This is a genomic window from Levilactobacillus parabrevis ATCC 53295, assembly GCF_001434055.1.
Taxonomy (GTDB): domain Bacteria; phylum Bacillota; class Bacilli; order Lactobacillales; family Lactobacillaceae; genus Levilactobacillus; species Levilactobacillus parabrevis.
On record NZ_AZCZ01000003.1, the window covers coordinates 57,672 to 105,630 of the forward strand.

Below are 47,959 nucleotides of genomic sequence, written 5' to 3' on the forward strand. Positions count from 1 at the left end.
CTTTCAAACATTACAGATAGTTCTTATAAGCGTTGACTCAGAGCGTATTCAGAAATGTCTAACTACGATGGAAAGTGACTAATCGTGGGATTGTATGTTAGCTTAGCCGGAGGAGGCCAGAGATGTAGCCGGCCGTGACAATGGCGTTAGACCGGGCGATTGTTTCTTCCTGGTCTTACACCATGGGACGACCTGGGAAACTCGTGGGTCTTAACGAGGTTTCCAGGCGAGCCGGAAGCCCGTTCTTTGGCTGTAGGCGGTCCCCACAGCAGGCGGAATCTCTGACAACCGCAGGCGACAATATACAATCCAGACATTAATCCAATTGTAGGCGGAAACCAGGGTGGACGCAACGGGAAACGTTTTCAAAAACGCTTGAAAATCTAACTGGGTCCGGTATACTTGGCGCAGAGATACCGGTTGGGGTATCAATTGGAAACGGAAGGAAGTTTTGTGGATGAAAGTCGTCATTATTGGTGGAGTGGCCGGCGGGATGTCGGCCGCAACTCGACTGCGGCGGTTGGATGAAGACGCTGAGATTATCGTGTTTGATAAAGGGCCTTACGTGTCGTTTGCCAACTGCGGGTTGCCATTTTATCTGTCTGGTGAAATCAGCAATCACGCTGACTTGGTGGTTCAAACGCCAGAGAAGTTACAGCAGCGCTTTAAACTGGACGTGCGACCGAACCATGAGGTCACCCAGATCCTGCCTGACAGCCACGAGGTCATTGTTTGCTATGCGGGGCAGCTCACGCGTGAGTCCTATGACCGCTTGATTCTGGCGCCGGGTGCGCAGCCAATCATGCCGGATTTGCCGGGCATCGTGGGCGCTAAGAACATCTATGCTTTGCGGAGTATCCCCGACCTCGACCAGATTATGACCGGAATCCAGGCCGAATCCACTCAGCGCGTGCTAGTCGTGGGTGGTGGCTTTATTGGGTTAGAGGTCGCCGAGAATCTAGTATTGAGTGGCCTCAAGGTGACGGTTGTTGAGCAGGCGCCGCACGTATTGCCCCCGCTAGATACTGAAATGGCGGCGTTTGTGGAGGCTGAACTCGCACGTAATGGGGTGCGGGTCATCACCGGTCAGGCGGTTGCATCGTTCGAGGATGCTGGCACGGTGGCTGTCTTGGCGGATGGTACGCGTCTCACTACCGACCTCACGATTATGGCGGTTGGCGTGCGGCCGGCCAGTCAACTCGCTAAGGCTGCTGGTTTACGATTGGGCTTTCACGATGGTATCGTTGTCGATCAGCAGTACCAGACTAGCGAGTCGGATATATATGCGGTCGGGGATGCCATCGTGGTCCAGCAACAGGTGACCAACAAACCGACGCTGATTCCCCTGGCATCACCGGCCAATCGCCAGGGCCGTCAGGTGGCGGATAATATTGTCGGCTTGCCCCATCCCAACCGAGGAAGCTTGGGTACCGCCATCGTGCGGGCGTTTAAGCTTACGGCTGCGGCGACTGGTCTCAGCGAGTATCAGGCGCAGCAGGCCGGTCTCACCTATCGGGTGGTTCACGTGCGCGGCGGCAGTCACGCGGGATATTTTCCCGGGAGCACACCGCTTACGTTGAAATTGGTCTTCAATCCCGACTCCGGAGAAATCTATGGCGCACAGGGCGTTGGGGAACAGGGTGTGGACAAGCGGATCGACATACTGGCCACGGCCATCAAGGGTGATCTGACGATTGACGACCTGCCGGAGCTGGAATTGACCTATGCGCCACCGTTTGGCTCAGCCAAAGACCCCGTGAACATGCTGGGCTATGTTGCGATGAACGTGGCGGAGGGCCTGAGCAAGACGATTCAGTGGCATCAGTTGCCGGCAGCATTGGCGGCTGGTCGGCAGGTGCTGGACGTCCGGGATACTGATGAGCTGGCAGATGGTGAGTTCAAACGGGCGCGGAATATCCCATTGAACCAATTGCGCCAGCGGTTGACGGAGTTGGATTCGACGCAACCTTACGTGGTCAGCTGCTTCAGTGGGCAGCGGAGTTATATTGCCGAACGGCTTCTGCGTCAGCACGGCTTTGATGTGGTCAACCTGGACGGGGCGTTTGCCCTGTATCATGCAGTACGGCCGCAAGACCTGATCTATCAACGGTAAGCCGTAAAAGGTGATTGTATTTTTAATATGCCCCCTATATAATTAATTAAGAGAAACGCATTTTGCAATTATTTTGGAGGAGACTCATGAAGACACTACGGAAGGCGGCCCTATTGATTGCCGCTACCTTTACGCTGACCGGGGTTGCAGAACCTATGGTCATTCACACGACGACGGCCGAGGCCAAGGCCTCTAAGGTTTGGATTGCGCCGAACCATGGTAAGAAGTACCATTATGCCAAGCATTGTCGGGGGCTCAGTCACGCGGGCAAGCTCAAGCACGTGACGCTGAAATGGGCAAAGAGCCACCACTACAAGCTATGTGGCTGGGAAAAGTAAGCATCTTTAGAATGCGTAAGCTAAGGTTGGGATAAATCTCAGCCTTTTTTGGTGTTCCCGTTCAGTGAATGCTTAACGCAGTTGACTGTCAAAATCAAAACGCGCATGCTGTCACTAAGGGGGAGTACATATGCAGACATTTTCAAAGATTCGGCCGTGGATTGCCGGAATCGTTGCTTGTTTGACCATCGGGGGACCGTTGGTAGTGATGATTGACGGGTATGTTTTGATGGCCCAAAACGACCCGCTTCATCCGGATGTTTTGGTCTTGATAGGGTTATTGGTTTGGGGGCTCGTTGGGCTCATTGGCGTCTTGACGTATGGCATTCACACCTACCATGTTGGGTGGCGACAGCTCCCAACGCGTCAACGAATTTTGTTGGCGCTCTATGGCATTGTCTTTCTAATTGGCCTGTGCGTGTGGCTGGCGTTTCTGGGGTTAGTTCCCTATCAGTGGGTCGATTGGATCATCTATGGACGGGCTGATTAACTGATGTAACTGAGTATTAGATGGCTAAAGGGTTTCCAGAAGTTGTTGGCTGATTTCTGGGGACCTATTTTCGTTGGCCAAAACATCGTGAAAATCAGGAAACAAATGATTTGCCTTCGAGTGGGACTAAGGGACTAGAATGAACCCATCAGTTAAAAAATGGAGGATGAGCTATGCCAACAATTACGGATACTTTTACACTGAATAATGGTCTTAAGATGCCCAAGGTTGGATTTGGGACCTGGCAAACGCGGCCCGGTAAGGAGACCTACGATGCCGTCAGCAATGCCTTAAAGGCCGGCTACCGCTTTATCGATACCGCCAAGGCCTACAATAACGAGCAGAGTGTCGGCGAAGCCTTACGAGACAGCAATGTGGCCCGCGAAGATATCTTCGTACAGACCAAGTTGCCCGCTGAATCCAAGTCCTACGACGCGGCAATGGCCGACTTTAAGAGCAGTCTAGCCGCTTTGGACCTCGACTACGTGGATTCTTACATCATCCACGCGCCGTGGCCATGGGCACAAATGGGGTCCAACCACGATGCCGAGAACCGCGACGTTTGGCGCGCCATGCAGGATATCTATGCCAGTGGTCAGGCCAAGTCGGTGGGGGTCTCCAACTTCAATTCCCACGATCTGGAAAACCTGTTAACTTGGGATGGCTTAGCCGTTAAGCCGGCCGTTGACCAGATTCAATACTACGTGGGTCACACGCAGACGTCCATCGTGAAGACGGCGAAAGCCCATGACATCACGGTTCAGGCTTACTCCCCACTGGCAACGGGTGGGTTAGTCGACAGTCCCGAGCTGGAACGAGTCGCCGGTAGTTATGACGTGTCGATTCCACAGTTAGCCCTGCGCTATATCGTCCAAAAGGGCGTGGCACCGCTACCTAAGGGCCGTTCCATGGCCCACGTTCAGGCTAACACGGAGCTGGACTTTGAGATCAACGACAAGGACATGGCCTTTCTCGACCGGTTATCGGATCCTAATGGCTGGCATCCAGTGGGTGACTAGTATCGGGTTGAACAAGCCTAGTTGGTACCAAATTTGTGAGTAAACTAAAAAGCGTTGGTGCTTCCAAACTTGGAAGTACCAACGCTTTTTTTGAGCGGTCAGGTGGCGATGATTATCGCAAATAGTGGCTCTCCCCATCGTTGTGAAAGCTACTTAACGTGATAGGACAGATACTTCCCAGTATGGGAAACCTTGGTCGTCTCTACGTGATGGGTGCCCTTCTTAGTCGTCCACGCCTGTTGCAGTGTAATGTCACCCTGAGGACTTAGTGTCAGTGTATAGACGTCCTTTTCATGGTCACGATAAACGTAAGTCTTGCCAAAACGGTAAGTATGCGTAATCTGATGCTCGTCAGGCGAACTGTACGTCACATCGTAGACTGGCTTTTTATAAGTGTCACGTTCGATTGTGGTATCTGCCCAATTCTTGTGGTTTTGATCCAAGATGAGTAATCGATGATCAGCTGTGCGGTCAGTAAAGGTATCGGCACCGCCGGCGTGTTCATAATCTTTTTCGCTGTCAATCTGGTAATCATAGTAGACCTTGATCGTCTTCGCCTTGAACTTGCCAGAGGCGGTGGCGGAATGGTAACGCAACACCCAACCGCCGCCACCTTTCAACAGATCCTTAGCCTTAGTCGTGTAGTGTTGGCCAATGCGGCCATGCAGCGTCTTCACGATGTAATTGCTCATCCGCTTGGGATGTTTGTTCGATTCATTATACCGGTAGTAAACGATGACCTTACCCTGTTTACTGGCGGCCTGTCCCTGAATCAGCCCCCAACTTAGTCCCAATCCAAGTATTATGCCGATAATGAGTCCCCAATTCTTCCGCATGCTAATTCCCCCCGTTGTGTGAGTCGTTGTTTAAAGCTTACCACTTCTAGTTAAGAAAAAGTAAAGTTCGCCGAAAGGGTGAGACAGAAATCGGTATTTTTACATTAGTAGTAAGTATAAGGACGGTTGCTGGCTGAGTAGACAGACTATACCTAGTGACTATAGGACAGCATTCGAAATAGGTATTGGATATAGAACGAGCGGGTCACTATACTAGGCATCATCAAGAAATAAGTAAAGGAGCTATTTTAATGACAGAACCAACTATCTTTCAGCGGGCGCTACAGGGCTTGCCACTCGACTTTTCCGGTGAGGATTTCCGGGAGATCGACGAAACGGTCCAACGCACGCAGAAACTCTTGAAACAATTTAACCAAAGGGACCAGACGCCAGCCCAGCGGCGCGTCACGCTCAGTCAGGTCGTGGGGTATAGCGTGCCAGAATCTGCGGAGATCAACGCGCCAGTGCACAGCGACTTCGGACCGCATATCTTTATCGGTGAGGATGTCTACGTGAACCAGGATGTCATGTTCGTGGACCTAGGCGGCATCTACTTGGGCGCGGGCGCACTGATTGGTCCCCGCGCCACGCTGGTAACGGTCAACCATCTCGAGGATCCGGCCCATCGCCGGGACGTTCAGGCCAAAGCCATTCACATTGAACAGAATGCCTGGATTGGCGCCGGGGCAACGGTGCTGCCCGGGGTGACCGTTGGTGAGAATGCCATTGTGGGCGCCGGAGCAGTAGTGACCAAGGATGTCCCCGCGAATATGGTGGTCGTGGGTACGCCGGCGCGGGTGTTGCGTCGGGTGAAGGGCGCGCCGACTGACTAGGCTGACTTCGTGGCGAATTAAAAAGGAGCTGACAAGTGCCAGCTCCTAAAGTCATAATCCGTTTTAATTTTCAGTCGGCGTCAGCTCTGCACGGACCTGGGCCAACAGTGCTTGTGCTGCCGCAGACAGGCGCTGGCCCTTCAGCCAGACCAGACTCGATCCGGAAGATGTCCGGGGCGCCAGTGGGACGAAGGTCAGGTCGGACTGGTTGGTATTGACGATGCCATCCAATCCCAGCGCATTCCCCACGCCGGCGGATACCAGCAGTGATGCGTTATACAGCAGGTTGTAGGTGGCCGCGACATTCAGATCCTCTTGGGTGAGACCGAAGACGGCGTGAATCCGCGCGCTACCGCCCTGTTGGGGGAGAATCAGCCGCGTCTGCGCCACGTCATCCAGACTCACGGTAGCCTGTTGGGCTAGGGGCGAACTGTTTTGGACGAGCAACCCCCAGCGACTTTCACCCGGGAGCCGCAGGAAGTCATAGTCACTCTTGTCCGTGGGGTCCATGACCACGCCGAAGTCGAAGACGCCAGAGGTCAGTTGGCTATGAATGTCGCTGGCATCGGTACTGACGAGGTGAATCTGAACGTGGGGATGCTGCTGATTGAGGTGGCCGATGGCCTGCGCAACCGTCAGCACGCTGCGGGCCTCCGCACTTCCCACGTAGATGGCGCCGCTGATGTCCGTTTCCTGATGAATGTTCGTCAGGGTCTTATCGGTCAGGGAGAGAATCTGGCGCGCCTGGTTAGCGAAATATTCGCCATCCGGGGTCAGCTGAATGGTCCGATTGCCGCGCGTAAAGAGAGTCGTCCCCAGCTCTTCTTCTAGTTCCTTTAACTGGCGGGAGACAGTCGGCTGCGATACGTGCAAACGGGCCGAGGCCTTACTGATAGTCTTTTCCTGAACGATCATCAAGAAGTAACGGAGAACGCGTAATTCCATGGCACTCAGCTCCTATAACTAATTTGTATAGCACTCAATCTAATCTAAGCATTCGACATGCCGGAAGTCAAGCCATAGGATGGACCTATGAGGTGACAAGGAAGGGAGGTAGCGTGATGCTGGAAAAATGGACGCCGCAACGGTTACAGGGTTTTGCGGTTGCGGATGACCTACAGGTGTCCCCACTGTACGACGACGGTCGAACCTGTGGCACGCCGACCTGGGTCTGGTCGGTTGTCGTGGGCGAGCACCTGTACGCGCGGGCCTGGAATGGCCAGCGTTCCTCGTGGTATCAGGCGGCGATTCGGCAGCAACGCGGGCGTATTCACCTGGCCGGCTGTAATTTTCAGGTCAGGTTTGCCGCAACTTCAGCCGATAGCGCCGTAACCGAGCAAATCGACGCGGCATATCGGCAGAAATACGCGGGCAGTGGCTACCTGCTACCAATGTTACAGGCGGGCCCACAATCCGCGACGGTTGAAATTCAACCAATTTGATAGATTTTTGACGATTTCGGTATGATTTTTAGTGAAATTGCGGCATGATGAACACGTAAGCCAAATTGGAGGATAACGAAATGACAAAGATAATGATTGTCGGCGCACATGGCGCCATGGCACAACTGGTAACGGAACGGTTACTCAACGAAACGACGGCGACTTTGACGCTGTTCCTGCGCGATGCCTCGCGGTTGAATCAATACGCGACAAACGACCGGGTAACCCTCGTTGACGGCGACATTAAGGACACAGCGTTGGTGGCCAAGAGCATGGCCGATGCAGAAGTTATTTATTCTAACCTGGGTGGTACGGACTTGGCCGACCAAATGCAGAGTGTCCTCGCTGCCATGGCGCAGACCGGGAAACGTCGGCTGGTCTACATCAGCTCGTTGGGAGCGCAGCATGAAGTTCCGGGCAAATTTGGCGCGTGGAACGAACAGGCAATCAGTGCCTTTCTGCCCGGGTTCCGCAAGACGGTCGAATTGGTGGTCGCTTCCGGTGTGACCTACACCGAGATCCGTCCGGCTTGGCTGACGAACAAGAACGAAGTCGACTACGAAGAAACGCAGTTGGGTGAAGATTTCAAAGGGACCGAAGTCTCCCGAAAGAGTGTCGTGGACTTTGCCTTCAAGGTCATCACTCAACCGGCTACCTACCAAAATGCCAGTGTGGGCTTGGACAAACCCGGGACTGACGGCGACCAATCCAGCTGGGTTTAAGGGGGACACCTATGACAGTCATTGACGTTTTCGCACACATTTTACCGCCTAAGTTTCTCGCGCAAATGAACGCGGTTCAGCCCAACATTCTGGATAACTTTCCCTATATGAAGAACGACCTGTTGGCGGATGTGGCCAAGCACCGCGCCTCTTTACCCGCCGACCATCAACAGATTCTCTCGGCGGTCAACCTGAACCCTGAGGACTTTGTCGATCCCAAGCAGGCCGCGGCACTCTGCCAGTCGGCCAACGACGAGTTAGCGGCGACGGTCCGGGCTAACCGGGATATCTTCCCGGCCGGGGTGGCCATGCTGCCGATGAATAACGTTCCGGCAGCACTCAAGCTGATCGATGAGCAGGTCGCTGGTAGTGATGCCTTGGTCGGCGTGCAACTCTTTACGCAGGCGCTGGGACAACCGATTACGGCGCCCGTTTACGAACCGATTTTTGCCAAATTAGCGGAAATTGGTGCCCCAATTTGGCTCCACCCCGTCTTCGATACGCGCAAGCCGGATAACAACCTGACGTTCAGCTGGGAGTACGAGCTGACGCAGGCGATGTACGGGATCGTGGCGGCGAAGTACTTCCGGAAGTATCCGGGACTCAAGGTCATCGTGCATCACGCCGGGGCCATGGTGCCGTACTTTAGCCAGCGCATCAAGTACATTCAGGGGCCGGCAGACTATGCCGATTTTCAGAAATTCTACGTGGATACGGCGATTCTAGGCAATCCTAAGGCGTTGGAACTGGCCGTCGACTTCTTTGGCAGTGACCACGTGCTCTTCGGGACCGACTCGCCATTCGGGATTCCACCGGTTGGGCCGACTGCGGTCATTGAAGCGGCCGTCTCCGTGATGGCCATCACGGACCAGCAACGCCAGGGTATCCTCCACGACAATTGGCGGACACTGATGGCGTAGATTTGAAACGACAGGTCAACAGGGGGCAACTTTAAAATGAAGACGGAACATGAAAAATTATTGGCGGGTCAGGATTACGATTACCGGGATCCGGAACTCCAGCAGCTCATCACCCGCGGCAAGCAATTGCTCACGGTCATCAATGGGGGCCAGGGTGCCGCTCGACAAGCGGCCATTCAGGATTTCTTTGGTCGCACGGGCCAGCGCTTGACCATCAACGGGCACTTTAGCGCGGTCTATGGCGTGCACATCCAGGTTGGCGATGATGTCTTTATCAACGGCAACTGTACGTTTCAGGATTCCAACCAGATCATCCTAGGTGACCGGGTCATTATTGCGCCGGACGTGAAGCTGTACTGTGGCAGTCATGCGCTGGACGCCATGCACCGGTTCGGCGTGCGGCCGGATGGCAGTCGCTACCTGATTACCACCACCGCGCCCATTTTGATCGGCAACGACGTATGGATTGGGGGCAACGTGACTATCATCGGCGGCGTGCACATCGGCAATAACGTTGTGGTCGGTGCGGGTGCCGTGGTTACGAAGGACGTCCCAGATAATATGGTCGTTGCCGGCGTTCCAGCACGGATCATTGAAACGTTACCGCCGTTATCTCGGAACTAGGTGATCGTTTGGCACGTAAAGGAAAATACAGTAGAAGCCAACGAATCAGTAGAATGAAAAACGCAACGAAAGACAAGCTGACCGAGCTATTAACTCGGGGCATTTTATGGGCGGCAATCATTGAAGGCCTCATGGTCACATTCGGAAACGTCAAACCGCTAAATCCCTTATTCCTAGGAGCAATCTCAATGCTGGTCATTCTGCTATTAGGGATTGACGGTTGGTATTGGTGGACGAATCGTGCAAATTAGTTTGGAAATGTTTTAGCTAATCGCGGATAAAAATAAGAACCGGTAGTACCCAATTAACGAGTGCTATCGGTTCTTTTGACAATTAAATTAGTGAATAACGACTTTCATCTTGTAAGGCACGTGGCTATAAATCCAGTGGGCGTCGGCAACCCGTAATCGCACGCAACCGTGACTAGCCCGTTTACCTAACTTCTTGGCTTCGTTGACAACGTACTTACCGTGGGCGTTGACGGGAACGGAGTGAAAGAGGTAGGTTCCCCAGTACTTGAAGGACGTCCAGTAATTGGCGCCTTCCTTGGAACTGGCGTTATAGAAATGCGTGCCGCGGTTTTGAATGTGGAATGTTCCCTTTGGTGTTGGGGATGATTTCTTCCCAGTTGAGCAGATCATGGTGTAGAGCACTTTCTTCTTGCTAGCCATGATGTACACGCGCTGCTTGGCGATGGACACCTTGATGAAGGCCTTCTTGTGCTTCTTCAGATTGGGATAGGCTTTCTTCTCGGAAGGTTGTTTCCAAGACGGGGTTTTCGCTGCCTTCGTGGTTTTGGCGCTAGCGGTGGCTGTCTGGGTAGTCGTTGTACTAGCAGTGATACCAACGGTTAACCCCAAGAGAGCTAATAGGCCGGCGATGAATACTTTTGTTTTGCGCATGGAACTCCTCCTTGTAGAATACATTGTTAATTCTATAAGGGTGGGGGGTGGACTGTCAATACGTGAAACGAATGATACCTAAAGCTATTAGACAGTTTATTATCTAAGCAGATGCGGAGTCTCACTTTTTATGACATGGAAAGTTCATCAGAACAGATTGTGATAACACGCCCCTTACTCAAGATACTCATTGTCCTGATCTTGTCCATCATCAGCGTGGCCGATATGCTGATTGAAGGCGGCAACGTTTGCGGGATTGTCATGCCAGATTTCAGGGAATTCTGAACTCTTAGCAATTTCAGAAGGAAACTTTTCGGATGCAATAAATTCAGTTAAGAAGCGGACAATGAGCTGGTTTAAATCTATACCAGCCGCTTTGGCGAGTTTATCGGCTTGGGCCTTAATGTGTGGGTCGACGGTAACTGTGATCGTAGTTTCAGTTGTCAAAGGGAATCATCTCCTTGCGTTAGCGTAGCACATTCACTGAGTTACAGGGTGAATAAGCAATTCACCACCTTGAAATAGGTACAGTTCCAGAAGACCCAGTGGCATCTAGCAGTGAAATAATCCAGGTGGTCGCGTTGCCGATGTTGTGTGGGGAAAGCACCTAATAATCTCACTCTCAAAAAGCGTATAATTTAGAGAGAAGTGTTTAAATGCGGACGGATCTTTCACTTTAAAGGTGGTCAATACAAGTCATGGTCCTATCAATAAAAAATTGCTTTTTCATTTTCCTCAGCCTCCTTTTACCTATATTCTTTGGACTGAATTTACGGGAATCGTTGGAGATTAAGCTCTTAATTACCGTGGTGCTACTGATAATGTCAGTATTGGTGGTTGCTCACGCCATCAGGCATCCTAAAAGAATGTGGACAGGGAAATATGGCGTCTACGCGGGTGTGGTGCTGGGGGTCATTGGCTGGAGTACGCTGCTCTTATTTGTGTCAGTGTCAACGCCCCTAACCGGTTGGCTATACTGGGCTTGGTGGGTGGCAAGCGTACTATGCTGTGGGATTGTAGTGGGCTTTGCCGCGATTGTGCATGATATTTTTGTCGATCGACGTAGCGTAAAGAAGTAATCGTTGTTTAGAAATACAGTGAGATGCAAAAGCAGATGCTCCTCCTAATAAGGAGAGGCACCTGCTTTTTGAAAGCTATTGAGATGAATGCGTTGTGGCATCCAAGATAATTAGTAAGGCTACTTAAACGACTGGTTCGTGAATGCTTCAACGGTCCCGGTCTTAGCGGACTCGTTGACCCGCCCCGTCAGTTTGACTTGGTCGCCGGTCTTCATTAACACAGCCTTAGGATAGTCGGCGGTACCGACCGTCCAGAGGGTATCGTTACCCTTGACCGCGAACAGCACGTTTTGGTTATCGCCATTTGGAATGACGACGACCCGTTCTACCGTGCCCTTGAGCTTGATGGTCTTGGAGTTCGTCGTTGAGCTAGCCGTTGACCCGACCGTGGCGAGTTGTACCCGATATTGGTCGAGCGCTTGGGTTGCCGTCGTGGCGTATGCCTTCACGCTTTGATCGGCCGCCTTGATGTAGGCGTAGCTCCGGAAGGCCCCAGTGGAGTCTAACAGCGAAACGACCCAAGTTGGCGTGCCGTCGATGTTGTACATGATCGGCATCGTAGCTGACCACTTCTGGGCGACGTATTCCTTTTCGGCAATCTTCTTGGCCCCGTCACTGTCCATGACCCCGATGTTTTTCCCGGTGTAGTAGGTCAGTGTCCCAGTCCGCGCGTTGATCATGGAGTAACCCATGGTTGAGTCCGCGCTGGTCTTAGGCGAGGTGAAGTCATTGAAGTAGGAGATGTCCCCGTGCTTGTCCACAACGGGCGTGACGCCATCTTCGGTCCCGTTACTGTTCGGGTCCTTCACGCCGGTCTTGTTAAAGTGGGCGTTGAAGTAACCGTTACCGTACCAGCCGAAGATTTCGTTCATTTCCGCAGCCGTAGAGGACGCGATGGATTCGTTGATGAATTTCGGTGCGCCGGCAGCTGAGTAGAGCTTGGTGTCACCGGTCTTGGCGTTCAAGACGACGACGTGCAGGCTCTTGTAATTGATCCGGCTGGAAACACCGCGCGCCTTGTAGACGGTCTGGATGAAGTAGGGTTCGCCGCTATCCTTGATTTCGAGTTGCGGTTGGCCTTCCTGGACCCAGCCAGGGAAACGGTTGTAGATGACCCGTTGCGCGTCTTCAAAGAGGTAAGCACTCGGCGTGTACTTCATGGATTGCTTAATGAAGTGGGGTTCAGCGTTCACGTTGGTGGCGTCGATCATGAAGTAACCGGGCGACTTTTTGGCCCGTTGCCAGCGCCAGAAGCCGTCGAATTCAACAGGAGCGATGTAGACGGTTTTGCCCTTAACGACCTGCGTTTGCAGCGCGCCCAGCTTGTAGTAAGACGTATTAGGCACGGCACTCATGGCCTTGTTCATCTTGTTGCGGACGGTCTTGGGTGCGATAGCGATTGGCGTCGCGTCCTTGTCCAGCAGGGGCGCGGTCTTCATCGTCTTGATCTTCAAGGAGTTGTAGACTGGCTTTACGCCGAACTTGGTCTGAGCGGCCCCAAAGAGGCTGACGACAAAGAGCAATGCCAGTAAGCCGGCTGCCACGTTCAAGCCTTTATTTTGGCTGCGAACGTGGGGGCGTTTGTCACCACTACCGGTCTCGACCGCCACGTTGGGACTGCTGAGCGCCAGAAATGGCAGGTACAGCACCCCACTGATGACGTTCATGATGATCAGGCTAAAGAGCGCCTTGCTGGGTAAAATGACGAAGACCACGCCAATGGCAATGACGTAGTAAACGATGTAGATACCCGCCAGCATTTGCAAGTGTTGGGGACGTTGAACGATTCCCATAATTGCCATGATGAAGGCGGATAGGGTACAGAAGAAAGCGACTAGTAACATATAAAAACCCTTTCCAAATAATGTCAGCGAAAATCCAATTATGTAAAAAATAACTACTTTCTCTAGTTTACCCTATTTAGCGATGTGACTAAAGGGGAACACCCCAATCGGTAGAAATAATGGTAGCGCTTTTAGGCCGGTATGGTGGGATTGCTATCGTTGGCTGTGATGTCAGTGGCGGCGGATTGTCTCAAAGCAGACCGGATAGGCGACTCTCAGTTGGCTAGATGGCTCGGATGGATTAAAGAAAGATGCCCCTGTCAGAAGCCCGCCAATTCAACAGTGAAAGCAAACTTAGCGTGACAAAGTGGCAGGCATTTGCTAGGGTTAGGGCAGATAGATGCAGGGAGGAAACACGATGACACTCGGGGAAAAGTTAAAGCAGGCACGGGCGGATCACGAGCTGACCCAACAGGCCGTGGCCCAGCAGGTAGCCGTCTCGCGGCAGACCATTTCAAGTTGGGAAACGGGGAAGAGTTATCCGGACATTGATAGTCTGGTGACGCTGAGCAATCTGTACGGACTGACATTGGATAGCTTGATTAAGGAAGATACGGGAATGCTGGATTATTTGCGAAAGTCAGAGGTCGCGGTGAAGTTGCGGCCAATCCGTCAGGCGATGCTCATCTTGAACAGTTTATTTGTAATAATCTTAATTTTCTTTTTGCCCAGTCGTCTTGGTGGCGGCATCTTAATCGCTGCGGTGTTGGCTAACTTGGTTGGTTTTGCTTATCTGCAAAAGTTTGCGGAACAGCTCAGTGACCTGCCAGCATGGGAACAGCGGTGGCGACGGGGTCGGCTACCGGGATTGCTGGGAAGTCTAGCGGCAACGGGCGCCTTGATTGCGACCAACTGGTGGCCAGTCTCCACGGCAGTTGCCAGTAGTCTGGTCAGCGTTACGCTGGTGGGGTGGCTGACACTGCTACTGATTTGGCTAGGCCACGTGATGGGCCGGCTTAAACAGCAAGAAGACAAAGTGTCAAAGCCCAAAAGGTAGGCACTCGTACCGATTAATAATGATCATCATCGAAGGAGCACGCCCACCGACCTAGTTTGGTGGGCGTGCTTTTTGAGATTGGCGTTGGTGCAAAACAAAAGGACCAGCCAATTGAGCCAGTCCCCTAAACGCATTTATTTTCGAGTGGAGGTCATTAATGCTTAAACATGAAAATGCCCCGCACAATTTCGGCACCAATTAAGACAATCATGAATGACCAAGTAACAAGTGTTGCGACGCTTCCCATTTTAAAGACCTCCTCGATTCTGTCCGGTTTCTAATTACCTTTATTGTACGCCGAACACTGGGGTGACACAATAGGAACCGCTTACATTTCCGAATAAATCCATCGCCGAATGGGCCTATGCTGGGGCTTATTTGGTGATGGATTTTATCTGTAGCGAGTGCTGTCCAGCCAATGCTTGCCAATTCTTGAAAGATCTTGGCGAATGCTGTGTTGCCGGCTACAGGTTCAGATTCAAATCATATCAGATTAGACGTCAGTTTAGCCGGAGGAGGCCAGGGATGGCGCCAGCCGTGACAACGGTGTTAGGCTGGGCGATTGGTTCTTCCCGGTCTTACAGCGTGGGACGCGTTTGGAAACTCGCCTGAATCTGGCGAGGTTTCAAACCGAGCTGGAAGNGCTGGGCGATTGGTTCTTCCCGGTCTTACAGCGTGGGACGCGTTTGGAAACTCGCCTGAATCTGGCGAGGTTTCAAACCGAGCTGGAAGCCCGTCCTTTGGCTGCAGGCGGTCCCCACAGCAGGCAGAATCCCTGGCAACCGCAGGCGGGCAAATCTGATCATTGATTAGTAACATCGACGAGGCTGGCGAAGGTGGCGGTGCTCATGCCGGGAACGACCCGCAGCCGCGACAAGTTATAGCGCCCCTGTTTCATGGTGGCAACACCCTCCTGTGTGGTCAGTGCCAGCGCGTAGCCACTCTGCTTAGCCAACCGCCGCGTTGTGGCGTTGGCCCGGCCAGCCGGGTAACACAACATCCGTGTGTTCTGATCAAGATGGTTATCTAGCCACTGCTTGGAGTTGACCAGTTCCTGTTTCTGCTGAGCTGCCGTCAATTCATCGAGGTTCAAGTGCTGAACGGTATGGCTGGCAAAGTCCACGTGACCGGTGGCCTTCATCCGTTTCATTTCGGCGAGCGTCAGGTGATTACTCTTGTGGGTGAAGCCAGTGATGACGTTGATGGTCGCGTGTAGGTTGTATTTTTTCAGTGCCGGCAGACCGTTAGTCAGGTTGTCCTTGTAAGCGTCGTCCAGCGTGATCCAGACGACCTTCTTCTGCGGAATGCTGTTGGTCGAGAGTGCATGAATCGCCTCAGCTGTGGTCAGCGTCCGGTAGTGGTGCTGCTTGAGGTAGGCCATCTCACTGGCGAACTGGGCCTTGGGAACCCGTAACTGATTCCCGCTGGAAATACTGTGATACATCAAAATAGGCAGCTTGAGTGGCTGCTTTAACTTGATCCAGGGTTTAGTTTTGACGGGTTTAACCTCAGTGGATTCGGCGTCCTGACTTTGAATTCGGTTGTGGCGTGCCGGATGACTAGTGGTATTCGGCCGCGATTGACTCCAGGCAAATCCGCCACCCAGCAACGCAATTAATGCCAGACAGCCCCCCAAGAACCACCATTTCTTTTTCATCGATTATTCCCCCAGTTTGTTCGTTTACTATTTAGTATAGGGGGTTCAATGACTGGTGGCACGTATTTAGTCTGCGCGCTGGGCCAATCGACGATAATAGTCGATGGAATCTGGCTCCAAATGGAGGGCAGAAATGGCTTCACGGTCGGAAAGTTGGGGGTGCCGGCGAAGATAGTTAACTAAGTAACCTTGGTACAGCACGGTCGGGCTCAGAGCAAAGCCCACGATGGCCTCGTCTGGTTTCAAGTATTTATGCAGACCGGGTAACGTTAAGTGGGGATCGGCCGCAGCCCGCTGCTTCAGGAACCAATCGTTGGACTGGAACCGTTGCTGAAGCGGGGCCAGAAAGGCCTGGAGTTCATTTAGAAATTGTTGCGCCGGTGCTGACCAGCTCTGCGTCTTCAGATTGGCCGTGAAATTGGGCTGGAGAAAGGCTTGTACCGGATAGCCTTGGGCCACGAGTAGGAGCGTCAGCCGGGTATAGACGTGGAGTCGCGGGTCGGCCAGGAAGCTGTCGAGGTCATCGACCCAGCGGTAGTTCAGTGGTTGGGCGGCCTGCTTGGGTTTACTCTTCAGATCCAGAGTCGGCAGGTAGGGGGTCCAGCTATGTGAGAAGAGAAATTTGAAGTAGACGTTGAGGTGCGACAAGACCTTGTTGTAGGTCTGGTTCTGAATCTTACGTGCGTCGACCAACATGGCCAGGTACTGCTCCACATCGGGTGTCTGCAGTTGATTGACGCGGTGGTCTCGCTGGTAGGTGGGATTGAAGTTCTCCAAGTATTTGAAAAAGTCCGTCAGGGTCGCGTTGTACTCATCTTCAGTGGCCTGCGCCATGGCCCGTTGTTGAAGTGTGCGGTTGAAGGCGTCTTGATACGGATAGGATTGGGACATGGCAAAACACTTCCTTTGCTAAAAATTACGTTAACTTAGAGTAGTGACCACGACCGTGAAGCCGTGGTGGTGATGGGGTTAGGCCGTTGTTGAGGTGCGGGCGGCCAGAACCTTTTCGCGTAAATGTTCCTTCTGATCATCATCGATAAAGGCAGCGTCGATGGCGTTGAGTGTTAGGCGTTCCAGCAGAGACCAGTTCAGGCCGAACTGCTTACGGAGCGTGATAAATTCATCGGTTAGGGTAACGTTGGAGACGGTGCGATCGTCGGTGTTGACCGTGACCTTCAAGCCGGCACTGAGAAATTCCGATAGGGGGAAGTCGCTCCAGCTTTGAACGGCTTTCGTCTGGATATTGCTCGTCGGACAGATTTCAATGGTGGCCCCAGCTGCTTTGGTTTGCGCGATTGCAGCGGGGAAGCCACTCATGTGGACCCCGTGGCCGATGCGTTTAGCTCCCATGGTCAGGGCGACTACGACATTATCGACGGGGCCAGCCTCACCAGCGTGGACCGTGAATGGGAGGCCAGTTGCCTGGCCCGCACGGATGGCGTCAACCAGGTCAATCGTAGGGTGGTTGTACTCGTCGCCCGCGAAGTCTAGGCCAACGACGCCCTCGTGCTTGAAGTCGGCCGCGGTTTGGAAGACTTCGATACACTCGTCTAGGGGTCGGTCGCGCATTGCGCAGATGATGGCATTGACCGGAATCCCAAACTCAGCGGAGCCGGCGTGTAGGCCTTCCAATGTGGCGGCAATGGCTTCACGAATGGAAAGCCCCTTTTCAGTGAAAATAGCAGGGGCAAACCGCGTTTCTAAGTAAATCAGACCGTCTTCTGCAGCGGTCTGGACCATATCGTAACCAGCAATCCGGAGCTGTTCCGGCGTTTGCATCAGATCGGTTACGACCTGGAATCGCTTTAAGTAATCAATCAAACTGACCGTATCAATGGGTGCCGATACCAATGTCCGGAGCTCCGCGTCGCTGGCTGGCAACTCGGCACCGGTAACGGCCGCCATCTTCCGTAGTGCGGGTAGCGAGATCGAGCCGTCGAGATGACAGTGCAACTCAACTTTCGGATACTGACGAACGGCGTCTGCGGTAAAAGGGTTAACTTGAGACATGGCAAGGTCCTCCTTTGGAATATGTAGCTTCCTTCCAGTATACCATGATAGCGCTTAACTACGCGACCTTACGGGATAAATTTACCCTTTGGCGCCTTGCCGGGCGGTGCAAATAAACCGGAACGCTGTGGGCGGACGCCCGGAGCCAAAGGACGGTCTCCGGACTTGTCTTTGAACCTCTGAGAGCCGAGTTTCAAAGACACCAATGTTCTAAGCGGCCAAACCCGCCGCTAAGAACATTCCCACGGCTGGGTTTATTTGCACCACCCTCACGGCTTAGGTGGATTTAGCCCGTGGTCATGCGGGTTTGGCATCCGATTTAAGGACTGTTTCGTTAGTTAATAAATTTTTTCCATTTTTATTAGATTGACAAGGGAAAGTTAGTGAACAAACCGACCGCCTAAAACCGCGACTTCTTGCGGTTTGTCGCCATTAATACGTGACGGTTGGATTGCAAATTTTACAAATGTGAAATTTCGTTAAAAAACGTTGTGTCTGGGGGCTAAACATTATAGAATTGATGTAATCGTCAGGGGGTTAACAAATCCCCCGTGTGCCGGAGTATTGGCACGATAACTCAATTAAAAAATTAATATTAATTAAGAGGATAGGTAGTTGCTGTTGGGTGAACTACCTAAAGCGGTCGAGGGTCCAGTCGGCCGCAAGTTAAGCCTGTGTGCCAGAATCTTGGCTTGTCTGTGTGGTAGCCGCCAGTTGGGGTGGACTTATTGGGTTGAACGTGTGTTAGCCGTGAGGACGGTGAAAATGAATTCAGCCGTGGGAATTCTCTTAATGGTGGGTTTTACCATTTAGAGAATTGGTGCCTTGAAGACTCGGTTCACAGAGGCTCCAAGCAAGTCCAGAGACCGTTCTTTGGCTCTGGGCGTCCGCCCACAGCGTCACGATTCATTTTCACTGTCCGGTAAGGCGCACGATACACGTTTAGCCTGGGGGAGTAATGGCAGCGTTGAAGAGAAGGAGTAATTGCGATGAATCATTTTAACACGGAACTGACGCGGATGGGGATACGCGCGCGCCAGTCGGGCAAGCGGCGGTATATCACCGGTTTCGATGGTATCCGGACGTTGGCCGTTTTGGGGGTCATTATTTACCATTTGGCGCCATCCACCTTACAGGGTGGGTACTTAGGGGTGCCAATCTTCTTCGTCGTTTCAGGATATTTAATTACATATTTATTGATTCAGGAGTTTGACTCACAGAATCACATTGATATTCTGGGCTTTTACGGGCGGCGGCTGAAACGGTTGTATCCGGCGCTGGTGACCATGATTCTCGGGACAACGGCCTACATCACGCTGTTTCAGCGAAGTTTGCTGGTTAATATCCGAGGAACGGTCATGACCAACCTGATTTACGGCTACAACTGGTTTGAAATCAATCACGGCCAGTCATACTTTGACCGTTTTAGCGGTGAATCACCGTTTACGCACCTGTGGTCGCTATCAATTGAGGGACAATTTTACCTGATTTGGCCGCTGGTGGTGTTGGGACTCTTGTTGTTTGTGCACAAGAAGTCGCAACGACTGGGTATTCTCATGGCGGTTGCCGTGGCTTCGGCGATTGCGATGGCCGTGTTGTACAGTCCTAACAACCCCAACCGGGCCTACTACGGGACCGATACACGGATGTTTGCGATTTTGATTGGTGCGGGGATGGCCTTTGTTTGGCCGGCGCATAAATTAAACGCTGACATCGGGCGGCAACAACGATTGACGCTGAATATTGTCGGGGGTGCTTCGTTGTTGGCGCTGGTTTACCTCTTCTTTACCATGAACGGGCAAGCGGTCAGTACCTATCGTGGTGGGATGTTCTGGTTCACGGTGCTGTCCGGCATTCTGGTCGGCACGGTGGCCCATCCCGGGAGCGATATGAATCGCATCCTGACGAATCGGGCGTTTAGCTATGTGGGTAAACGAAGCTATGGCATCTACCTCTACCAATTTCCAGTGATGATTTTTTACGAATCTAAGGTCAACATTGGGAACCACCCGCTGTTTCATGCGCTGATTGAGGTGGCTCTGATCTTACTGGTCACCGAGCTCAGTTACCGGTGGATTGAAAATCCGATGCGACACTACCATTATGGGCAGTTAACGGGAGACGTTGTGCGGTACTTTCAGCAACCCAAGGCGCACCGCTTGGCGAATACCCTGGGTGTGGTTGCGGCGTTACTCTTTGGACTGACGGCCGTGGGATTCGTGCAACAGCCCGCAGCAGCCAAGCCAACGGCGCTGCAACAGACTATCACCGCGCGGCAGGCGGCGACGAAGAAAAAGAATGCGGCGGCCGTGAAGAAGCAGAAAGCTTTGGCGGCGGCTTCATCCAAGAAGAAGCACGACACTGAGGTTGCTTTTTCCAAGTTGTCGAAGGCTAATCAGAAATTAGCGAAGTATTACTATCTGACGCCAGATGAAGTCTTAAATAGCAAGCAGACACCATTGACCGCAATCGGAGACTCCGTCTTGTTGGACGACTCCGGCGATTTGCAGGATGTCTTTCCAGGCGCCATCGTTAATGGTAAGGTTGGCCGGCAGGCGGCCGATATGCACGACATCATCGTGGGAATGGCCCAGCAAGGTCAGCTGGCGAAGAACGTCTTGATCAATATTGGGACGAATGGTTACGTGACACCGGAACAGGCCGATGCTATCGTTCACGCTATCGGCCCGGATCATCAAATCTTCTGGGTTACGGCCCATGTGCCAACGCGTGAGTGGCAGAATTCCGTGAACAATCGAATTGCCAAGACCGCGGATAAATACCATAACGTCCACGTGATCGACTGGTACGCGACGGCTAAGGATCAACCCAAGTGGTTCGTCAGTGATCACGTGCATCCGAATAACTACGGGAACCGGCACTACACCTCGTTGATCGCCAAGGCAATTGCGAAGGCTAATCAGTAATAGTTAAGTTTTTTAGGGAGTCAGTTCCGATTGGAGCTGACTCTTTTGTTTATGGTTACAGGAAAAAACATCAAAAAAGCACCTAAGAACTTATCTCAGGTGCTAATCCAGTACTGAATCAGTTGTTGGTAGAGGCTTGATCCGTGGAAGTGGCTACGTCGGGATCGGGGTTGGTGAACTGGATGGACAGGCCCTTTCCCGTTGCGGCGGCAATCTCATTCAGTAAGTTAACCGAAACGTTCATTTCGCCAGTCTCGATGCGCGCAATGGTCGATTGTGGTTTACCGACTAATTTGGCAAAGGCACGCTGCGTCATGTGCTTCTCGTCGCGCAGGTTACGGACGGCAACAGCTGCATCGAGGTTAAAGGCAGCTTGGCGCGCAAGGGCGGCAAATTCGGGATCGGCTGCACTACGCTGTTCGATATACTCTTGGATTTTACTAGTCATTGTGTAAATCCTTTCTGGTCAGATAAATAACTTTGCGGCGTTTGGCCTTGTTTATTTCATGGAGCGGTATCTTGTTGGTTTTCTTGGTGAATCCATGGGATATCACAAATATGTGGTTTTCCACATGAAAGTAAACAACACGCTGAATGTTATTTGCTCGACGGGACCTAATTTCATAGAGATTTTGTGATAACTTTTTGATCCACTGTTGTTTTGCGGAAAAAGAAAATCCTACTTTTTGAATCTTAAAGATTAACTCGGTTAGTTCTGTTGCATCTTTGTTAGGAAGAGAATTTAAAAACCTTTTGAATTCCTCCCAGTCATAATACTGAAACTCCATCTATGAATCCTCCTTATGATAGCCAATCCGCTATCAAATAGCAATCAAGTAGGCTTGCCATTTGGGATTGACCTAAATTGGCGATACATAGACTAACTCCGCGAAAAAGAGACGATTTTTCGCGGAGTTTTGAATTTATTTGTATTTAATTTCCAACCGGCTCATCCAATACCCCAAGCCAATCCCAACCACCAGCGCCAGCGCACTGAATAGCAGGGTACTCCAGGTTGCGCCCGCGTAAGAAATACTTTCGGCGGCGTGAGAATTGGGCACCAGAATCAGGATAGTGCTGGCGACCACAATCCCCAGAATGAAGTGGTAGACGCGCGAGTGGAAACGGTGAATCAGGTAGTCCATCCCCTTGGAAAAGAGAATCATGGCCAGCATGCCCCCCAGTGCAATCGGTAGGTAGACGCCCAATAAGTCGAAGTTCTTAAAGCCGGTCAACATGGGCGTGAACAATCCTAGAATTAGCAGGAGGTTGGACGGGCTCAGACCGGGCACCAGCACGCCCAGCGCAATCAGAATGCCGGCAACCACGAAGCCCCAGAAGTTGGCGGGGAGGGTGCCGAAGATGTCACTCATGAAGTACAGTAGGCCACCACTGATCAGCAGTGTGCCAAAGAACCAGCCGTAGTCCGCGGCATCGCGGGGCGTCTGGGAGCTGGCCGTCTGCATCAGTGCGGGAAGCGTACCCACAATGGCACCGGCAAAGCCCCATAGCACGATGACCTGCCAGTGCGCCAGCAGATATTCCAGTGGGGCCGACAGGAGGGCGATACCCACGATGCCACCCAGACCGACCGGCACAAAGTACCAGAAGTCACGTTTGAAGTTCTGTCGGAAATGGGCCATGAAGCCCAGTAGTCGCTCGTAAATGCCCAGGATGGCGGCGAGTACCCCGCCGGAGACCCCGGGAAGAATGAAGCCTAGTGCAATGATCACGCCCTTAAAGAAGCGTTTCACTGGGCCATCGGATCGCGTAGTTTGCATGCGTTTCTCCTTTTTTACTTAACGGTTATTGTCGTAGTCCTCAATTTACCAAATCCCACGTAGTGACGCAACTAAAACCGGCTAAGGGTGAGCTAATTTAGGAATTACTTTAGGAACGATTTTCACTTGCTGAGATTTTTGAATCGAGATCAATCCCGATATCTATAACAAAAGCGCTCAGAACAGGTGATGTTCTGGGCGCTTTTACTTAGGGTTCGGTTAATCATTGTTCTTTGGTTGTGACCAGTAGCGGGCGTGGGTCAGAATTTCTTTTGACCGATCGTCTGCTGGGACGAAGCCCTTAGTGAACAGGTGCTTGAAGTACATCATGTTGTAAAGGAATCCCCACAGGAAGCCGCGCAACATTTCCCAGCCGCCAACCGCGAAGAATTGGGCGAGCTGATTGACGGGAACCATCAAGGAGAGCACCATCATGAGACTTAATTCCACACCCATGATACAGAACAAATTGTACCAGTCAGCCCGGAAGAGGGTCGGAAACGGTGGGAAGATAAACATCGTCCAGGAAAATCCGACCTTGGCGATACGCATATTCCCCGTTTCGGGATTAACAACGGTAGCGTAGTTCGGCGGTAACGGTAGACCTTGAGGGCCGTCACCATTTTGGTTATCAGGATCATCGTCGTTGTTAAAGCCCTTGAAAGGATCTTGCATGTCATTTGCCAACTTTCTACAGAATTCAGTGTTATACGTTAAATAAAAGTCTAACACGAAAAGACGTGTCTGCCTATTAATCTATTGGCGGTGACTATTTGGTGCCGGTTAAGTGGTGGCTACACGTTTCCGCGAGCGCGCACATCTGTCTCACCAAGAATCACCGAGAAGTGGCGATTAGTGCCGGCGGCTTAATTTAACAACGGCTTCACACCGGGCCGTCTGAGGCATCATGTCCACGGACTGAATGTAGTCGACTTGATAATCGTGCGTCAGGTCAACCAAGTCCTTGGCCAACGTTGAGGGGTTGCAGGAGATGTAGACCAGTTTTGGTGGCCGCACTGCCAGTAAGGTTTCAATCAACGTGTCGTCCAAACCAGTGCGGGGTGGATCAACCACGATGGCATCCGGATGGAAACCGCTCATGATCCACTTTGGCAGGAGTTCTTCAGCCGTGCCGAGTTCGTAATGGGCGTTAGTGATGCCGTTAGCGGCGGCGTTTTCGTTGGAATCTGCGACAGCTTCAGGAATGACATCCATCCCGCGAACTTCCTCGGCGACATCTGCCAGGGAGAGGCCAATCGTCCCGATACCGGAGTACGCATCGACGACGGTTTCACCGGGCTGTAAGTCCAATGCTTTTTTAGCTTCGCCGTAGAGGACTTCCATTTGTGCCGGGTTCAGTTGCAGGAAGGCGCGAGCGGAGAGCTTGAAAGCTAGGCCATCGAGCTTTTCCGTAATCGTCTCTTCACCAGCCAAATGAACCGTTTCGTCGCCCCAGATGAGGGAGGTCTTGCCGGGGTTGATGTTTTGCATGACGGAGGTGACTTGGGGCAGTTCGTCTGCGATCCGCGTCAACAGGTCATGTTTGTGTGGTAATTTAGATGAATTGGTGATGACCACCAGTTGGACATCGTCGGTGTGCGCTGCGGCGCGAACCACCAGTGTTTTAACGATCCCGGATTCGGCTTCTTCATCGTAGATTGGCATGTCTAAGTCCTGGAGCATCTGCACCACGGCACGCATGACGGTCATGGTCACAGGCATCTGAACGGAACAAGTTTCCAGGTCGACCAGGTCATGGCTACGTTCGGCGTACAAGCCAGCCTCAACCTTACCTTCGGCGTTGCGGCGAACTTGGAATTGGGCCTTGTTACGGTAGCCGTAAGGGTCGTCCATCCCCAGAGTTGGGTGTAGGTCATAGTGACGGTAGCCTTCGGGCTTGTAACGTTCGAGGGACTGGGCAACGACGTCTCGCTTGAAGGCCAATTGGCCGGGATAGTCTAAGTGTTCCAACTCAAAACCACCGACTTGATCGGCGTAGCTGTCACGCGGTTCCACGCGGTGTGGACTAGTCTTGCGGACGCGGTGAATTTTGGCCCGCAGGTAGCGCGTTGCCACGCTGGTGACTTCGGCAACGACTTCTTCGTCCGTTAAGGCACCGGGGATGAAGACGGCCATCCGCTTGTAATAGCCGATACCTTCACCATTGATCCCCATGCGCTTGATGGTCAGTGGGAAACGTTGGCCAACTTCGACTTGAACTTGGGGCGTCTCCTGACGTGGCCGTCGGTTGGGACGGTGATCATTGTTAGGCCGGTAATGGTTGCCAGCACCGTGTTGGCGCCGGTCATTGCGGTCGTTATAACCGCGGTGATTCTTTGACTCATAATTTGGCATATTTTCTCCTACTAGGTTGACGTTAGTTAAGTTAATTCATTAATTCCGAACAGTTACGGTCTTGAACATTATACCAAACTTTAGAGCTCACCGGGGCCGCAAGCCTTTTTCGTCAAATTGAAGCCGTTTCCATAGGCAAGCCGCCCCCATTTAGGTACAATAAGCGTATATGCGGTTACCGTCATTACAGCGCCTCCGGGACGGTGAAAATGGGACCGTGGCGCTGTGGGCGGACGCTCCGAGCCGAAGAGCGGTCTCGAAGCTTGACTTCAAGCCTCTGAGGACCGAGTCTTAAAGTCACCAGTTCTCTAAGCGGCAGTTCACCGCTAAGAGGACTCCCACGGCTGGGCCCATTTTCGCCGCCCCTGCGGCTGAGATGGCGGTAACCCCACATGTGCTGATGTCACTGGCTGGAAGTGGATATTGTCCGGTTATGCAAAACGATTGTTGTGGTGGATTGAATCTGACGTACAGAGTGGTAGCACTAGTCTTGGCACTGCCGTCGCTGTGGTTTTACCACCATGTAAGCCGTGAGGGTGAGGCAAATAAACCCAGCCGTGGGAATTTCCTTAGCGGTTTACCGCTTAGGAAATTGGTGCTTTTGAAACTCGTTCTTTGAGGTTCAAAACAAGTTCGGAGACCGTTCTTTGGCTCCGGACGTCCGCCCACCGCGTCCCGGTTTATTTGCCCCACCCGGTAAGGCGGTGACTTATACCGTATCGAATTTAAAACCAAAGGGGGGCAGGGGCCTATGAGTCTGCTGGAACTGAAAGGGGTCGGCTACCGAGCCGGGGAAACAACAATCCTGGAAGATATCGACCTAACCATCAATGCCGGCGAGTGGGTGACCATTGCCGGACCGTCTGGGAGCGGGAAGTCTACGCTAGTGCGGATCATCGCGTCGCTTCTGAGTCGAACCAGTGGTGAACTGAACTTTGCCGGAAAATCTATTGATACCTATGATCCGGTCGCGTATCGGCGTCGGGTCTCGTATAGTTTTCAACAGCCGACTCTATTCGGTGAAACCGTGCGCGACAATCTGAGCTTTCCGTATCAGATTCGTCAGTTACCGTTCGATGAGCAACGGGCGGTGGCGGCGCTGGACTACGTGGGTTTAGCTGCCGGTGATCTGGATAAAGCCGTCATTGATCTGTCTGGCGGTCAGCGGCAACGGGTGGCCTTGCTACGAAACGTGATGATTTATCCCGAAGTCTTGATTTTAGATGAGGTCACCGCTGGTCTGGATGCTGAGAACAAGGCGTTTGTCTGGTCGATGATTCGGCATTTTAACGGTGATGATGGGATTACGATTATTGCCATCACGCACGATCAATCGGAGATCGATGCGGCGACACGGCTGTTGAGCTTGGCCGACGGGCGCGTCACGGGAGGTGCACGATGAATCTAGCAGTGAACAATCAGTCGTTGATTCTGGCATTAGGTCTGGTGATGATTGCCCTGGCGATTGGGTGGCACGAGAAGCTGGGGATCGACCGCGACATGATCATCGGGGTCGTGCGGGCCGTCATTCAGCTATTTGTGGTCGGGTACCTGTTGAAATATGTCTTCCGCGTGGCTAACGTTTGGCTCACGGCAGTCTTGATCTTGATTATTATCTTTAATGCCGGCTATAACGCCAAACAGCGTAGTAACGGGATTCCACGGGCGCTGCCGATTTCCGTCGGCGCGATTCTCATCAGTACGGCGGTCACCTTGGGTGTGTTGATGTTGGCGGGGGCGATTAAATTTATTCCGGCGCAGATGATTCCAATCTCAGGGATGATTGCGTCGAATTCGATGGTTGCCATCGGCCTGTGTTACCGCAATCTCAATGCGGAGTTCAAGCAGGAACGGCAAGCAGTTTTGGAAAAGTTAGCGCTGGGGGCTGATTTAAAGGATGCTTCCCGCGATATCGTCCGGGCCAGCATCAAGACGGGCATGCAACCGACCATCGACTCTGCTAAAACTGTGGGGATCGTGAGTCTGCCGGGGATGATGTCCGGATTGATTTTTGCCGGCGTAGATCCGGTCCGAGCGATTAAATATCAAATCATGGTCACCTTCATGTTGATGTCGGCGACCAGTATTGGCTCGGTACTGGCCTGTTACTGGGCCTACCGGGAGTTCTACAATGAACGTAAACAGTTAGTTGGTCCGTCAAATTAGGAGGAAAACATATGGTACATCGAAAAGTTGCGTTGGTTACGGGTGCGTCGTCAGGGATTGGCAATGCGATTGCCCGGAGTTTACATCGAAACGGCGTCACGGTTTACGCTGGCGCCCGGCGAGTTGGCCGGATGAACGATCTCGATGATCTGGGAATCACGACTTTGGCGCTGGACATTACCGATCCAGCCAGTGTAGAAAGTGTGGTCGACCGGATCGTCAGTGAGACGGGTCGGGTGGATATCCTGGTCAACAACGCCGGTTATGGCTTGATGGGGGCGGTCGAGGACGTTCCCCTGGAACAGGCCCAAGACCAGTTCAACGTGAACCTCTTTGGGGCGGCCCGGCTGATTCAGTCGGTCTTGCCCATGATGCGCCAGCAACACGCCGGTCGGATCATCAACATCACCTCGGTCGATGGCAAGGTGGCTCAGCCCTTTGGTGCGTGGTACGTCGCGTCGAAATTTGCACTGGAAGGTCTGTCGGATGCGTTGCGCATGGAACTGCAACCTCAGGGAGTTCACGTGGCAGTGATCGAACCGGGCGCCATCCAATCGGAATGGGCGGACATTGCGGCCGACCATTTACAAGCGCTGTCGGCGAACGGCCCTTACGAGAAGGATGCCAGTCGAGCAGCAGCCATTTTAAAGGCTGTCAAAAAGTTCTCCAGCAAGCCTAAGGTTATCGCTCGGTTGGTGGACAAGGCAGCACTGTCTCGGCGGCCTAAGACTCGCTATTCGGCGGGTGCAGGGAGCCAAATTTTGTGGGCACAGCGGTTCTTGTCTGATAAGACGATTGACCGTCTGTGGCAGGTCGTTGGTAAAGCGGCTGAACAGATTACCCGCTAATGCGAGAATCGTTGACGTGGCGGTAAAACCTGTTATGCTTAAATTAACCAGTACACTAGGGGTGTCCACGACGGGCTGAGATGCGGCGAACACCGCAATCCCTTGGAACCTGTCAAGCTCAAACTTGCGAAGGGAATGTGTCGTGGCACGGTAACGGGCCGCCGGTTCACTAACTTTGTGAGCCAGCGGCCCGTTTTAATTTGGACTGAAGTAGTGGTCGAATAGGTTGCCGGGGCAACGAGAACGTTGGGAACACGACTTAGTGGGGGTAGTATCGCGGTGGTCGGAGCCAAGTGGCGAGATACCGTGAAAATGTTGATAAAGAGTAAGTGTAAAGCGTCGGTTGTAGTGAAAGCGATGTGTTCGCTAAAAGTGAGTGTAGCCGGAGACAGGCAGGGATGTAGCCGGCCGTGACGATGGCCTTAGCTGGTGGTCTTTGCCAGGTTAGGCCATGGGACGAGCTTGGAGCCGGCTGAATTTTGGCGGCTTCAAGTCGAGGTCCAAGACCGCTCTGTGGCTTGGACCGGTCCCCACAGCAGGCGGAATCCTTGCCTGTCGTAGGCGAAACGCGTGACTTTTTGCGAACGTATCAGGTATTCCTAAGGGGGAAGAAAAATGAAAGTAGACTTGTTAGACACCTTGCGCCACCAGAACCCAATCGTCTTCAACATCTCCAACTTCGTCACGGTCCAGGATGTGGCCAACGGGCTCAATGCGTTGGGCGCGTCACCCATCATGTCTGAGGAGGTCGCGGAGGCTGGCGAAATGGTCGGCTTATCCAGTGCCGTGTGCCTTAACCTAGGGGCATTTACCCAGACGCAGGTCGAGCAGATCCGCAAGGTCGGCGAGGTTGCGAACCAGCAACACAAGCCGCTAGTGATTGATCCCGTGGCTGTGGGGGCGGTGGCTTATCGTAAGATGGTCGCCAACAATTTGTTGACCCATTTTCACCCGGACGTGATTCGTGGCAATGCCGGTGAGATTGCGGCGTTGGCCGATGTGGACTGGCAGGCGAAAGGCATCGATGCCGGTGAGGGGACCGGCGACCTGGTGGCAATTGCCCAGGCGTGTGCGCAGAAATTAAATTGTGTCGTGATCCTGTCCGGGCCGACCGATGTCATCACCGATGGCACGCGGGTCGTCAAGGTGCTGAACGGCACGCCATTGTTCCAGGTCCACGTTGGGTCTGGTGATATGTTATCAAGTATCGTGGCGGCATTTTGCGCCGTTGAACCGGATTATTTTGAAGCGGCCCAGACGGCTTGTCTGGTCTTTGCGGCAATTGGTGAACGGGTGGCTCAGGCCACGCCGAACCTCGGTGCCGGCAGCTTCAGCGTCCAATTAATGGACGGGCTACAATTGACCACGACTGCTCAGATCAACGCAATCGCGGCCCATCAGTAAAGAAGGGATGAGTAAGGATGGCAAATGAATTTCCACAAACGTTAACGATCGCGGGGACTGACAGCGGCGGCGGTGCCGGTGTCATGGCCGACTTGAAGACGATGCAGGAACGCAACGTCTTTGGGACGGCAGTGGTTGTCGCGGTGACCGCGCAGAATACGTTGGGCGTTCAGGACTTCATGGCCTTACCACAGAAATTGGTCGATGAACAATTTGCATCATTAGCAGCTGATTTGAAGATTCGGGCCTGCAAGACGGGAATGCTAGCGGATGCGGAACACGTCCATGGTGTGGTAGAGAATTTGAAGAAATATGATTTTGGACCACTCACGGTTGATCCGGTGATGATTGCCAAGGGCGGAGCTGCATTGTTAGCGGACGATGCCGTGGCGACGGTGCGGGATGAATTAGTGCCATTGGCCGACGTTTTGACACCGAATTTGCCCGAGGCTGAACGACTGACAAACATCAAGATTGCCGATGAAAAAGCCATGGAGTCGGCGGCAGTTGTCTTACAGGACTTGGGTGCCAAGAACGTGATCATTAAGGGGGGCCATGAGGCGACGCCGGACAAGGCTAGTGATTTTGTCTTGTTGGCGGATGGCCGATCCTTCTGGTTGTCGGCACCACGCGTGGATACCGTACGGACTCACGGCACGGGGGATACGTTATCCTCATGCATCACAGCGGAATTGGCGAAGGGCCAGGATTTTGAGTCGGCCATTCGCATTGGTAAGGACTACGTGACGGCAGCCATTGCCAATCCCATTGCAGTTGGAAATGGCCACGGTCCACTGAATCATTGGGCTTATGGTCAGGGAGGTGCGCACTAATGTCAGTAACTTTTGAGCCCGGTCTATTACGGGCGTACTTTGTGGCGGGAAGCCAAGATGTTCCCGGTCAAGATTTGCGTGACGTGTTGGCGACGATGTTAAAGGCCGGCATCACGGCGTTTCAATTTAGAGATAAGGGTGCTAGCCAGTTGACGCCGGAACAGCGCGTAGCGTTAGGTAGCGATTTGCGCGACCAATGTCACGAAGCCAGTGTGCCGTTTATCGTGGATGACGACGTGGACTTGGCGTTGTTACTGCAGGCTGATGGGATTCACGTCGGTCAGAGCGATGAAAAGATCACGAAGGTCCTCAACGCGGTAGCTGACCGCGATATGTTCGTGGGTCTGTCCTGCAATACGGCGGAACAGGTGGCTAAGGCGAACCAAATCAAGGGGATTTCCTACATTGGCAGCGGTCCGATTTACCCAACGACCTCTAAGGCCGATGCCGACCCCGTCATGGGCGTGACTGGCCTGAAGGCGCTCGTCGAACAGGCGACCGTGCCTATCGTGGCCATTGGTGGTGTGGCGGTAGCGAGTTTGCCGGCCATCGCTGCCACCGGTGCGGCCGGGGTTGCTGTGATCACGCTGTTGACGCAGAGTACCGATCCGCAAGCGGATACCGCGGCAATGCGGATGGCATTCGTAGCGGGATAGACTGATTATTAATTACTTAATTAATGAAAACGATATAGCGAAAGCTGCCGACGGGGGAGTGTATTTTTCCCGCATCGGCAGCTTTTTTAGTGGTCTAAGGCCAGATTGTGAAATTAGATATGACTGGTTTGTAACGATTCATTAATATTGTAACATCATTGAAAAATATAAAATTGGCTGTAAAAAACAAAATCAGTCTTACCGCGTTTAAGTGACGGTAAGGCTGATTTCGCATTTAAAGTTGAAGAAGCTAGTTGACTAGGGCTAACTTCACAAGTACATAATAACACGGATATTTGAGAAAAGCTACCGAAATAGAAAACTTTATTAATTTGGCACATAAGGTGTTCATGGGCATAACCACTGTGGGTGAATAGCGATTTGTTAGGTGAACTAGTTTACTGAATAATATAATTCTGTGGTTAAACCGTACACTAAGTATACCGGAATAGGATGCGATTGGTACTGAACCTAAATGTTTAGAAGCGAGTAGTGCTCATCGGAAAAAATTCCGCGTTACCGCGTTTAACGGTAACGGCACTGGTATGTTTGGCCACCAATCTAAATTTTTTGAAATCAGGCTTGCATTACCGAACAAATGTTCGTATAATAAGAACATCAGCAAAGGGGGGGCGCGGTGATGGATTATCGAAATGAGCCACACGGTATGTTTTTCATGATTGATAATAAGTCCTTTTACGCCAGTGTCGAGAGCGCTGCGCGGGGATTAAATCCGTTACGTTCGGTGATTGTGGTGATGTCCGAAGCCGATAATACTGGGAGCGGTCTGGTGCTGGCCGCTTCACCGATGGCTAAGAAACTCTTCGGCATTAGCAATGTGTCGCGCCAATATGAGGTGCCCGATGACCCCCGAATTCTAGTCGTCCCGCCGCGAATGAACTTGTATATCCAGGAAAATTTGAAGATCAACAAAATTTTCCGGGAGTATGTGGCCGATAACGACCTATTTCCATACTCGATCGATGAATCAATCCTGGATATGACCAAGTCCTGGCGTTTGTTTGGGCCGACCCCCGAGATTGTGGCGCGGCGGATTCAACTGCGGATTCGCCGGGAGCTGGGACTTTACACGACCGTGGGTATTGGCGAAAATCCGGTGCAGGCCAAGCTGGCCCTTGACCTGCAAGCCAAACACGATCACGAGTTGATCGGGCGGCTGACTTATGAGACCTTTCCAGAGAAAATATGGCCAATTACCAATCTCGAGAAAGTGTGGAGCATTGGCCACCGGACGGCCGCACATCTGCAGCGACTGGGTATTCATAGCATGCGTGACTTAGCGATGGTCAACCCCTACGAGTTACGTGCAGAGATGGGGATGATTGGTGCCCAGTTATTTGCACTGGCCTGGGGTATCGACCGGAGCCACCTGCATGAGCTCCGGCCGGCCAAGGAGAAGAGCTGGAGTAATTCGCAGGTTCTGCCGCGTGACTATAAGGTGCAGCAGGAGATTGAGCTGGTGATCCGGGAGATCGGCCAGCAGACCACGTCGCGAATGCGGCATCACCGTCAGCAGGCAGGTTGCGTCAGCCTATCTATTGGGTTTGCCCGTGTGGGTGAAGCGGACGATGGGCGCAGTGGCTTCCATCACAGCTGTCGGATTGACCCAACTGATAGTGCGCAGACGATTATCGCGGCATTACTGCGGCTGTTTCGCCAACACTGGGAAGGTCAGTCTATTCGTAATATCGGTGTGGGGTTATCGCGGCTGAACGCAAGTCGCGGCCTGCAACTCGACATTTTCCAAGATCCACACCGGCAGATTAAGGATGAACGCTTCGACCGCGTCATTGATGAACTTCGGGATAAGTTCGGCAAGACCGCGGTCATTCCAGCCAGCAGTTTGATGCCTGGCGGAACGATGCTCCGACGGGCGGCACTGGTTGGTGGTCACAATGGGGGGAATAGCTTTGATTGATGTGCAGAAGGAAGCCGACTTAATTTATGTGCGAGCGGATAAATTATTTGCGGCGCAGTGGCACTGTCAGTATCGGATTGATGTCGTTCATGATCAGTACGCGCAGACCACTAATTTCTTTATGGACATCCAGCGTAAAGGCCACCGTGAGCGGTCAATTCCGCTACACACCCTCCAAACGACCGACCTCGAAATTCTGGAACAAGTCATTGGGGCACTCAAGATACAGACTCAGTTGTCCCTGAACTTTATTAACTTTGGGCACGTGCGTTGGCCGGAGAGCCAGCGCTGGGTGCGCTAGGAAGTGATGGGTCATGATCTTACACCAGGCCTCTGATGATAAGCTAGCAACTGAATTCTTCCACCGGGACTATCATGACCGGGGGATGCTGAAGTGGGGGGGCTTTTACCTGTCCGACCATACGAGTGCTTTGGCTAAAATGCATGCCGCAGAACGGGTCGAACAAGCCCAGCCACAACAGCCACTGACAGAGATCGGCCGCGAGCTGGCGGCCGCTTGGCACGCGCAGCAGCCGGTCCATTTGCAGCTGAATATCTTGGATGATAACCAGGTTATAACGACGGTGGACGGTATCGTTGCCGGCGTTAACGAAGACCATATTGTCCTGCAACTAGCGAATGATCGGTTCCGCTATTTAACGTTGACCGAAATCCGCTGGGTGGCGTGGGTACGTTAGGCTACTCAAAATTCACGATAGTTATCTAATGAATGAGATAGGCTGATGGTTAACCAACTAAATGTATCGATGTGATAAGTGTCGCAATTTTAAGCGCTTTCATGTATGATAGGCAGTGAAAAATGGCCCCCAGATAATTAACAATCTGAGGACCGTTTGGCTCTAATAATTGTGAAGCTGGATGAACAACCGACTGGACTGCACAGGCCGTTAGTCACTAAGTCCATGGGTACGATAAAGGTCGCTATTTTCGATAAACTCCTGTAGGGTTGGGGTAACCCAACCCGTTACCGGCCATTTACCTAGCGATGCGTTATGATAAGGGTAAAACGCTAGGAGGTCGTGAGCATGGATTTTATTGATTTAACGCCAATTGCCCTCCGCCACACGCCGCTGGGAACCCGGTCACAATTGCCGAAGCAGCATGATTGGCAATTGGACTGGGCGACCCTGGCAGCCTTGATTCGTGATAATCACGACGTCATGGCGGTGGTGCAAGCGGGACTGGCTGAGGATTGGCTGAACACCCAAGGCACGATTTGGGACGAGCAACAGGGATATTACCGGTACCCCAATGATCCCCGGGAACCCGACGATACCGTCTTCTGGGCGGCTTCGACGTGGGCCACTCCCGCAATTCTGGTCACGTTTCACAACGAACTGGCCAAGGCCTTTGCCTGTTATACGGTCGGTCGTGATCCAGACTTTCACTATTTAGGCAGATTGCAGTAACTCTGGACTCGTGAAAGGAGAACCATCATGAAATTAGTCGACGGACCCCACCTCACCTTACGCTTGGAGCGCACACCGCGCCGGGGAAAGTATGAGGCCGGCATTGGCCTAGCCGTCTTATTGATGATTGGTGTTATTTTCGCTTTATTGTAGCCCGATTTTTACCGATAGAAGTTAGCAAAGGGAACGTCAGCGCCGGGCAGGCGTCGATGTTCCCTTTGTTGGAGATTGAGTTATGGTAGTTATTCCAGGCGGAACCGATCAAAGTGCCGGTCCGTCTCGGGCTCAGTATAACATTGTGGAACAAGTTTGAGCAGTATTTGTGTTGAGAAAAAGGGTAAATTATCGCAATCATTAAAAATATTTGGCCACATTTTACGGAGTTAAGTAGCGTAACCTAAATACTCCGGGAATGATGGTGCTGATGGATAATCTTGCGATAATTGAAGAAGTGGCAATTACGATTAAAGATGTGTATGATACTTTTAGCCTAAATTTTTATGAGGACTTCAGGTGTCATGACGAATTGAAAAATACGAAACACGTAAAAATTGAAGCTGGAAATAAACATTGGTTAATAATTGAAAAATTAATTGAAGATTATGTAGACGCGCTTAATGATAAAGAGACGTTGAAACTAAGGCGTCTAAATCATTTGCGGGATAATTATGATTTTCGTTATCGTATAAAGTTACGGTCTACGATACAAGCTAAGATTCGCTACAACATTGGAAAAGACCGGTATGTAGCGAAGATTTTAAATGATTTATTTGGTGCGAGGATCATCTTGACTGGAATTGAACAACAGCATAATGAACTGGAAGAAAGGCTAAATAACTTGAAAAGTAAAGGCGTCATCACACGTTACTATACGCGACATGATGGTGATTATTTAGCGACACACTGTTACTTTCAAACTGACAAGCGTTATTTTCCATGGGAATTACAAATATGGGATGAGAACAGGGAATACAAAAATAGGTTTGAACATGCTCGGCATGATAAAGAGCATCGTAAGTTGAAGGGTGAGTGATTTGATGTACAAATATATTCATTTAGTAGTTATCGCTAAATTTGGTAGCCAATCGTTAGCTTATCATTATGCCAGTACGGATGGTGACGATGTTATGGATCATAAGGAATTGCTCAACCAACAGACGCGAGTGCCAGGTTATCTTTACGGTATTCACATGTTGAAGACGGTAGGGACAGACTTCAAGTCAGTTCAGGCTCGTGATCCGTATTTTGATGATTTTGAGGTTTTTGAAAGCATGGGTGAGTTTTTGGACGCTGTTTATCGTTCAGCTGTCGCTCATAACGCCCTGGGGCGGTTGTGGACGGCGAAAACTTTAGGACTAGAGCAGAGTACAAAATAGTTTTTTAGGAATCTAACAGTTAGAAGCTATGTTCAAGAACGGAAAACGCAGAAAGTAGGTCGTCAGAATGTTTGCGTACAAATACTTTCATTTCGTCGTCATTTCCAAATTTTACGAGCGGGCAGTTGCCTATCACCATGCGAGTCTCAATCCAGATGATGTGAGTTTGCAGTGGCGGTCTTTGAATGAACGGGCAAGGGGTCCGGGATCCTTGTATAGTATTCATATGCTAAAAACGGCTGGTCCTGATTTCGAAGCAGTCCAAGAACGTGATCCCTATTTTGATGATTTTGAAGTCTTTGAAGATCTCGATGAATTTCTTGATACAGTCTACCACCTCGCGCAACAAGCCAATGCCATCTAAGACCAACAAAAAGCCAGTGTTCCCACGACGTAACCGTCGCAGGGGACACTGGCTTTTTAAGTTGAAAATTTAGAATTTGTTGTTAGTTGCTTGCATTAATTCAGCACCCTTGTTGACTAATAGGTAGCTGGCACCGTTCTTGGCGAATTGAATTCCTTCGAACTCACGCTTGCCGCTGAAGTTAGATCCTTCAACCTGGCTGGCCTTGAGCTTGCCCAATTTGGAAGCAGGGATGGATGAGATGCTACTGTCAGAGACGAAGTACAGCCGGTTACGCTTGGCGTTGTAGGCCATTGACTGTGGCTTGGTCCCAGGACGGTTGCGCAGACCCTGCATAACCAAGTGGAACTTGACGGACTTGCTGCCAATCTTCCCCTTGTAGATCTTGACCGCACCCTTAGGCGCCCAACCGCCATTGGAGTAGGTGAAGAAGTAGGCATTCCCATGCTTATCAAACGTCAGGTTAGAGCCCATCGTGACGGTACTCTTCAGCTTAAAGTTGATCTTAGTGATTGGCTTTAGGCTGCTGGTGCTGACCCGTTGAACGTTGGTCTTGACGGCAACTGGCTTACCGATGAACCAGAGTTTCCCATTCTTGGGGTTCATGGCCAGTGATTGACCATGACCAGTATTGAACATGGGGCCAACCTTGACGTACTTCATGATCTGCTTGTCCTTGCTGGTCATGTTCTTAGTGGCGTGGTCGTAGGAAGCCCGGCGCAGTGCATCCATGTGACTGTGGCTGACGCCAAATTTGCTACGGAGCTTGCCCAAGTTGTACTTAACGATCCAGCCGCGGTTGCTGCCGTTCTTGGTGATCAGTTCGTACAGCGTGTTGCCATCCTTGGACAGGGCCTCGGCTTGAGGATTGCCCCAGTCAGCGGACTTGTTGTAGGTTACTGGCAAGAAGACGTTGGACTTGAAGGTTGCTTTCTTCCCCTTAGTCGTGTGGATGCTGGTTGGCTTGGTCTGAAAGATGTTGCTGTAGCTGGTCTTAAACGTATAGCGCTTCACGAATAAATTCTTATTCTTGACCGTCTTGTACTTCTTGACGTTGTAGTTTGCCAGCGCGTTACCCTTTTGATTATATGTCTTGGCCTGTGCCAGCGTGGTCGACCCGCCAAATAATAGGGCGGCCGCAGCGACAGTGGTCAATAGAACTGCTTTCTTCATATGTCCGAATCTCCTCCTGAAATTGTGGGTCAGGTAGGGTACCATGCTCGACGACCAACCAAAGATAGCGTCTATTCACTAACGAATGCGCTTTCAATCGCGATAGTTGCGTTGCACGAAAACCTTCTAGGCACACTAAATTCGTATCACATAACTATTTATACCACAAAATAGTCAGTATGAGGGAACAAAATCCGAAATTTATTTTGTGGCCAAAAGTAAAAAATCACCCTAATTCCCGAAATAACGGGCCGGAGCGTCAATCACGGTGTGCCGGCTTTTTCGCGATTTTCCGATGAAAACAGGTGAAATTAAGCTGAATTTTCCACCTATTTTGCGAAATAATCCGCCTTAGGTGTTATCGCCGAACTCCGGTAAAGTGGGGGCTGACCATAGCGCTATGGATCACCACGAGTGAAGGGATGATTCATATTGACCACCGATAACGCCGCCGCGTACCGCTTCTTGTACACCGGCGATCACGAAACTATTATTTACGCCGCCCTGAAACGCTTAAGGTTACGGCCGGATCAGGACGACTACGAGGATTACCTCCAAGAGGCCCGGTTGTACTTTCCTCAGGCCTACGCCGACTTTCCCGGTGACCCGGAAAGCCAGCCTCACCAGTTGTTGGCGTTCGCTCAGCAGGCGCTAGTCTGGCACGTCGGCAATCAACTACGCAACAATCGTCGTCAGGATATTCCCATGGAGCCGGGGGACCACACGCCGATCATTGATGAGCTGGCTAGCGACGAAGATATTCTGAACGCCATTGGGCTCAACGACTTTCGCACGTACCTCATCAAGCTGATTGGTGGCGCGGGGAATACCGGCGAATGGCGATTCCTGGTCGGCACCTTAATCGATCAGCTCACACCGGAGGAGATTGCTGCCAAGCACGGTGTTGGCCGGGCGACCGTCTTTCGGTGGCGGCGGTCACTGCTACGTCGATTGGTCCATCATTTGGCCCCACCAGAAAGTTTTTTGGAATAATTTGAAAATAAGTGAGACTGATTTCCGATTTTTTACATTAGTAATAAGTGTAAGGGTTGGCCAGCCACTTATAAAATTTCGCACCACGGAAGGAGCACCACCCATGCAAACAAATTGGAAGAAAACGACTATCACCTTCATCTTCGCCGGTATCGACGACCAGCCCATTAAGATCGTGCTACAAAATGCGGTCAACGCGCCAGCCGCCAAGCAAGTCGAAGATTTCGGCACCGTCCTCTCCGGTTTGACCGGCTTACCGTTCCGCAACGCCGTTGTGTCCAGCCAAAGCGCCGTCGCCTAACTCTCCCGCAGAATAGAAAGGAAGTCTCTCTATGAAGACATTAGAATTGAGTTTTAAAGGTTCCGACAAACGCGTCAAGCACCTGCGTCTCAAGTACGTCAACGCCGATCTCACGCCAACGGAAGTCCAAGCACTGATGAAGCAAGTTGCTGATGCCAAGTTATTCGCCAAGGGCGAGGTGGACCTGTACGCCGAACCCCTGCGTGCCGAAATCGTGGAAACGACCAAGACGGCCTTAGTGGGCGGACCACAACCCGTACCGGTACCCGCCGTCTAACCCGTACCATCTGTAGTTAATCACCCGTAACGCAACACCCCGGCGGTCGCCACTTCCTTGTGAGGTGTGGTGGCCGGTTGGGGTACATAAAAGAGAGAGACAGTCACGCTTTTAGTCGGTGATAAAATAAACAAGCTGATTCATAGGTTTGGGGGTGATTTTAATGCTGATGATATTCAAGAGATATTGCTTGAGTTTATCGGAGGCAAAGCATAGACTGTTACTCACGGGTAACGGTTCCGGAGTGGAGGAGAATTTTTGCAAGATGACAAGTTCAATGCTTCATTGGCAGTTGTTCGGCTCAGAGATTTCTATCAACAAGGGAAGCTGCAAGTTGTTTTGAATCGGAAGTCTAAACTATTTTTAGATAAGACGGGACGATCGTATCGTATGGTTGTTAAGGATGCCATTGAATCATTGGAAACAAGTCAGTATTTTCGGGGACCTTCACCTGTACATCATCATGAAGAGGAAGATGTGACAGTTTACGAATTCTTGGTTATTTTGTATCAAGGCCATATGTACATTAAATTCTATATCTCAGCATTAGGTGCAGAGCTGCATTCATTTCATCCGGCAGAAAAGGCACCTGATCGAACTTTTTTAAAATTTAAGTGAGGTGATAAAATGACTAAGGAATATAAAGTTATCAAAACTGTTGAAATCGAAAGAACGCTAACCGGTCGCCTAGCAAATTTTACAGTTATTAGTTTAGAAGAAACTGTGCAGGTTCGAAGACGGGAAGTTCAAATGACCCATATTTATTGGGTGCCGGCTGGCGAACGGTTAGATGATGAAGATAATTACTTAGAGCCAATTGATGATCCGGATTTTAATCTACAAGCCGATTTTCGAGAATATCGTCGGCGATTTGGCGTATTGACTCCAGAAGCAGTACGTGAGATTCGTGAGAATTATCAACTGAGTTTACGTCAATTTGCGATGGTTTTAGGGATGAGTTATAGTACGCTTTCTGAAATTGAAAATGGCTTGGTCTTACAAACAGACGAACAAGAGAGTCTCTTTCGACTATCTCAAAATAATGGCGCATTCGCCACATTGGTACAGTCCAAAAAAGCCATTATGTCGGAGAGTCAATACGAAAAGATCGAACAGAAAGTTGCATTGGCGTAAAAGATCGACTAAGAACCGCGAGTTCAGCTATAAAGTTAAATTGTTTTGAAACGAAACCACAGTTCAGCTTCACCAAGGTATTGGCAGTTGAACTGTGGTTTTTGATTTAGAGATCTCAGATTGATGACAGCTAAAAAGCAGTGAGGGGAATCTGTATAACCTTTGTTAAATCACAAATAATATTATATTTGAGAAATAATCTCAATTACTTGTAAATTACCATCATATCAGGTATTCTTCGCATAGAGGTGATGACGATGCTCCATCAATTTACGTTTAAAAACTTTAAATCCTTTCAGGAAGAGGCAACGTTAGATTTGACGGCATCCGCCATCAAAGATTTGCCGGCGGATGTAGTGGTGGATGTTCTACATGAACCCGTGTTGAAGCTGGCGGCACTCTATGGTGCCAATGCTTCTGGGAAGAGTAACGTTCTTAAAGCATTTCAAGCAATGTCTTACGTTGTGTTGGCTTCGTTTTCCGATGAAGATGCTTTGCGCAAAGTGAAGCCCTTTTGGTTTGAAGATTCCACAACGCCTACGGAATTTAGTGTTCTTTTCTCAACGGCAACTAATATCTATCAATATGGTTTTTCTTGTGTGCAAGGGACAATTACATCGGAATATCTGTATCAGCGCGATAAACAGCGCGTTGGTGAACAGTATCTGGAAATTTTTGACCGGACGGCAACGGGGATTACTGGGAAAATTACGACGCAAGCCGAAGTTCAAACCCTAGAGAGACTGATTGAACCGGGAACGCTCCTATTATCGGCACTTGCACGATTAAATTTGTCGGTGATTAAGGAAGTCGTCGCCTGGTTTCGGAATGTGCAGGTCCTGGATTACGGGGACCCACGAGGTGAGATCAACAAAAATCAGCGATTACGGACCCGTCGTCCACGAAATCCATTGATTGATTTGTTGACGGATGAGACAGAAAAGGCACGGTTTGAAGCATTTATCCGTGCTGTCGATGTTGGAATCGCGGGGTTAGGCGTAGTGAGCGATGACCATAATCTGGCTAGTGATACTGAGCCGCATCAACGGGTAGTTGCCTTTCATCGCCATCCGCAAACGGGTAAGCTCATGCAGACACCGATTGCGGCGGAATCTAGCGGCACACGAAAGATGTTGATGCTTTACGTCGATTTAAAGCAAGCTTTAGAGCAAGGAAATACCATTTTGATCGATGAACTGGATGCTAAATTGCATCCGTTACTGCTCCGTTATATTCTGATTATGTTTCATGATCCGACCCTTAACCCTAAAGGTGCGCAGCTGATTTTCACCACACAAGAACTATTTACGTTGGATAAAGATAATTTCCGGCGTGACGAAGTCTGGTTTGTGAACAAAGATGAAAATGGGCGTTCCGACCTATACTCGCTGGATACGATTCGGCTGAATGAAGGTAAAAAGGTGCGCAACGATGCGAGTTACGGAAAAGACTATATTTTGGGAAAATTTCGAGCAACACCGATGCTAAAACGTCTGGGGGATGCGGATGTCTAAACGAATCGGTAAAAGGCCGAAGCACAAACGATCATTGCCATTGCCGGGTAGTTATTTGATTGCAACTGAGGGGATTCAAACCGAGGTCCTTTACTTTAGAGACCTGGCAGAGGAACTGGAGCAGAAATACGCCGGTTTGGCTAATCGGATTGAGGTAACCGTCCCTAGCCTGACTGTCAAAGGGACTGGTGTCAGTAATTTGACACTGATTGAGCGCGTGGCAGAAGTTATTCAACTCAGCCCCACCTTGTTTGAACATGTGTGGATTGTATTTGATAAGGACGATATTCCGTTAGATAAATTCGATAATGCAATCAAATCAGCGGAACAATTAGGCTGGCATGCAGCGTGGAGCAACGATTCGTTTGAGCTATGGTACCTCCTTCACTTTGAATTTCTCAATGCGGCGATTGATCGTGAAGAGTACAAGATGAAGTTAACGCAGCATATGCAGACAAATGGTATTCAAGGTAAATATGAAAAGAATTCGGCGCGGATTCTCCAGCTTTTCACACCAGAGAAACGTCAACAAGCTATCCGGTTCGCAAAGAAATTGGCTGGATATTATCAGGCGAATATACCATATCATCAGCGAAACCCTGGAACGGCTGTGTATCAATTGGTTGCGGAATTGACCGCATTGGGACAGCGGGCCGATACACTACGAAAGAATTTGAAAAAATAGATCGACTAAAAGGTCGCAATTCGAGTCACCAGATTAATGGCGATACGGATTGCGACTGTTTAGTTTGAACAGTTTAAGTATGGGAGTGTCAGACGAATTGAAATAACCCATAAGACGTTACTCACTAAAGGGGCTAATCTGACCATCACCAAGCGCAGTACGCTACCCCACATGCGGATGCGCCAGCACCTTGTCCGGGTACTTTGCCGTCACGTAGTCGGTGATGGCCGCAATCATCTTGGCGGTCGAGGGGGCCTTGGCCTGTTCCGAGTTGACCACCAGGCAGATGGTGCGGAAGAACTTGGTATCAAACGGGTAGACGTTGACGTTTCCGCTAACCCGTTCCAACGCTAGTTCTGGCAAGATACCCATCCCCATGCCAGCTTCAACCATGGCCAGAATGGACTGGTCGTCGATGGAGAAGCGGAGCGCGTTGGGCCGAATCTGGTAGTGGTCCAGCGCCGCCTTGGTGTCCTTGTCGTAGTCGCCCCGTTGCAGGATGAAATTCTGGTCGGCGAGGTCGGCGGCGGTCACGGTCGTGCGGTTGGCGGGGATGAAATCGGTCGGTGTGATGCAGTAGATCTCATCCTTGACCAGCGGCAGGACGGTCAATTTCTCGGCCACCGGTAACGCGGAGAGTCCCAGATCCAACCGCCCAGTCTTGACGGCGGAGGCGATACTGCTGAAGTCAGCCTGCTCGACGTTGATGTCGATCTGCGGGAAGTCCTGTTTAAATTGACGAATGATCGGTGGCAGCCAGTTGATGCAGACGGACGAGAAGGCCCCCATCCGCACGGAACCGGCGTTGAGGCCGTTGATATTGGCGGCGGCCTGTTGAAGCCGGTCCTCGGCGTTGATGATGGCTTGAATCAGGGGCAGAATGGTCTGCCCGTCTGGTGTCAGTTCGACGCCGGTCCGGTTGCGGATGAATAACGGAAAACCCAGCTCTTTTTCCAGCTGGTTGACCGAGTGGCTGATGGCTGAGGGCGTCACGTTCAGCGTTTGAGCAGCCCGGTAAAAGGTCTGTTCCTGCACAATGGTTTGAAAGACGCGATAGGCAAACGGTAACATCGGGGACACCTCCAAATTGGTTAAGATGAATTACATTCATGCTATTTCTAGATAGTTGAAATAGTTTTTCTGTCAACGGTATTCTATCATACTCCTTGAAAAGCAGGTAGTGGCAATTGGCAGTTGGGTTAATTCGTGGTGGCAATTAGTTGTTGGGTCTCGGTGTGTGGGTGTTCAGCGCCTCCGGGCTGGTGAAAATGGGCAGGGCGCTGTGGGCGGACGCCGGAAGCCACAGAGCGGTCTTCCGGCTTGGCGGTGAGCCTCTAGGAAACGAGTCTCTCCACCACCAGTTGTCTAACCGGCACAACCCGCCGCTAAGACAACTCCCACGGCTGAGCCCATTTTCACCAGCCCTGCGGCTGATATGGTGGATGGGCCCGACAACGGATTGCGTCGGACTTGGGTGTGACTGTGTGGTTTTACCAAACCTGCTTGGATGGTTGGTGGATATGTATAGAAGTAAGCATTGCGTCAATTTACACATGTAGGATTTATATGCAATTTACGCAAAATCTGGCAACCAGTCTCACGACAACTCAAATCCATGTTAAGCCGTGAGGGTGGTGCCAATCGCCTCAGCCGTGGGAATGTTCTTAGCGGGTTTACCGCTTAGAACATTGGTGGCTTGGAAACGCGGCCTTTGCGGTTCTAAGCCAAGTTCAGAGACCGCTTTTTGGCTCTGGACGTCCGCCCACCGCGTCCCGGGCGATTGGCGCCACCCGGTAAGGCGAGTTGACCATCAATCTGATCTGTCATTAAACCAGTTCTCAAGATTTTCCAGAAAGGTGTGAGTCCCATGTTAAATGACTTGTTTGCACAACGTGTTAATCCTGATGTTCCCTCTGCTTTGAGTGGACTGTTCCCGCAGGACACCGATCCGCGCGCGATTTCTTTTGCGGCCGGGAGTCCGAACGAGAGCCTCTTTCCGGTAGCGGCGATGCAGACGGCGTTTGACACGGCCATCGCGCAGACCGGGGCCCACCTCTTCCAGTATCAGACGGCACAGGGCAATCCGGATTTGCGGGCAAAGTTAGCGGCCCGCATTGGCAAATGGGGGCAGGTTGCGACTACCGCCGACAATGTCGTCTTGACGGTCGGCGGGCAGCAGGCAATTGAGCTGGTGGCCAAGGCCCTCCTGAACGTGGGGGATGAGGTGGCCGTGGAGGTGCCGACCTACGTAGGCGCATTGGCGGCGTTCGACCTGTATCAACCGACCTACCACGCGGTGCCACTGCAGGCGGATGGCTTGGATCTCGACCGGTTGGAGGAGACATTGAAGCGTCACCCGCGGATCAAGTTACTCTACACCGTTCCGGACTATCACAACCCGACCGGCATTACCATGAGCGTGGCCAAGCGCCGGGAACTCGTGGCTCTCGCCAATCGCTATGATTTTATCATCTTGGAGGACTCGCCGTACCGTGACTTGGGCTATGAACACGCACCGCTGCCCGCCATCAAGAGTTTCGACACTGAGGGCCGGGTAGTCTTCGTGTCGAGCTTATCAAAAATCCTGATGCCGGGGTTGCGGACGGGGTGGCTGGTGGCCGATGGCGACCTGTTGGCAGCGATTATGCGCGTGCGATTGGCCAGTGACTTGGAGACTGGCAACGTGGTGCACGCGGCCATTGACGCTTACCTGGACGCCAACGATTTGGACGCGCACATCGCGGCGCTGAAGACCAGTTACCGCGAACAGTGTGCAGCGATGGTCCACGCGTTGGCGGCCTATTTCCCGGACGACATCAGCTACACGCAGCCGGCTGGGGGCTTCTTCTACTGGGTAACCTTGCCGAAGGAAATCGATGCGGCGGCCTTACTGGAGAATACGGTGATTCCGCAGGCCCATGTGAGCTACGTGCCGGGCACCAACTTCTACCCGGACCGCGATGTGCATAACAGTCTGCGCCTGTGTTTCACCGGGCTGACGCCGGCCGTGATCGATGCGGGGATGCATCGGCTGGGTGATGCGGTGAAAGGGGCCGTGCGAGGCGTGAAGCCGGTGGTGTAGAATTGAAATTGAGTGGATAAGCATCTACAACTAGCATATATTGCTCTTGTTGTAGATGCTTATTACGTATGATTATTACGGAGTAGAATGGTAGATGTAGAAGCGATAGGCTTTAAGATCAGAGTTTTGAAGTGTTCTTGTATTTCTAGAGATACAATCATGCTATAATGAACCCTAGAAAAGACAAGTTAGTTTGGATGTGTGAGCTTTGGCAAGTGTTGACGATATAAAAGGAATAATCAAAGACATTCATGCTCGGCGTAATCGGTGGGTTCTTAGTAAGAGAGCCAAAAACTTTCAGACTTTGACAGAGCTGGCAATTTCTGCTGAAATGGCTTTTGATATTATCGATCGTGAGTTGAATTGGCAGGATTATATTTCGGGGCCTTCCCCGGATAATCATGCCGATCCAGTTCCTGGAGATATTTGGGTATTTGGCTTAACAATTGAAGGAGAGCCTTGCTATCTAAAAATTCAGGACAGACCAAGCGGTAGGGTCATGTGGATCTCGTTGCACATTGCTGCTTATCCAATGGATTTTCCGTATAAGCAAGATTAGAAGGTGGAGATGAAAATGAGTATAAAGACTTTTTATAATCCTGAAACAGAGACGACGGATCAATATACAGAAATATGGAAATTAGAGTTAGTTAAAGTGAGAGAGGAAGAGAATTTGCTAGTCAGAAATCATTACTGGCAGGATAGTGATAATGAATTGTGGGTGGATTTTGATTCCCCGATGGAGAATGTATATCGCGCTTTTAAGGCATACAGAGTTGTAAAGGGGTACATGTGTCCAGATGAAATACGAAAATTAAGAGAAAATCTCCATATGTCTGTTAGAAAATTTGCAGATACGCTTGGAATTGCATCGTCTTCGCTTACGCAGATTGAGAATAATCAGAGAGTACAGGCTAAATATCAGGAAAACTTATTTGAGGCGGCTAGAGATAATTACGAAAAAAACGGACGTCTGCCGGATGGATGGTCATCCAATGTTGAAGATGAGCTAGCAGATGTTTCGTATGAAACTGATAATCGGAATTTTGTATACGAGTCGTTTGAATCACATCGCATAGAAGTAAAATCATTCAATAAAAATAACAAGTTAGGAGATGTTGCATAGTGGCTGTTTTGGAGTTTGCCAATTATAGGGTCAAAAATATGAGCTATCAGAGAAATGAAAAGTATAAGATAAATGATGAGAAGATAATAATGAATCCCCAAGTATCTAGGAAAATTAATGTAGATAAAAATAGAATCTATGTGACATTAAGTGTGGTAGTTGGATCAATTGAAGATGAAAAATTACCATTTCAAGTTACTTGTTCAGTAATTGGTACTTTTGACTATCGACCAAAGGAGGATGAATCAGAGATAGATCTAGATCAATTAGTTAGAGTTAATGCAGTGGCTATATTGTATCCTTATGTTCGTTCAATTATTACGATGCTCACAGCTACGTCAAATGAATATCCAAGCTATATCATGCCTACGATAAATGTTAGTAAAGTATTAGCGAGTCAAGAGGAGTAGTAAATATGAATGTGATAACAAATTTATTTCATCATCAGAAAATAATATCTTCTCAAAAGAAAATAACATCTTCTCAAGATCAATCTGAGATAAGCAAGACGCTAAAGTATTTAAATAATCCAGGTTATTTGCAGGTGACAGAGGATAAAAAAGCAATGGCACTCATGTATATTCAGAAGAGTATTTGTAATGCGATTCTATACGATAGTTGTGTGTACAAGACATTGAATAGGCCGAATTCAGCAGATGACTTTAGAACCTGGTATCTGCCCTTGAGAAGAAATGAAACTGATCGTTATATTTATAGAAGGTTGAAGAACAGATTATATTTGGATGCTGTGAAAACACCGTTTGTCGTATATCCTTGGAACAATGAACGAATTGTCAGTAATCTATTAACTATTGGTGATGATGTGGAAAACAGGCTTAATGAAAAAGATAGTAACATTGAGAATAGCTATATCTATCCTCTAGGAGTGGCTGTTTGTTTAAACGGGAACCATAGTCAATTTGCGGCGCTTTTGAAAAACGAAATGACTACAATTAAAATTGATTCTGTATATGACATTTCGCTAGCCATGGAAGATATGAAGGTTCTAGAAAATGGTGTAATTAAAAGTACGGAATACTTCGATTTTGAGAAAGAAAGTCATGAAAAAATTAAAGATCTATTTCGTGTCGGTTTATCACTAAGAGAGTATCCAGATATGTTTCCCGAGGCTATCAGGAAATTTATTGCTGAGATGGGAACAGACATTAAGTAATTTGGGGTGGTATTTGCTGAGGATATAGTTCAAAACTGAGTTTGATCAAAAAGTAGCCGTAACCAACTCGTATCGAGCTAGTTACGGCTACTTGCTAATTATCGGGAAGATGTTCAGTGGCTCAAATCGTGCCAGAGTTCATCGAGCGTGTCGTATTGCTTAAGTTTGCCAGATCTAATCAGTTCACGTATTGCTTCAGGCGTGGCGTCGTCTTTTGAATGATCAGGTGTACTGCTAGGCATACTGGATGGACCAGATGGTAGCTCAGATTTCGGATTATCAGATTGGGCCATGGTAGACCTCCTTAGGTTAGCGTCAGTATAGCGTGGATTAGTCAGCAATCAGTGACAGGAGACTCAACATGAGCTGATGTGGTACTACGGTGGGACCCATACAAAAAACAGTTGGCACCAGAGACGCAATGCCTCGGTACCAGCTGTTTCGTAAGACGATGACGCAACAAAGGCTATTTCGCAATCACCAGTGTCTTATTCCCAGTGATGTAAGTCCCATTAGACAGAACCAAACGGGTAGTCAGATTATGTTTCTGAATCTTCTTGATTGTCAGCGTGGATTGAAGTCAATATTTGAGACA

54 protein-coding genes and 1 riboswitch are annotated in these 47,959 nt (G+C 50.7%); of the genes, 38 read left to right on the plus strand and 16 right to left on the minus strand.

Annotated features, from left to right (window positions below; translation table 11 throughout):
* Window positions 1-457: 457 nt before the first annotated feature.
* The 4 genes from FD07_RS01350 (at window position 458) to FD07_RS01365 (ending at window position 3,960) form a co-directional block, all read left to right on the plus strand.
* Window positions 458-2,113 carry an FAD-dependent oxidoreductase gene (locus FD07_RS01350; protein ID WP_020088464.1) on the plus strand — a complete coding sequence of 552 codons (1,656 nt, stop codon included), beginning with the start codon at window positions 458-460 and terminating at the stop codon, window positions 2,111-2,113.
* Between the two features lie 86 nt (window positions 2,114-2,199).
* On the plus strand, window positions 2,200-2,451 hold the full coding sequence (locus FD07_RS01355; RefSeq protein WP_020088465.1) for a hypothetical protein: 252 nt from the start codon (window positions 2,200-2,202) through the stop codon (window positions 2,449-2,451).
* Window positions 2,452-2,581: 130 nt separating this feature from the next.
* Window positions 2,582-2,941, plus strand: a complete 360-nt coding sequence (locus FD07_RS01360; RefSeq protein WP_020088466.1) for a hypothetical protein — start codon at window positions 2,582-2,584, stop codon at window positions 2,939-2,941.
* A 173-nt stretch (window positions 2,942-3,114) separates the two neighbouring features.
* Window positions 3,115-3,960, plus strand: coding sequence for an aldo/keto reductase family protein (locus tag FD07_RS01365; protein ID WP_020088467.1), 846 nt, complete (start codon window positions 3,115-3,117; stop codon window positions 3,958-3,960).
* 149 nt (window positions 3,961-4,109) lie between these two features.
* Here the strand turns inward: FD07_RS01365 and FD07_RS01370 are convergent, their stop codons facing one another.
* The gene (locus FD07_RS01370) at window positions 4,110-4,796 is read right to left on the minus strand and encodes a MucBP domain-containing protein (protein ID WP_020088468.1); all 687 of its coding nucleotides are present in this window, start codon (window positions 4,794-4,796) and stop codon (window positions 4,110-4,112) included.
* Between the two features lie 251 nt (window positions 4,797-5,047).
* Here FD07_RS01370 and FD07_RS01375 point away from each other — a divergent pair, with 251 nt between their 5' ends.
* A complete protein-coding gene (locus tag FD07_RS01375; protein WP_020088469.1) occupies window positions 5,048-5,629 on the plus strand; it encodes a sugar O-acetyltransferase in 582 nt (193 codons plus the stop codon).
* A gap of 63 nt (window positions 5,630-5,692) precedes the next feature.
* On the opposite strand, the gene FD07_RS01380 is transcribed toward FD07_RS01375, so the two are convergent.
* A complete protein-coding gene (locus tag FD07_RS01380; RefSeq protein ID WP_020088470.1) occupies window positions 5,693-6,574 on the minus strand; it encodes a LysR family transcriptional regulator in 882 nt (293 codons plus the stop codon).
* Window positions 6,575-6,690: 116 nt separating this feature from the next.
* Here FD07_RS01380 and FD07_RS01385 point away from each other — a divergent pair, with 116 nt between their 5' ends.
* From FD07_RS01385 to FD07_RS01400, 4 genes are all read left to right on the plus strand, one after another.
* Window positions 6,691-7,071, plus strand: coding sequence for a DUF2255 family protein (locus FD07_RS01385; RefSeq protein WP_020088471.1), 381 nt, complete (start codon window positions 6,691-6,693; stop codon window positions 7,069-7,071).
* An 80-nt stretch (window positions 7,072-7,151) separates the two neighbouring features.
* Entirely contained in the window at window positions 7,152-7,793 is a 642-nt protein-coding gene (locus FD07_RS01390; RefSeq protein WP_020088472.1) for an NAD(P)H-binding protein, read from the plus strand.
* An 11-nt stretch (window positions 7,794-7,804) separates the two neighbouring features.
* The gene (locus FD07_RS01395; RefSeq protein ID WP_020088473.1) at window positions 7,805-8,713 is read left to right on the plus strand and encodes an amidohydrolase family protein; all 909 of its coding nucleotides are present in this window, start codon (window positions 7,805-7,807) and stop codon (window positions 8,711-8,713) included.
* Window positions 8,714-8,749: 36 nt separating this feature from the next.
* The gene (locus FD07_RS01400; RefSeq protein ID WP_020088474.1) at window positions 8,750-9,337 is read left to right on the plus strand and encodes a DapH/DapD/GlmU-related protein; all 588 of its coding nucleotides are present in this window, start codon (window positions 8,750-8,752) and stop codon (window positions 9,335-9,337) included.
* Window positions 9,338-9,675: 338 nt separating this feature from the next.
* On the opposite strand, the gene FD07_RS01410 is transcribed toward FD07_RS01400, so the two are convergent.
* Both FD07_RS01410 and FD07_RS01415 read right to left on the minus strand, forming a co-directional pair.
* On the minus strand, window positions 9,676-10,239 hold the full coding sequence (locus FD07_RS01410; RefSeq protein ID WP_020088476.1) for a L,D-transpeptidase: 564 nt from the start codon (window positions 10,237-10,239) through the stop codon (window positions 9,676-9,678).
* Window positions 10,240-10,413: 174 nt separating this feature from the next.
* A complete protein-coding gene (locus FD07_RS01415) occupies window positions 10,414-10,686 on the minus strand; it encodes a hypothetical protein (RefSeq protein ID WP_020088477.1) in 273 nt (90 codons plus the stop codon).
* 374 nt (window positions 10,687-11,060) lie between these two features.
* Here FD07_RS01415 and FD07_RS01420 point away from each other — a divergent pair, with 374 nt between their 5' ends.
* The gene (locus FD07_RS01420) at window positions 11,061-11,318 is read left to right on the plus strand and encodes a hypothetical protein (protein ID WP_155823022.1); all 258 of its coding nucleotides are present in this window, start codon (window positions 11,061-11,063) and stop codon (window positions 11,316-11,318) included.
* Window positions 11,319-11,437: 119 nt separating this feature from the next.
* Here FD07_RS01420 and FD07_RS01425 read toward each other — a convergent pair whose 3' ends face one another.
* On the minus strand, window positions 11,438-13,162 hold the full coding sequence (locus FD07_RS01425; protein WP_020088479.1) for a hypothetical protein: 1,725 nt from the start codon (window positions 13,160-13,162) through the stop codon (window positions 11,438-11,440).
* A 358-nt stretch (window positions 13,163-13,520) separates the two neighbouring features.
* On the opposite strand from FD07_RS01425, the gene FD07_RS12565 reads away from it, so the two are divergent.
* Window positions 13,521-14,159, plus strand: a complete 639-nt coding sequence (locus FD07_RS12565; protein WP_020088480.1) for a helix-turn-helix transcriptional regulator — start codon at window positions 13,521-13,523, stop codon at window positions 14,157-14,159.
* Window positions 14,160-14,961: 802 nt separating this feature from the next.
* Here FD07_RS12565 and FD07_RS01440 read toward each other — a convergent pair.
* From FD07_RS01440 to add, 3 genes are all read right to left on the minus strand, one after another.
* Window positions 14,962-15,816 (minus strand): polysaccharide deacetylase family protein, encoded by an 855-nt coding sequence (locus FD07_RS01440; protein ID WP_020088482.1) that lies wholly within the window; start codon window positions 15,814-15,816, stop codon window positions 14,962-14,964.
* 66 nt (window positions 15,817-15,882) lie between these two features.
* Window positions 15,883-16,707, minus strand: coding sequence for a site-specific integrase (locus FD07_RS01445; protein ID WP_020088483.1), 825 nt, complete (start codon window positions 16,705-16,707; stop codon window positions 15,883-15,885).
* Between the two features lie 78 nt (window positions 16,708-16,785).
* A complete protein-coding gene (gene add, locus FD07_RS01450) occupies window positions 16,786-17,826 on the minus strand; it encodes an adenosine deaminase (protein ID WP_020088484.1) in 1,041 nt (346 codons plus the stop codon).
* A gap of 989 nt (window positions 17,827-18,815) precedes the next feature.
* On the opposite strand from add, the gene FD07_RS01460 reads away from it, so the two are divergent.
* Window positions 18,816-20,753, plus strand: a complete 1,938-nt coding sequence (locus FD07_RS01460; protein ID WP_020088486.1) for an acyltransferase family protein — start codon at window positions 18,816-18,818, stop codon at window positions 20,751-20,753.
* Window positions 20,754-20,871: 118 nt separating this feature from the next.
* On the opposite strand, the gene FD07_RS01465 is transcribed toward FD07_RS01460, so the two are convergent.
* The 5 genes from FD07_RS01465 to rlmD form a co-directional block, all read right to left on the minus strand.
* Window positions 20,872-21,201 (minus strand): helix-turn-helix transcriptional regulator, encoded by a 330-nt coding sequence (locus FD07_RS01465; RefSeq protein ID WP_020088487.1) that lies wholly within the window; start codon window positions 21,199-21,201, stop codon window positions 20,872-20,874.
* Window positions 21,194-21,541, minus strand: a complete 348-nt coding sequence (locus FD07_RS01470; protein WP_020088488.1) for a type II toxin-antitoxin system RelE/ParE family toxin — start codon at window positions 21,539-21,541, stop codon at window positions 21,194-21,196. The genes FD07_RS01465 and FD07_RS01470 overlap by 8 nt, the downstream gene beginning before the upstream one ends.
* Window positions 21,542-21,676: 135 nt before the next feature.
* Window positions 21,677-22,534 carry a DUF368 domain-containing protein gene (locus FD07_RS01475; protein ID WP_020088489.1) on the minus strand — a complete coding sequence of 286 codons (858 nt, stop codon included), beginning with the start codon at window positions 22,532-22,534 and terminating at the stop codon, window positions 21,677-21,679.
* Between the two features lie 219 nt (window positions 22,535-22,753).
* The gene (locus FD07_RS01480; protein ID WP_020088490.1) at window positions 22,754-23,209 is read right to left on the minus strand and encodes a hypothetical protein; all 456 of its coding nucleotides are present in this window, start codon (window positions 23,207-23,209) and stop codon (window positions 22,754-22,756) included.
* A gap of 177 nt (window positions 23,210-23,386) precedes the next feature.
* Entirely contained in the window at window positions 23,387-24,889 is a 1,503-nt protein-coding gene (gene rlmD, locus FD07_RS01485) for a 23S rRNA (uracil(1939)-C(5))-methyltransferase RlmD (RefSeq protein WP_020088491.1), read from the minus strand.
* A 751-nt stretch (window positions 24,890-25,640) separates the two neighbouring features.
* Between rlmD and FD07_RS01490 the strand changes: the two genes are divergently transcribed.
* The 14 genes from FD07_RS01490 (at window position 25,641) to FD07_RS01550 (ending at window position 35,905) form a co-directional block, all read left to right on the plus strand.
* Window positions 25,641-26,291, plus strand: coding sequence for an ABC transporter ATP-binding protein (locus FD07_RS01490; RefSeq protein ID WP_020088492.1), 651 nt, complete (start codon window positions 25,641-25,643; stop codon window positions 26,289-26,291).
* Window positions 26,288-27,055: an ABC transporter permease gene (locus FD07_RS01495; RefSeq protein WP_020088493.1), complete on the plus strand. Its 768-nt coding sequence runs from the start codon at window positions 26,288-26,290 to the stop codon at window positions 27,053-27,055. The genes FD07_RS01490 and FD07_RS01495 overlap by 4 nt, the downstream gene beginning before the upstream one ends.
* A gap of 11 nt (window positions 27,056-27,066) precedes the next feature.
* The gene (locus tag FD07_RS01500) at window positions 27,067-27,903 is read left to right on the plus strand and encodes an oxidoreductase (RefSeq protein WP_020088494.1); all 837 of its coding nucleotides are present in this window, start codon (window positions 27,067-27,069) and stop codon (window positions 27,901-27,903) included.
* 47 nt (window positions 27,904-27,950) lie between these two features.
* A riboswitch (TPP riboswitch) is annotated at window positions 27,951-28,056 on the plus strand.
* Between the two features lie 462 nt (window positions 28,057-28,518).
* The gene (thiM, locus tag FD07_RS01505) at window positions 28,519-29,307 is read left to right on the plus strand and encodes a hydroxyethylthiazole kinase (protein ID WP_020088495.1); all 789 of its coding nucleotides are present in this window, start codon (window positions 28,519-28,521) and stop codon (window positions 29,305-29,307) included.
* Between the two features lie 17 nt (window positions 29,308-29,324).
* Entirely contained in the window at window positions 29,325-30,140 is an 816-nt protein-coding gene (thiD, locus tag FD07_RS01510) for a bifunctional hydroxymethylpyrimidine kinase/phosphomethylpyrimidine kinase (protein ID WP_020088496.1), read from the plus strand.
* A complete protein-coding gene (gene thiE / locus FD07_RS01515) occupies window positions 30,140-30,796 on the plus strand; it encodes a thiamine phosphate synthase (RefSeq protein ID WP_020088497.1) in 657 nt (218 codons plus the stop codon). The genes thiD and thiE overlap by 1 nt, the downstream gene beginning before the upstream one ends.
* Before the next feature lie 640 nt (window positions 30,797-31,436).
* The gene (locus tag FD07_RS01520) at window positions 31,437-32,735 is read left to right on the plus strand and encodes a Y-family DNA polymerase (RefSeq protein ID WP_020088498.1); all 1,299 of its coding nucleotides are present in this window, start codon (window positions 31,437-31,439) and stop codon (window positions 32,733-32,735) included.
* A gap of 1 nt (window position 32,736) precedes the next feature.
* Entirely contained in the window at window positions 32,737-33,036 is a 300-nt protein-coding gene (locus FD07_RS01525) for a hypothetical protein (RefSeq protein WP_235804773.1), read from the plus strand.
* 13 nt (window positions 33,037-33,049) lie between these two features.
* Window positions 33,050-33,433 (plus strand): hypothetical protein, encoded by a 384-nt coding sequence (locus FD07_RS01530; protein WP_020088500.1) that lies wholly within the window; start codon window positions 33,050-33,052, stop codon window positions 33,431-33,433.
* Window positions 33,434-33,781: 348 nt separating this feature from the next.
* The gene (locus FD07_RS01535; protein ID WP_020088501.1) at window positions 33,782-34,165 is read left to right on the plus strand and encodes a hypothetical protein; all 384 of its coding nucleotides are present in this window, start codon (window positions 33,782-33,784) and stop codon (window positions 34,163-34,165) included.
* A gap of 27 nt (window positions 34,166-34,192) precedes the next feature.
* Window positions 34,193-34,318 (plus strand): hypothetical protein, encoded by a 126-nt coding sequence (locus tag FD07_RS12710; protein WP_020088502.1) that lies wholly within the window; start codon window positions 34,193-34,195, stop codon window positions 34,316-34,318.
* Between the two features lie 271 nt (window positions 34,319-34,589).
* The gene (locus tag FD07_RS01540; protein WP_051089589.1) at window positions 34,590-35,198 is read left to right on the plus strand and encodes a hypothetical protein; all 609 of its coding nucleotides are present in this window, start codon (window positions 34,590-34,592) and stop codon (window positions 35,196-35,198) included.
* Window positions 35,199-35,202: 4 nt separating this feature from the next.
* Window positions 35,203-35,541: a hypothetical protein gene (locus FD07_RS01545; RefSeq protein WP_020088504.1), complete on the plus strand. Its 339-nt coding sequence runs from the start codon at window positions 35,203-35,205 to the stop codon at window positions 35,539-35,541.
* Between the two features lie 67 nt (window positions 35,542-35,608).
* Entirely contained in the window at window positions 35,609-35,905 is a 297-nt protein-coding gene (locus FD07_RS01550) for a hypothetical protein (RefSeq protein ID WP_020088505.1), read from the plus strand.
* 69 nt (window positions 35,906-35,974) lie between these two features.
* On the opposite strand, the gene FD07_RS01555 is transcribed toward FD07_RS01550, so the two are convergent.
* Window positions 35,975-37,078: a hypothetical protein gene (locus FD07_RS01555; protein WP_020088506.1), complete on the minus strand. Its 1,104-nt coding sequence runs from the start codon at window positions 37,076-37,078 to the stop codon at window positions 35,975-35,977.
* A gap of 432 nt (window positions 37,079-37,510) precedes the next feature.
* Here FD07_RS01555 and FD07_RS01560 point away from each other — a divergent pair, with 432 nt between their 5' ends.
* The 7 genes from FD07_RS01560 (at window position 37,511) to FD07_RS01590 (ending at window position 41,982) form a co-directional block, all read left to right on the plus strand.
* Window positions 37,511-38,071, plus strand: coding sequence for a sigma-70 RNA polymerase sigma factor region 4 domain-containing protein (locus tag FD07_RS01560; RefSeq protein WP_020088507.1), 561 nt, complete (start codon window positions 37,511-37,513; stop codon window positions 38,069-38,071).
* 103 nt (window positions 38,072-38,174) lie between these two features.
* On the plus strand, window positions 38,175-38,372 hold the full coding sequence (locus FD07_RS01565) for a hypothetical protein (protein WP_020088508.1): 198 nt from the start codon (window positions 38,175-38,177) through the stop codon (window positions 38,370-38,372).
* Window positions 38,373-38,403: 31 nt separating this feature from the next.
* Window positions 38,404-38,649 carry a DUF2922 domain-containing protein gene (locus FD07_RS01570; protein ID WP_020088509.1) on the plus strand — a complete coding sequence of 82 codons (246 nt, stop codon included), beginning with the start codon at window positions 38,404-38,406 and terminating at the stop codon, window positions 38,647-38,649.
* Window positions 38,650-38,907: 258 nt separating this feature from the next.
* Complete coding sequence (locus tag FD07_RS01575; RefSeq protein WP_020088510.1) at window positions 38,908-39,267, plus strand: hypothetical protein; 360 nt, start codon at window positions 38,908-38,910, stop codon at window positions 39,265-39,267.
* A gap of 9 nt (window positions 39,268-39,276) precedes the next feature.
* Window positions 39,277-39,783, plus strand: coding sequence for a helix-turn-helix domain-containing protein (locus FD07_RS01580; RefSeq protein WP_020088511.1), 507 nt, complete (start codon window positions 39,277-39,279; stop codon window positions 39,781-39,783).
* A 257-nt stretch (window positions 39,784-40,040) separates the two neighbouring features.
* Complete coding sequence (locus tag FD07_RS01585) at window positions 40,041-41,297, plus strand: AAA family ATPase (protein WP_020088512.1); 1,257 nt, start codon at window positions 40,041-40,043, stop codon at window positions 41,295-41,297.
* The gene (locus tag FD07_RS01590; RefSeq protein ID WP_020088513.1) at window positions 41,290-41,982 is read left to right on the plus strand and encodes an RloB family protein; all 693 of its coding nucleotides are present in this window, start codon (window positions 41,290-41,292) and stop codon (window positions 41,980-41,982) included. The genes FD07_RS01585 and FD07_RS01590 overlap by 8 nt, the downstream gene beginning before the upstream one ends.
* Window positions 41,983-42,144: 162 nt before the next feature.
* Here FD07_RS01590 and FD07_RS01595 read toward each other — a convergent pair whose 3' ends face one another.
* Window positions 42,145-43,053, minus strand: a complete 909-nt coding sequence (locus tag FD07_RS01595) for a LysR family transcriptional regulator (RefSeq protein WP_020088514.1) — start codon at window positions 43,051-43,053, stop codon at window positions 42,145-42,147.
* 796 nt (window positions 43,054-43,849) lie between these two features.
* Here FD07_RS01595 and FD07_RS01600 point away from each other — a divergent pair.
* From FD07_RS01600 to FD07_RS01620, 5 genes are all read left to right on the plus strand, one after another.
* Window positions 43,850-45,064: an aminotransferase-like domain-containing protein gene (locus FD07_RS01600; RefSeq protein ID WP_020088515.1), complete on the plus strand. Its 1,215-nt coding sequence runs from the start codon at window positions 43,850-43,852 to the stop codon at window positions 45,062-45,064.
* Window positions 45,065-45,272: 208 nt separating this feature from the next.
* The gene (locus tag FD07_RS01605) at window positions 45,273-45,623 is read left to right on the plus strand and encodes a hypothetical protein (RefSeq protein WP_020088516.1); all 351 of its coding nucleotides are present in this window, start codon (window positions 45,273-45,275) and stop codon (window positions 45,621-45,623) included.
* A gap of 15 nt (window positions 45,624-45,638) precedes the next feature.
* A complete protein-coding gene (locus FD07_RS01610) occupies window positions 45,639-46,190 on the plus strand; it encodes a helix-turn-helix domain-containing protein (RefSeq protein WP_020088517.1) in 552 nt (183 codons plus the stop codon).
* Window positions 46,190-46,600, plus strand: coding sequence for a protein-export chaperone SecB (locus tag FD07_RS01615; protein ID WP_020088518.1), 411 nt, complete (start codon window positions 46,190-46,192; stop codon window positions 46,598-46,600). The genes FD07_RS01610 and FD07_RS01615 overlap by 1 nt, the downstream gene beginning before the upstream one ends.
* A 5-nt stretch (window positions 46,601-46,605) precedes the next feature.
* The gene (locus tag FD07_RS01620) at window positions 46,606-47,364 is read left to right on the plus strand and encodes a DUF6710 family protein (RefSeq protein WP_020088519.1); all 759 of its coding nucleotides are present in this window, start codon (window positions 46,606-46,608) and stop codon (window positions 47,362-47,364) included.
* Window positions 47,365-47,830: 466 nt separating this feature from the next.
* Here FD07_RS01620 and FD07_RS12570 read toward each other — a convergent pair whose 3' ends face one another.
* Window positions 47,831-47,932 (minus strand): DUF5776 domain-containing protein, encoded by a 102-nt coding sequence (locus FD07_RS12570; RefSeq protein WP_220095525.1) that lies wholly within the window; start codon window positions 47,930-47,932, stop codon window positions 47,831-47,833.
* Between the last annotated feature and the right edge of the window lie 27 nt (window positions 47,933-47,959).

Coding starts and splice junctions, on each gene's coding strand:
- FD07_RS01350 (WP_020088464.1), top strand. CDS start 458: ATGAAAGTCGTCATTATTGGTGGAGTGGCCGGCGGGATGTCGGCCGCA.
- FD07_RS01355 (WP_020088465.1), top strand. CDS start 2,200: ATGAAGACACTACGGAAGGCGGCCCTATTGATTGCCGCTACCTTTACG.
- FD07_RS01360 (WP_020088466.1), top strand. CDS start 2,582: ATGCAGACATTTTCAAAGATTCGGCCGTGGATTGCCGGAATCGTTGCT.
- FD07_RS01365 (WP_020088467.1), top strand. CDS start 3,115: ATGCCAACAATTACGGATACTTTTACACTGAATAATGGTCTTAAGATG.
- FD07_RS01370 (WP_020088468.1), bottom strand. CDS start 4,796: ATGCGGAAGAATTGGGGACTCATTATCGGCATAATACTTGGATTGGGA.
- FD07_RS01375 (WP_020088469.1), top strand. CDS start 5,048: ATGACAGAACCAACTATCTTTCAGCGGGCGCTACAGGGCTTGCCACTC.
- FD07_RS01380 (WP_020088470.1), bottom strand. CDS start 6,574: ATGGAATTACGCGTTCTCCGTTACTTCTTGATGATCGTTCAGGAAAAG.
- FD07_RS01385 (WP_020088471.1), top strand. CDS start 6,691: ATGCTGGAAAAATGGACGCCGCAACGGTTACAGGGTTTTGCGGTTGCG.
- FD07_RS01390 (WP_020088472.1), top strand. CDS start 7,152: ATGACAAAGATAATGATTGTCGGCGCACATGGCGCCATGGCACAACTG.
- FD07_RS01395 (WP_020088473.1), top strand. CDS start 7,805: ATGACAGTCATTGACGTTTTCGCACACATTTTACCGCCTAAGTTTCTC.
- FD07_RS01400 (WP_020088474.1), top strand. CDS start 8,750: ATGAAGACGGAACATGAAAAATTATTGGCGGGTCAGGATTACGATTAC.
- FD07_RS01410 (WP_020088476.1), bottom strand. CDS start 10,239: ATGCGCAAAACAAAAGTATTCATCGCCGGCCTATTAGCTCTCTTGGGG.
- FD07_RS01420 (WP_155823022.1), top strand. CDS start 11,061: ATGTCAGTATTGGTGGTTGCTCACGCCATCAGGCATCCTAAAAGAATG.
- FD07_RS01425 (WP_020088479.1), bottom strand. CDS start 13,162: ATGTTACTAGTCGCTTTCTTCTGTACCCTATCCGCCTTCATCATGGCA.
- FD07_RS12565 (WP_020088480.1), top strand. CDS start 13,521: ATGACACTCGGGGAAAAGTTAAAGCAGGCACGGGCGGATCACGAGCTG.
- FD07_RS01440 (WP_020088482.1), bottom strand. CDS start 15,816: ATGAAAAAGAAATGGTGGTTCTTGGGGGGCTGTCTGGCATTAATTGCG.
- FD07_RS01445 (WP_020088483.1), bottom strand. CDS start 16,707: ATGTCCCAATCCTATCCGTATCAAGACGCCTTCAACCGCACACTTCAA.
- add (WP_020088484.1), bottom strand. CDS start 17,826: ATGTCTCAAGTTAACCCTTTTACCGCAGACGCCGTTCGTCAGTATCCG.
- FD07_RS01460 (WP_020088486.1), top strand. CDS start 18,816: ATGAATCATTTTAACACGGAACTGACGCGGATGGGGATACGCGCGCGC.
- FD07_RS01465 (WP_020088487.1), bottom strand. CDS start 21,201: ATGACTAGTAAAATCCAAGAGTATATCGAACAGCGTAGTGCAGCCGAT.
- FD07_RS01470 (WP_020088488.1), bottom strand. CDS start 21,541: ATGGAGTTTCAGTATTATGACTGGGAGGAATTCAAAAGGTTTTTAAAT.
- FD07_RS01475 (WP_020088489.1), bottom strand. CDS start 22,534: ATGCAAACTACGCGATCCGATGGCCCAGTGAAACGCTTCTTTAAGGGC.
- FD07_RS01480 (WP_020088490.1), bottom strand. CDS start 23,209: ATGCAAGATCCTTTCAAGGGCTTTAACAACGACGATGATCCTGATAAC.
- rlmD (WP_020088491.1), bottom strand. CDS start 24,889: ATGCCAAATTATGAGTCAAAGAATCACCGCGGTTATAACGACCGCAAT.
- FD07_RS01490 (WP_020088492.1), top strand. CDS start 25,641: ATGAGTCTGCTGGAACTGAAAGGGGTCGGCTACCGAGCCGGGGAAACA.
- FD07_RS01495 (WP_020088493.1), top strand. CDS start 26,288: ATGAATCTAGCAGTGAACAATCAGTCGTTGATTCTGGCATTAGGTCTG.
- FD07_RS01500 (WP_020088494.1), top strand. CDS start 27,067: ATGGTACATCGAAAAGTTGCGTTGGTTACGGGTGCGTCGTCAGGGATT.
- thiM (WP_020088495.1), top strand. CDS start 28,519: ATGAAAGTAGACTTGTTAGACACCTTGCGCCACCAGAACCCAATCGTC.
- thiD (WP_020088496.1), top strand. CDS start 29,325: ATGGCAAATGAATTTCCACAAACGTTAACGATCGCGGGGACTGACAGC.
- thiE (WP_020088497.1), top strand. CDS start 30,140: ATGTCAGTAACTTTTGAGCCCGGTCTATTACGGGCGTACTTTGTGGCG.
- FD07_RS01520 (WP_020088498.1), top strand. CDS start 31,437: ATGGATTATCGAAATGAGCCACACGGTATGTTTTTCATGATTGATAAT.
- FD07_RS01530 (WP_020088500.1), top strand. CDS start 33,050: ATGATCTTACACCAGGCCTCTGATGATAAGCTAGCAACTGAATTCTTC.
- FD07_RS01535 (WP_020088501.1), top strand. CDS start 33,782: ATGGATTTTATTGATTTAACGCCAATTGCCCTCCGCCACACGCCGCTG.
- FD07_RS12710 (WP_020088502.1), top strand. CDS start 34,193: ATGAAATTAGTCGACGGACCCCACCTCACCTTACGCTTGGAGCGCACA.
- FD07_RS01540 (WP_051089589.1), top strand. CDS start 34,590: ATGGATAATCTTGCGATAATTGAAGAAGTGGCAATTACGATTAAAGAT.
- FD07_RS01545 (WP_020088504.1), top strand. CDS start 35,203: ATGTACAAATATATTCATTTAGTAGTTATCGCTAAATTTGGTAGCCAA.
- FD07_RS01550 (WP_020088505.1), top strand. CDS start 35,609: ATGTTTGCGTACAAATACTTTCATTTCGTCGTCATTTCCAAATTTTAC.
- FD07_RS01555 (WP_020088506.1), bottom strand. CDS start 37,078: ATGAAGAAAGCAGTTCTATTGACCACTGTCGCTGCGGCCGCCCTATTA.
- FD07_RS01565 (WP_020088508.1), top strand. CDS start 38,175: ATGCAAACAAATTGGAAGAAAACGACTATCACCTTCATCTTCGCCGGT.
- FD07_RS01570 (WP_020088509.1), top strand. CDS start 38,404: ATGAAGACATTAGAATTGAGTTTTAAAGGTTCCGACAAACGCGTCAAG.
- FD07_RS01580 (WP_020088511.1), top strand. CDS start 39,277: ATGACTAAGGAATATAAAGTTATCAAAACTGTTGAAATCGAAAGAACG.
- FD07_RS01585 (WP_020088512.1), top strand. CDS start 40,041: ATGCTCCATCAATTTACGTTTAAAAACTTTAAATCCTTTCAGGAAGAG.
- FD07_RS01590 (WP_020088513.1), top strand. CDS start 41,290: ATGTCTAAACGAATCGGTAAAAGGCCGAAGCACAAACGATCATTGCCA.
- FD07_RS01595 (WP_020088514.1), bottom strand. CDS start 43,053: ATGTTACCGTTTGCCTATCGCGTCTTTCAAACCATTGTGCAGGAACAG.
- FD07_RS01600 (WP_020088515.1), top strand. CDS start 43,850: ATGTTAAATGACTTGTTTGCACAACGTGTTAATCCTGATGTTCCCTCT.
- FD07_RS01610 (WP_020088517.1), top strand. CDS start 45,639: ATGAGTATAAAGACTTTTTATAATCCTGAAACAGAGACGACGGATCAA.
- FD07_RS01620 (WP_020088519.1), top strand. CDS start 46,606: ATGAATGTGATAACAAATTTATTTCATCATCAGAAAATAATATCTTCT.